41 protein-coding genes and 6 pseudogenes (1 of these 47 running past the window's edge) are annotated in these 57,671 nt (G+C 68.7%); 35 read left to right on the top strand and 12 right to left on the bottom strand.

Features of this window, described 5'->3' with window-relative positions:
* From AOK17_RS52150 to AOK17_RS54265, 3 genes and pseudogenes are all read left to right on the top strand, one after another.
* Positions 1-13,057: the 3' portion of a non-ribosomal peptide synthetase gene (locus AOK17_RS52150; RefSeq protein ID WP_079052962.1), read on the top strand. It extends 7,904 nt beyond the left edge of the window; the window shows 13,057 of its 20,961 coding nt (coding positions 7,905-20,961); its start codon lies beyond the left edge, outside the window; its stop codon occupies positions 13,055-13,057.
* 97 nt (positions 13,058-13,154) lie between these two features.
* Positions 13,155-14,354, top strand: a complete 1,200-nt coding sequence (locus tag AOK17_RS12185; RefSeq protein WP_055612420.1) for a cytochrome P450 — start codon at positions 13,155-13,157, stop codon at positions 14,352-14,354.
* Positions 14,355-14,388: 34 nt separating this feature from the next.
* Positions 14,389-14,445 (top strand): annotated as a pseudogene (locus AOK17_RS54265) (hypothetical protein); the annotation flags it as partial.
* 252 nt (positions 14,446-14,697) lie between these two features.
* Here AOK17_RS54265 and AOK17_RS12180 read toward each other — a convergent pair.
* Positions 14,698-15,870: an RNA-guided endonuclease InsQ/TnpB family protein gene (locus AOK17_RS12180; RefSeq protein ID WP_055612419.1), complete on the bottom strand. Its 1,173-nt coding sequence runs from the start codon at positions 15,868-15,870 to the stop codon at positions 14,698-14,700.
* Between the two features lie 32 nt (positions 15,871-15,902).
* On the opposite strand from AOK17_RS12180, the gene tnpA reads away from it, so the two are divergent.
* The 7 genes and pseudogenes from tnpA (at position 15,903) to AOK17_RS12145 (ending at position 22,116) form a co-directional block, all read left to right on the top strand.
* Positions 15,903-16,331 (top strand): IS200/IS605 family transposase, encoded by a 429-nt coding sequence (gene tnpA / locus AOK17_RS12175; RefSeq protein WP_079052961.1) that lies wholly within the window; start codon positions 15,903-15,905, stop codon positions 16,329-16,331.
* A gap of 352 nt (positions 16,332-16,683) precedes the next feature.
* Positions 16,684-17,103, top strand: a pseudogene (locus AOK17_RS12170) (DUF2083 domain-containing protein); the annotation flags it as partial.
* A 151-nt stretch (positions 17,104-17,254) separates the two neighbouring features.
* Positions 17,255-17,575 carry a hypothetical protein gene (locus AOK17_RS12165; RefSeq protein WP_425424605.1) on the top strand — a complete coding sequence of 107 codons (321 nt, stop codon included), beginning with the start codon at positions 17,255-17,257 and terminating at the stop codon, positions 17,573-17,575.
* Entirely contained in the window at positions 17,572-19,836 is a 2,265-nt protein-coding gene (locus tag AOK17_RS12160; protein WP_055612415.1) for a heavy metal translocating P-type ATPase, read from the top strand. Before AOK17_RS12165 ends, AOK17_RS12160 begins: the two co-directional genes overlap by 4 nt.
* Entirely contained in the window at positions 19,833-20,351 is a 519-nt protein-coding gene (locus AOK17_RS12155) for a copper chaperone PCu(A)C (RefSeq protein WP_055612414.1), read from the top strand. The genes AOK17_RS12160 and AOK17_RS12155 overlap by 4 nt, the downstream gene beginning before the upstream one ends.
* Before the next feature lie 151 nt (positions 20,352-20,502).
* Positions 20,503-21,204, top strand: coding sequence for a hypothetical protein (locus tag AOK17_RS12150; protein WP_055612413.1), 702 nt, complete (start codon positions 20,503-20,505; stop codon positions 21,202-21,204).
* 261 nt (positions 21,205-21,465) lie between these two features.
* Complete coding sequence (locus AOK17_RS12145) at positions 21,466-22,116, top strand: sigma-70 family RNA polymerase sigma factor (protein ID WP_055612412.1); 651 nt, start codon at positions 21,466-21,468, stop codon at positions 22,114-22,116.
* Between the two features lie 79 nt (positions 22,117-22,195).
* Here the strand turns inward: AOK17_RS12145 and AOK17_RS12140 are convergent, their stop codons facing one another.
* Positions 22,196-22,717, bottom strand: a complete 522-nt coding sequence (locus AOK17_RS12140; RefSeq protein ID WP_055612411.1) for a copper chaperone PCu(A)C — start codon at positions 22,715-22,717, stop codon at positions 22,196-22,198.
* Between the two features lie 775 nt (positions 22,718-23,492).
* Here AOK17_RS12140 and AOK17_RS12135 point away from each other — a divergent pair.
* From AOK17_RS12135 to AOK17_RS12075, 13 genes are all read left to right on the top strand, one after another.
* On the top strand, positions 23,493-24,227 hold the full coding sequence (locus tag AOK17_RS12135) for a DJ-1/PfpI family protein (RefSeq protein ID WP_055612410.1): 735 nt from the start codon (positions 23,493-23,495) through the stop codon (positions 24,225-24,227).
* Between the two features lie 53 nt (positions 24,228-24,280).
* Entirely contained in the window at positions 24,281-25,033 is a 753-nt protein-coding gene (locus AOK17_RS12130; RefSeq protein WP_055612409.1) for an aspartyl/asparaginyl beta-hydroxylase domain-containing protein, read from the top strand.
* A 222-nt stretch (positions 25,034-25,255) separates the two neighbouring features.
* Entirely contained in the window at positions 25,256-26,668 is a 1,413-nt protein-coding gene (locus AOK17_RS12125; protein WP_055612439.1) for an MFS transporter, read from the top strand.
* 84 nt (positions 26,669-26,752) lie between these two features.
* Positions 26,753-27,844, top strand: coding sequence for a beta-ketoacyl-ACP synthase III (locus AOK17_RS12120; RefSeq protein ID WP_055612408.1), 1,092 nt, complete (start codon positions 26,753-26,755; stop codon positions 27,842-27,844).
* Positions 27,841-28,080, top strand: a complete 240-nt coding sequence (locus AOK17_RS12115) for an acyl carrier protein (RefSeq protein WP_055612407.1) — start codon at positions 27,841-27,843, stop codon at positions 28,078-28,080. The genes AOK17_RS12120 and AOK17_RS12115 overlap by 4 nt, the downstream gene beginning before the upstream one ends.
* Positions 28,081-28,130: 50 nt before the next feature.
* On the top strand, positions 28,131-29,021 hold the full coding sequence (gene scoE, locus AOK17_RS12110; RefSeq protein WP_079052960.1) for a (3R)-3-[(carboxymethyl)amino]fatty acid oxygenase/decarboxylase: 891 nt from the start codon (positions 28,131-28,133) through the stop codon (positions 29,019-29,021).
* Positions 29,018-29,515 (top strand): (2E)-enoyl-ACP glycyltransferase, encoded by a 498-nt coding sequence (gene scoD, locus AOK17_RS12105; RefSeq protein ID WP_055612406.1) that lies wholly within the window; start codon positions 29,018-29,020, stop codon positions 29,513-29,515. Before scoE ends, scoD begins: the two co-directional genes overlap by 4 nt.
* A gap of 23 nt (positions 29,516-29,538) precedes the next feature.
* Positions 29,539-31,098: a fatty acid--CoA ligase gene (locus tag AOK17_RS12100; protein WP_055612405.1), complete on the top strand. Its 1,560-nt coding sequence runs from the start codon at positions 29,539-29,541 to the stop codon at positions 31,096-31,098.
* A 50-nt stretch (positions 31,099-31,148) separates the two neighbouring features.
* Positions 31,149-31,406 (top strand): phosphopantetheine-binding protein, encoded by a 258-nt coding sequence (locus AOK17_RS12095; protein WP_055612404.1) that lies wholly within the window; start codon positions 31,149-31,151, stop codon positions 31,404-31,406.
* Positions 31,393-35,805 carry an amino acid adenylation domain-containing protein gene (locus tag AOK17_RS12090; RefSeq protein ID WP_245697104.1) on the top strand — a complete coding sequence of 1,471 codons (4,413 nt, stop codon included), beginning with the start codon at positions 31,393-31,395 and terminating at the stop codon, positions 35,803-35,805. The genes AOK17_RS12095 and AOK17_RS12090 overlap by 14 nt, the downstream gene beginning before the upstream one ends.
* Positions 35,806-35,895: 90 nt before the next feature.
* Positions 35,896-36,939: an ABC transporter substrate-binding protein gene (locus AOK17_RS12085; protein WP_055612403.1), complete on the top strand. Its 1,044-nt coding sequence runs from the start codon at positions 35,896-35,898 to the stop codon at positions 36,937-36,939.
* Positions 36,940-37,007: 68 nt separating this feature from the next.
* A complete protein-coding gene (locus AOK17_RS12080; protein ID WP_055612436.1) occupies positions 37,008-37,982 on the top strand; it encodes a FecCD family ABC transporter permease in 975 nt (324 codons plus the stop codon).
* A 34-nt stretch (positions 37,983-38,016) separates the two neighbouring features.
* Complete coding sequence (locus AOK17_RS12075; protein WP_055612402.1) at positions 38,017-38,817, top strand: ABC transporter ATP-binding protein; 801 nt, start codon at positions 38,017-38,019, stop codon at positions 38,815-38,817.
* Between the two features lie 29 nt (positions 38,818-38,846).
* Here the strand turns inward: AOK17_RS12075 and AOK17_RS12070 are convergent, their stop codons facing one another.
* The 3 genes from AOK17_RS12070 to AOK17_RS12060 form a co-directional block, all read right to left on the bottom strand.
* Complete coding sequence (locus tag AOK17_RS12070; protein WP_055612401.1) at positions 38,847-39,446, bottom strand: DJ-1/PfpI family protein; 600 nt, start codon at positions 39,444-39,446, stop codon at positions 38,847-38,849.
* Positions 39,447-39,462: 16 nt separating this feature from the next.
* Positions 39,463-39,681, bottom strand: a complete 219-nt coding sequence (locus tag AOK17_RS12065; RefSeq protein WP_055612400.1) for a hypothetical protein — start codon at positions 39,679-39,681, stop codon at positions 39,463-39,465.
* A 192-nt stretch (positions 39,682-39,873) separates the two neighbouring features.
* On the bottom strand, positions 39,874-40,281 hold the full coding sequence (locus tag AOK17_RS12060; RefSeq protein WP_055612435.1) for a four-helix bundle copper-binding protein: 408 nt from the start codon (positions 40,279-40,281) through the stop codon (positions 39,874-39,876).
* 59 nt (positions 40,282-40,340) lie between these two features.
* Between AOK17_RS12060 and AOK17_RS12055 the strand changes: the two genes are divergently transcribed.
* From AOK17_RS12055 to AOK17_RS12035, 6 genes are all read left to right on the top strand, one after another.
* Positions 40,341-41,048 carry a hypothetical protein gene (locus AOK17_RS12055; RefSeq protein ID WP_157881313.1) on the top strand — a complete coding sequence of 236 codons (708 nt, stop codon included), beginning with the start codon at positions 40,341-40,343 and terminating at the stop codon, positions 41,046-41,048.
* Positions 41,045-41,530, top strand: a complete 486-nt coding sequence (locus AOK17_RS12050) for a GntR family transcriptional regulator (protein WP_055612398.1) — start codon at positions 41,045-41,047, stop codon at positions 41,528-41,530. The genes AOK17_RS12055 and AOK17_RS12050 overlap by 4 nt, the downstream gene beginning before the upstream one ends.
* Complete coding sequence (locus AOK17_RS12045; RefSeq protein ID WP_245697103.1) at positions 41,499-42,389, top strand: ISAs1 family transposase; 891 nt, start codon at positions 41,499-41,501, stop codon at positions 42,387-42,389. Before AOK17_RS12050 ends, AOK17_RS12045 begins: the two co-directional genes overlap by 32 nt.
* 482 nt (positions 42,390-42,871) lie before the next feature.
* Positions 42,872-43,021: a hypothetical protein gene (locus tag AOK17_RS50690; RefSeq protein ID WP_157881312.1), complete on the top strand. Its 150-nt coding sequence runs from the start codon at positions 42,872-42,874 to the stop codon at positions 43,019-43,021.
* 385 nt (positions 43,022-43,406) lie between these two features.
* Positions 43,407-43,727 carry a VOC family protein gene (locus AOK17_RS12040; protein WP_206190736.1) on the top strand — a complete coding sequence of 107 codons (321 nt, stop codon included), beginning with the start codon at positions 43,407-43,409 and terminating at the stop codon, positions 43,725-43,727.
* Positions 43,728-44,000: 273 nt separating this feature from the next.
* A complete protein-coding gene (locus AOK17_RS12035; protein WP_245697102.1) occupies positions 44,001-44,954 on the top strand; it encodes a glutamate ABC transporter substrate-binding protein in 954 nt (317 codons plus the stop codon).
* A 463-nt stretch (positions 44,955-45,417) separates the two neighbouring features.
* Here the strand turns inward: AOK17_RS12035 and AOK17_RS12030 are convergent, their stop codons facing one another.
* Together AOK17_RS12030 and AOK17_RS49945 are read right to left on the bottom strand one after the other, a co-directional pair.
* Complete coding sequence (locus tag AOK17_RS12030; RefSeq protein ID WP_055612397.1) at positions 45,418-47,007, bottom strand: hypothetical protein; 1,590 nt, start codon at positions 47,005-47,007, stop codon at positions 45,418-45,420.
* Positions 47,008-47,225: 218 nt separating this feature from the next.
* Positions 47,226-47,969, bottom strand: a complete 744-nt coding sequence (locus tag AOK17_RS49945) for a transposase (protein ID WP_245697101.1) — start codon at positions 47,967-47,969, stop codon at positions 47,226-47,228.
* Positions 47,970-48,127: 158 nt separating this feature from the next.
* Between AOK17_RS49945 and AOK17_RS48330 the strand changes: the two are divergent.
* Positions 48,128-48,295: pseudogene (locus AOK17_RS48330) on the top strand (transposase); the annotation flags it as partial.
* A gap of 355 nt (positions 48,296-48,650) precedes the next feature.
* On the top strand, positions 48,651-48,893 hold the full coding sequence (locus tag AOK17_RS12020) for a DUF397 domain-containing protein (protein ID WP_342671501.1): 243 nt from the start codon (positions 48,651-48,653) through the stop codon (positions 48,891-48,893).
* Between the two features lie 76 nt (positions 48,894-48,969).
* On the opposite strand, the gene AOK17_RS50685 is transcribed toward AOK17_RS12020, so the two are convergent.
* Both AOK17_RS50685 and AOK17_RS12015 read right to left on the bottom strand, forming a co-directional pair.
* On the bottom strand, positions 48,970-49,194 hold the full coding sequence (locus tag AOK17_RS50685; RefSeq protein ID WP_157881311.1) for a hypothetical protein: 225 nt from the start codon (positions 49,192-49,194) through the stop codon (positions 48,970-48,972).
* Positions 49,195-49,777: 583 nt separating this feature from the next.
* On the bottom strand, positions 49,778-50,686 hold the full coding sequence (locus tag AOK17_RS12015; protein ID WP_055612394.1) for a helix-turn-helix domain-containing protein: 909 nt from the start codon (positions 50,684-50,686) through the stop codon (positions 49,778-49,780).
* Positions 50,687-51,581: 895 nt separating this feature from the next.
* On the opposite strand from AOK17_RS12015, the pseudogene AOK17_RS53925 reads away from it, so the two are divergent.
* Both AOK17_RS53925 and AOK17_RS48315 read left to right on the top strand, forming a co-directional pair.
* A pseudogene (locus tag AOK17_RS53925) lies at positions 51,582-51,728 on the top strand (IS110 family transposase); the annotation flags it as partial.
* A gap of 17 nt (positions 51,729-51,745) precedes the next feature.
* Positions 51,746-52,017 (top strand): annotated as a pseudogene (locus AOK17_RS48315) (transposase); the annotation flags it as partial.
* A 17-nt stretch (positions 52,018-52,034) separates the two neighbouring features.
* Here the strand turns inward: AOK17_RS48315 and AOK17_RS48310 are convergent.
* Positions 52,035-52,843 (bottom strand): annotated as a pseudogene (locus tag AOK17_RS48310) (IS5 family transposase); the annotation flags it as partial.
* Between the two features lie 246 nt (positions 52,844-53,089).
* On the opposite strand from AOK17_RS48310, the gene AOK17_RS48305 reads away from it, so the two are divergent.
* Complete coding sequence (locus AOK17_RS48305) at positions 53,090-53,920, top strand: SAVMC3_10250 family protein (RefSeq protein ID WP_079052956.1); 831 nt, start codon at positions 53,090-53,092, stop codon at positions 53,918-53,920.
* A 130-nt stretch (positions 53,921-54,050) separates the two neighbouring features.
* Here the strand turns inward: AOK17_RS48305 and AOK17_RS11995 are convergent, their stop codons facing one another.
* Entirely contained in the window at positions 54,051-56,822 is a 2,772-nt protein-coding gene (locus tag AOK17_RS11995; RefSeq protein ID WP_157881310.1) for an NACHT domain-containing protein, read from the bottom strand.
* Between the two features lie 171 nt (positions 56,823-56,993).
* On the opposite strand from AOK17_RS11995, the gene AOK17_RS11990 reads away from it, so the two are divergent.
* On the top strand, positions 56,994-57,260 hold the full coding sequence (locus tag AOK17_RS11990; RefSeq protein WP_055612391.1) for a hypothetical protein: 267 nt from the start codon (positions 56,994-56,996) through the stop codon (positions 57,258-57,260).
* 182 nt (positions 57,261-57,442) lie between these two features.
* Here the strand turns inward: AOK17_RS11990 and AOK17_RS51590 are convergent.
* On the bottom strand, positions 57,443-57,671 hold a 229-nt coding region (locus tag AOK17_RS51590), incomplete at its 5' end, for a hypothetical protein (protein ID WP_206190735.1).

The following is a 57,671-nucleotide window of genomic DNA, read 5'->3' as shown; positions in this document are numbered from 1 at the left end:
CCCGGTCGGCGACCTGACCGCGCCGCGCACCATGGACATCCCCGCCATGTCCACTCTGGAGATCAACGCGGCGGTCCTCGACAGCGGCGCCGGGGCCTGTCTGGAGACCGACTTCGCCTACCCGCCCGGCGTGCTCGGCCGCGCCGAGGTGAGCGAGCTCGCCGGGCTGTGGCGCACCGCGCTCGAAGCCCTGGCCCTGCACGCAGCCGGTCCGGACGCGGGCGGGCTCACGCCCTCCGACCTGCCGCTGGTCGCGGCCACGCAAGCGGACATCGACGGATGGGAGCGCCGCTACCCCGGCCTGGTGGACGTCTGGCCGCTGACGGCCCTGCAGTCGGGTCTGCTGTTCCACACGGAGCTCAGCGGCGATGCCTGGGACCCGTACCAGATGCAGCTGACGTTCCAGGTCTCCGGGCACGTCGACGCGGAACGTCTCCGGGCCGCCGGGCAGGCACTGCTGGACCGGCACGCGAGCCTGCGCGCCGCCTTCACGACCGACACCGCGGGCAACCGAGTCCAGGTCATCACTCCGGCAGGTGTCGGCCTCCCCTGGCGGGAGCTCGATTTGAGGGCACTGCCCGACCAGGAGCGCGACGAGGCCGTCGCCGCCTTCCTCGCCGACGACCACGCGGAGGCCTTCACGCCCGAGACGCCGCCGCTGCTGCGCTTGTCCCTGGTCCGCACGGGCGAGCTGCGCGCGGACGTGGTCCTGACAGTCAGTCACGTCCTGCTCGACGGCTGGTCACTGCCACTCCTGATGCGGGAGCTGCTCTTCCTGTACGGGTCCGGGGGAGACCCGTCGGTGCTGCCTCGCCTCCGCCCGTTCCGGGACTTCCTGCGCTGGCTCGACCGGCAGGACAAGGACGCGACGGCACGTGCCTGGGCGGCGGAGCTGGACGGTGTGCGCGAGCCGACACTGCTGCTGCCGGACGCCGTGTCAGGCCGGGGAGACCGGCACGCCGTCGGCAGCACGGGCATCGGGCAGGCCGAGGTCGGCCTCTCCCCGGACGAGGCCCGGGAGCTGTCCCGGCAGGCCGCCGAGCTCGGCGTCACCGTCAACACGCTCGTCCAGGGCGCGTGGGCGGTCCTGCTCGGGCAGCTGACGGGCCGTCAAGAAGTGGTGTTCGGCGCGACCGTGTCGGGCCGCCCGCCGCAGGTGCCGGGATCCGAAGCGATGCTCGGCATGTTCATCAACACCCTTCCCGTACGGGTCCACTGCACCCCCGGCGCACCTCTCGCGCAGGTTCTGACCACGCTCCAGGAGCGGCAGGCCGCGCTGCTCGACCACCATCACCAGGGACTGACGGAGCTGCACCAGACGCTCGGCCTGCCGACGCTCTTCGACACCCTGGTGGTCTTCCAGTCGTACCCCGTGGACCGGGCCGGGATCGTGGAGGCACACACCGCTGCAGGCATCGAGGTCACCGGCATCCGCCCGGTCACAGGCACCCACTACCCGCTGACCGTCATGGCAGAGTCCAGCCCGCACCTGCGGCTCTCCCTCCACTACCAGCACGCACTCTTCGATCCGTCCGCCGCGCACACGGTCGCGGAGCGCTTCCTGCGCGTGCTGCGCCGGATCGCGGACGACCCGCGGCAGCCGGTCGCCTCGGCCGACATCCTGGGGCCGGACGAACGCGCCCTGCTGATCGGCACATCAATGGGCGCGGCGACACTCGCTCCGGTGCCGGAGACGACGGTCGCGGACCTCTTCGAGCGGCAGGCGGCGGCGACTCCGGACGCGGTGGCGGTGGTGTGCGACGGCGCTTCGGCGACGTACGCGGAGATCGACGCCCGGGCCGATCACCTCGCCCGGGAGCTGACCTCGCGTGGGGCCGGCCCGGAGACCGTGGTGGCCGTGTCCCTGCCCCGCACCCCCGACCTGATCGTGGCCCTCCTGGCCGTCTTCAAAGCGGGCGCCGCCTATCTGCCGATCGACCCCAAGTACCCCGGCGACCGCCTGGACCTCATCCTGAGCGACGCCGCGCCCGCCCTGCTCCTCACCGACACGGCGACGGCGGACGTGCTGCCCGCCACCGACGCGCCCGTCCTGCTCCTCGACACCGTCGACCTCGCGGAGCTTCCGGCGACCGGCCTCGCCGACAGGGTCCGTCCGGGTCCGGCGGCCTTGGCGTACGTGATGTACACCTCGGGCTCCACCGGCACCCCCAAGGGCGTGCTCCTGGACCACGCCACCGTCGTCAACGGCATCCGCCACCTCGCCGACCACACCGGCATCACAGCGGGCTCCCGCGTCCTGGCCGCTGCCTCCGTCAACTTCGACGTCTCCGTGTTCGAGACCTTCACCACCCTGTGCCATGGCGGGATCCTCGACCTCGCCCAAGACGTCCTGGAACTGGCCGAACGCGACACCTGGCACGGCAGTGTCATCAGCACAGTGCCCTCCGCCTTCGCCGAACTCATCGACCGGATCACCGACAAGACGTCCGTGGAGACCCTCGTCTTCGCCGGCGAGGCACTGCCCGCCGCGCTCGTGCGACGCACCCGCGAGGCGTTCCCGAATGTCCGGATCGTCAACGCCTACGGCCAGACGGAGTCGTTCTACGCCACCACATTCACCACCGACGGCACCGGAAGGAGCAGCACCGCGATCGGTACCCCGCTGCCCAACATGCGCACCTACGTGCTGGGTCCCGGTCTCACCCCGGCCCCGAAGGACGTGGTGGGCGAGCTGTACGTCGCCGGGCAACTGGCTCGCGGCTACCATCACCGCCCGGGCCTGACCGCCGAGCGCTTCGTCGCCGACCCCTACGGCCCGCCCGGCTCCCGCATGTACCGCACCGGTGACCTCGCCCGCTGGAACGACAGCGGACATCTGGAGTACGCGGGCCGCTCCGACACTCAGGTCAAGGTGCGCGGCTTCCGTATCGAACCCGCCGAGGTCGAGGCCGCTCTCACCGCACATCCGGACGTCGGGCAGGCGGCTGTCATCGCTCGTGACTCGGGCGGCACCGCCGGCGTCCGTCTGCTCGCGTACGTGGTTCTGGCGGGCACCGTCGACGTCACGGCTCTGCGCGCGTTCTCGGCGGCCCGGCTGCCCGAGTTCATGGTGCCGTCGGCGTTCGTCGTTCTCGATCAGCTGCCGCTCGCGCCCAACGGCAAGCTGGACCACAAAGCCCTGCCCGAACCGCGGCTCGACGGCGAGGCCTACCGTGCGCCGCGCACCTCCCGCGAGAGGGTCCTGGCGGACCTCTTCGCACAGGTCCTGGGCGTGGACCGGGTCGGCGTCGACGACAACTTCTTCACGCTGGGCGGGCACTCGCTGCTCGCCACGCGTCTCACCGGGCGCATCCGTACAGAACTCGGAGTGGAACTGCCGATCCGCGCGGTGTTCGACGCCCCCACGGTCGCCGAGCTGGCACGGGAGCTCGCGACGGACCTCGACGTCCGGACGCCGCTGCGACGCCGGTCGAACCGCCCCAGCCAGGTTCCGCTGTCGTACGCGCAGCGCCGGCTGTGGTTCATCGACCGGTTCGAGGGCCCTTCGGCGACGTACAACATCCCGCTGACGCTGTGCCTGACCGGCGATCTGGACGTGGCCGCGCTGACGGCGGCGCTGGGAGACGTGGTGGCGCGCCACGAGAGCCTGCGCACGCTGATTGCGGAGGACGGCGACGGCAATCCGCACCAGGTGGTGCTTCCCGTCGTGGAGTCCCGTCCGGACGTGCCGGTCGTGACGGTCGGCGCGGCGGAGGTCGCGGCGGCCGTGGACGAGGCGGCCCGACAGCCCTTCGACCTCGCCGCGGACATACCGCTGCGGGCCCGTCTGCTGCGCCGCGACGCCACGGATCACCTCCTGTGCCTGGTGCTGCATCACATCGCCGGTGACGGCCAGTCGATGGCGCCGCTACTGCGCGAGTTCGCCGCCGCCTATGCTGCTCGGCTCGCGGGCCGCGCACCCCAACTGCCGCCGCTGCCGGTGCAGTACACCGACTACACGCTGTGGCAGCACGACCTGCTCGGTGACGCCGACGACCCGCACAGCGCCCTGGCACGTCAGTGCGCGTACTGGAAGGCGGAGTTGGCGGACGTCCCGCAGCCGCTGCGCCTGCCGACCGACCGGCTGCGACCGGCGGTGGCGAGCCACCGCGGCGACCAGCTCGACTTCACCCTCGACGCGGAGCTCCTGGATGCCGTCGAGAGGCTGGCCCGCGAGCGTGAGGCGACGACGCCCATGGTGATGCAGGCGGCGCTCGCTGTGTTGCTGCACCAGCTGGGCGCGGGGGACGACATCCCCATCGGTTCCCCCATCGCGGGCCGCACCGACGCCGCGCTCGACGGCCTGATCGGCTTCTTCGTCAACACCTGGGTGCTGCGAGCCGACCTGTCGGGCCACCCCACATTCGCGGACCTGCTGGATCGGGTCCGGAACGAGGCGCTGTCCGCGTACGACCACCAGGACGTTCCGTTCGAGCGCCTGGTGGAGCTGCTCAACCCGGAGCGTTCGACAGCGCACCACGCGCTGTTCCAGGTGATGCTCGCCTGGCAGAACATCGACCAGGCAGGCCTTGGCCTGCCTGGCCTGCGGGTCACCCCCGTCCCGGCGAACACCGGCACCGCGAAGTTCGACCTGTTCTTCAACATGGCCCCTGACCCTTCCGGGGGTGCGTACGGGCAGCTCGAGTACGCGACGGACCTGTTCGACCACGCCACGGCCGAGGGTCTCGTCGACCGCTTTGTGCGGGTACTGCGGCAGGTGGTCACCGATCCTGGGACGCAGCTCGGGGCGGTGGACGTGCTCACCAGCGGCGAACGGGACTGGTTGACACAGCTCAACGAGACGACGGTGCCGGTGCCGGGGGCGACGGTGCCGGAGCTGGTCGCCGCCCAGGCGGCGCGGACACCGGACGCGGTGGCGGTGGTATCCGGGCAGACCACCCTTTCGTACGGGGAACTGGAGGCCCGCGCCGATCGGCTGGCCCTGGTGTTGCGTGAGCGGGGGACCGGGCCGGATGTCCTGGTGGCCGTGGCCCTGCCGCGGTCGGCGGACCTGGCAGTCGCACTCCTTGCTGTACTCAAGGCAGGCGGCGCATACCTGCCGATCGACCCCAACCATCCGGCCGCGCGTATGGACCTTCTGCTCAACACGGCCGATCCGGCGCTGGTGCTGACCGATGGGGAGACGGCGGCGACTCTGCCGGAGTGCCGAGTGCCGGTACTCCACCTCGACGACCTGGACCTCGAAGGCCCTCCGGTCCAAGCCCCGGTCACAGGTGTCAGGCCGGACAACCTGGCCTACGTGATGTACACGTCGGGGTCGACAGGAGTCCCCAAGGGCGTCGCCATCACCCACGCCAGTGTGGTGAACGGCGTGCGGGATCTGGGTCGGATCGCGCATGTCGAGTCCGGTTCCCGGATGCTCGCGGCGACGTCGGTGAACTTCGATGTGTCGGTGTTCGAGATATTCACCGCGCTGACTTCCGGGGCGACTGTCGAGATCGTCCGTGACGTCCTCGAACTCGGAGAGCGTGGCAGTTGGTCGGGCGCCACCATCAGTGCCGTGCCCGCAGTGTTTTCCGCACTGCTCGACGAGATCGGCACCGACGGCCAGGGCAGCCTTGAACTTGATGTGGAAACCGTCGTGTTCGCTGGTGAAGCGCTCTCGGCGGATCTGGTCGACAGGGTTTGCGACACCTTGCCCGGGGTCCGTGTCGTCAACGCGTATGGGCAGACCGAGAGTTTCTACGCGTCGACGATGACGCTCCCGCGGAATTCGGCTGGAACCGGTGCGACACCTATCGGAAGGCCGCTGGCGAACATGCGCGCCTACGTTCTGGGGCCGGAACTGACCCCGGTCGCGACTGGCGTGGTCGGTGAACTGTATGTCGCGGGCCTGGTCGCCCGTGGTTACTACGGGAGCGGCGGGGCGACTGCGGAGCGGTTTGTGGCGTGTCCGTTCGGGCCTGTCGGCGCGCGGATGTACCGCACCGGTGACCTGGCGCAGTGGGACAGGAACGGTCAGCTGAAGTACGAGGGACGAGCCGACACGCAGGTCAAGGTGAACGGCATCCGTGTCGAGCCGACCGAGATCGAGGCGGTCCTCGCCGGGCACCCGGCGGTCAGCCAGGCGGCGGTGAGGGTTTGGGCCGACCACAACGGCAACAGGCGGCTCGCGGGCTACGTGGTCCCGATGGGCAGCAGCACCGGGGTCGGCGACTTCGCTTTGGACGCCAGTGTTTCGGTGGCGGATCTGAGGCGGTTCGTGGCCGGGCGGCTGCCGGACTACATGGTGCCCGCCCAACTGGTGGTGCTCGACCGGCTGCCGCTGACCCCGAGCGGCAAGCTGGACCGGGCGGCGTTGCCTGAACCGGAGTTCGCGGGCGGTGAGTACCGGGCGCCGCGCAGTGAGGCGGAGCGGGTGCTCGCCGAGGTGTACGCGGACGTACTTGATGCCCAACGGGTGGGGATCGACGACGACTTCTTCGCCAGCGGCGGGGACAGCATTCGTTCCATCCAGGTCGTCGCGCGGACCAAGGCGCGCGGTGTGGTGGTCAGCGCGCGGGAGGTCTTCGAGCAGCGTACGGTCGCCCGGCTCGCGGAGCTGGTCGGGGGCCGGGCGGAAGAAGAGCGCGCGACGTTGGCCGAGCTGCCGGATGGTGGGGTGGGCTGGGCTCCGCTGCCGCCGACGGCGGCGCACGTGCTTGGGCTCGGTGGTGGTATCGGCCGGTTCTGTATGTCCGCGATGCTCACGTTGCCGGGGGACATCGATCGTGCGGGGCTGGTCGCGACGTTGCAGGCTGTTCTGGACCGGCACGACGTGCTGCGCTCCCGCCTCGACCGGAAGCGGCCGGGCCTGCGGACGGGGCCGGTGGGCAGTGTGGATGCCGGTGCTCTGGTGCGGGAAGCTCCCCACGCCGATGCTGATGTGCAGGCCGAGCTGGATGCGGCCGCGGGCCGGTTGGACCCGGACGCGGGGGTGATGGCGCAGTTCGTGTGGTTCACCTCCGGCACGGATGCGGGCCGGTTGCTGGTCGTGCTGCACCACCTGGTCGTCGACGGGGTGTCGTGGCGAATCCTGGTACCGGACCTGGTGTCCGCCTGGCAGCGGGTCCGAGCTGGCGGCGACCCGGAACGGGCAGGAGTGGGTACGTCGTCGCGCCGGTGGGTGCACGCGCTCGCGGAGGAGGCGGCCGCCCCGGAGCGGGTGGCGGAACTGCCGGTGTGGCAGCAGATCCTGGCCGGGGACGAGCCCACGCTGGGGGCGCGGGAGCTGGACCGGGCGCGCGATGTCGCGGCCACCGTTGACACGGTCCGCGTCCAGGTGCCGGCGGATGTCACGGAAACCGTGCTGAACCAGCTGCCTGCGGTGTTCCGCGGCGGCGCCGACGGCGGTCTGCTGGCAGGGCTGGCACTGGCCCTGGCCCGTTGGCGCCGCACGCGGGGCCTGCTTGCGGGACCCTCGACGCTGGTCCGGCTGGAAGGACACGGGAGGGAAGAGCATCTGGTGCCCGGCGCGGACCTCTCCGGGACGGTCGGCTGGTTCACCGCGATGTACCCGGTGCGCCTGGACCTGACCGGTATCGACGTGGCGGACGCCTTCGCCGGTGGTCCGGCCGCCGGGCGGGCGATCAAGGCCGTCAAGGAGCAACTGCGGGCGGTACCCGATGCAGGCATGGGCTACGGACTGCTGCGCCACCTCAACCCCGACACCGCTGCCGCGCTGGCCGGGCAGCGGGAACCCCAGATCGGGTTCAACTACCTCGGCCGGACCTCTGGCGCGGACATCCCCGAGGAACTGCGCGGCCTGGGCTGGGGCCCGGACACCACGCACCGGGACCTGGTCGCCGCGCCGGACGGCGACATGCCGGTGCTGTCGGCACTGGAGATCAACGCGGTTGCCACCAACGCCCGCAGCGGTGACGAGCTGACCGCCTACTTCGCCTTCCCGACCGGTGTGCTCTCCCGCGACGAGGTGACCGAACTGGCCGAGCTGTGGGTCCAGGCGCTCACCGCTCTGGCCCGGCACGCCACCACACCCGATGCCGGCGGGCTCACCCCGACCGACGCTCCTCTGGTCGACGTACGCCAGGAGGAGATCGAGACCTGGGAGGCCCAGCTCGGCAAGTTGGCCGCGGTGTGGCCGGCGATCCCTGCGCAGTCCGGGCTCCTGTTTCAGTCGATGCTGGCCGGGGCGCAGTTCGACGCCTACCACATGCAGTTGGTGTTCCATCTGTCCGGTGCGGTCGATCCGGAGCGGATGCGCCGGGCGGGGCAGGCACTGCTGGACCGCTACCCCAGCCTCCGTGCGGCGTTCGTCAACCGCGCGGACGGCGATGTCGTACAGGTGATACCGGAGGCGGCGACACTGCCGTGGCAGCACCTCGACCTGACCGCGGCCGACGAGACGGAGCGCACCGAGACCTTCGAGCGGCTCCTCGTCCAGGACCGGACAACCCACTTCGAGGTGGACACCCCGCCACTGATCCGGCTGGCACTGGCCGTCCTCGAACCAGACCGGGCGGAACTCGTGCTGACCGCCCACCACGTGCTCTTCGACGGCTGGTCCACGCCCTTGCTCATGCGGGACCTGCTTCTGCTCTACGCCTCCAACGGCGACCCGGCCGATCTGCCCGCGATTCCCGACTACGGCGACTTCCTGTCCTGGCTCACCCGGCAGGACCACCAGGAATCCGCACGCGTGTGGGCGGCCGAACTCGACGGCGTGCAGGAGCCCACTCTGCTCATGCCGAACACAGGGACCCAGCATGATTCCGCGGGCATCGGAAACCTCGAAGTGGCATTCGAGGACAAGCACGGCCTGTCGCGCCTGGCCGCACGGCTCGGTGTCACGCTCAACACCCTCGTGCAGGGCGCCTGGGCCGTGCTCCTGGCGAACCTGACCGGGCAGTCCGACATCCTCTTCGGCGCCACCGTGTCCGGCCGCCCGCCGACGGTGAAGGACGTCGACGACATGGTCGGGCTGTTCATCAACACCGTCCCCGTACGGGTGCACTGCGAACGGCAGGAGACCTTCGCCGACCTGCTCACCGACTTGCAGGCCCGACAGGCGCCCTTGCTCGACCATCACCACCACAGCCTCGCGGAGATCCAACAGGCCGCTGGGCTGAGCACACTGTTCGACACACTCGTCGTGTTCGAGTCGTTCCCCGTCGACCGGGAAGCCATCGGCGAGGCCAACTCCTCAGCCGGTGTCGCCATCACCGGGCTGCGCCCCCTTGCGGGCACGCACTACCCGGTCATCCTGGCCGCCGGGACCGATCCACAGCTGCAGATGGCCCTGCAGTACCAGCAAGACGTCCTGGACCACGACGCGGCGGCCGACATCGCCGACCGGTTCGTGCGCGTGCTGCGGCAAGTGGTCGCCGATCCGTCGGTGCCGGTCGGGGCGATCGAGGTGCTGGCGGAGGACGAGCGGGACTGGCTGGTGCGGCGGGTCAACGACACCGCGCATCCGATGGCTGCGGGCACGCTGCCGGAGACGTTCGAGGCGCAGGTGGAGCGCACTCCGGACGCGGTCGCGGTGACAGCCGATGACGAGACGCTGACCTACGGGGAGTTCAACCGGCGTGCCAACCAGCTGGCGCACTGGCTGGTCGAACAGGGCGCAGGCCCCGAGCAGCTGGTGGCCGTGCGTATCCCTCGCTCCGTCGATCTGCTGGTGGCGATCTACGCCGTGGTCAAGGCTGGTGCGGCCTATGTGCCGGTCGATATCGACCTGCCCGAGGAGCGAGTCCAGCACGTGCTCAACGGTGCGAAGCCGCTGCTGATGCTGGACGAGGCGCTTCCGGACGTCTCCGGGTACTCGGAGACAAACCCGGAGCGTGTGCTGTCGCCGGACAATGCCGCGTATGTCATCTTCACTTCCGGGTCCACGGGTGGTCCGAAGGGTGTGCAGGTGTCGCACCGGTCGATCATGAACCGGATCAGGTGGGGTCTGGAGCACTTCGACGTGACGGTCGAGGATCGGATGCTGGTGAGCACGTCGGCGAGCTTCGACGTGTCGGTGCCCGAGCTGTTCGCGCCGCTGCAGGTGGGTGCGGCTGTGGTCGTCGCGCGTCCGGACGGACGCCGGGATCCGGCGTACCTGGGGGAGTTGATACGGCGGGAGCGGGTGACCGGCGCGGACTTTGTGCCTTCGCTGCTGGAGGCGTTCGTCGCCGAGCCCTCGGCGCAGGAGTGCACGAGTCTGCGCTGGATCGAGGTCGCGGGCGAGGTCTTCCCGGCCACACTGGCCAACAAGGTCAGCAACCTGCTGCCCGACTGCGGCGTGCACAACCTGTACGGGCCCACTGAGGCATCGGTGGAGGTCACCGGCTGGCAGCACGTGCCCGGCGCGGACCGAGTACCGATCGGCGCACCGATCTGGAACGCGCAGGTGTATGTACTGGATTCGGCGCTGCGTCCCGTCGCGCCTGGGGTGGCCGGTGAGCTGTATCTGGCTGGTGTGGGTCTGGCGCGGGGTTACCTCGGGCAGGCTGCTCTGACCTCGGAGCGGTTTGTGGCCTGTCCCTTCGGCGAGCCCGGTGCGCGGATGTACCGCTCGGGGGACGTGGTGCGGTGGAACAAGGAGGGTCAGGTCGAGTACATCGGCCGCACCGACGACCAGGTCAAAATTCGTGGGTTCCGCATCGAGCTGGGCGAGATCGAGCATGCGCTCAACGGGCATCCCGGCGTGGCGCAGGCGGTGACGGTGGTGCGCGAGGACCAGAAGGGCGACAAGCGCCTCGTAGCGTATGTGGTGCCTGATCCTGGCGCGGCAGCGGCAACCGATGCCGGTGCTCAGGTGGATGAGTGGCGCGACGTCTACGACGACACTTACGCCGACTCCGGCGACGGAGTGTGGGGCGAGGACTTCCAGGGCTGGAACTCCAGTTACACAGGTGAGCCGATTCCGCTGGAGCAGATGCGGGAATGGCGGGATGCGGCGGTGGCGCAGGTGCTGCGGTTCGGGCCGCGGCGGGTGCTGGAGATCGGTGTGGGTTCCGGTCTGCTCCTCGCCAAGATCGTCGGTGAGGTCGAGGAGTACTGGGGCACGGACATCTCCGCCACGGTCGTGGACCGGGTCCGGGCGCAGGCCGAGCAGGCCGGCCACGGCGACCGCGTCCACCTGAGTGCCCAGGCGGCCCATGACAAGTCCGGGCTGCCTCAAGGCGGATTCGACAGCGTCGTACTCAACTCGGTAGTGCAGTATTTCCCCAGCGCCGACTACCTGGACCAAGTCCTGTGCCAGGCCATGGACCTCCTCGCGCCGGGAGGCCGTGTCATCGTCGGTGACGTCCGCAACGCCTCGACCCTGCGCCTTCTGCAAACCGCGGTACAGCGGGCAGCACACCCTCGCGCGTCACGCGAGGAAGTGCGGGCGTTGGTGGAACAAGCCCTGCTCGCCGAGCGGGAATTGGTGGTCGCCCCGGAGTGGTTCGTCGAATGGGTGGCAGACCGGCCCGTCGGGGTCGACGTCCGGCTCAAGCCCGGACAGGCGCACAACGAACTGACCCGGCACCGCTACGAAGTCATCCTCCACAAACAACCCACCGACATGTTCGACCTGACCCGTGTGCCCACGGTGCCGTGGGGCCGGGAGGTATCTGACCTGGCCGGCCTCGGCGGCTGCGTGGACCGGGCCGACGACGGCCCGGTGCGCGTGACCGGGATACCCAACGCACGGCTCGCGCAGGAGGCCTCCGCCGGCGTGCTGCGTGCGGACACCCCCTTGGGCGAGCCGGTCGATCCGGACGACCTCGCCGCATGGGCACGGCAGCAGGGCCGGGACGCAGTCATCACCTGGTCGGGCGAGACCGCTCACAACTTCGATGCGGTCCTCCTACCTGAACAGGGGACCGGACAGCGGCCCGTCTCCGGAGGATTCGTCCCCAGCGCAGCGGTCGCGCGGACCACCCGGGCGAACAACCCCGCCCTTGCCAAGACCGTCGGCCCCCTGCTCGCGGAACTCCGCCAACACCTCCGCGCACACCTGCCGGACTACATGGTCCCGGCCATGGTGGTACCGCTCTCGGAACTCCCGCTGAACACGGCCGGCAAGGTCGACCGGCGGGCACTGCCGTCAAAGCACACGACCACCGTGAGCAAGCGAGGGCCGCGCAACTCCCATGAAGAGAAGCTGTGTGCCCTCTTCAGCGAGCTGCTCGGCCTGGAACGGGTCGGCATCGACGACAGCTTCTTCGAGCTTGGCGGACACTCCCTGCTCGCCACCCGCCTCAGCGCCCGCATTCTCAAGCAGTTCGGCGTCGACATACCCCTCAGGGCGATCACCGAGCACCCCACGGTGGCCGATCTGGCCGCTCTGGGGCTCGTCGGCGGCACTCCTGACGACCGCGCCGACTCGTTCGCGGTCGTGCTGCCGCTGAACAGGGATCCCGGCACGGGCAAGCCGCCGGTGTGGTTCTTCCACGGAGGCGGCGGCCTCGGCTGGCCGTACTTCACCTTCGCGCCGCACCTGGACCGGCCGGCCTACGCCCTGCAGTCCCGCGGATCCAACGGCAAGGACCCAGTGGCGGGCTCGGTGCAGGAGATGATCGACGACTACCTCACCCAGATTCTCAGGACCCAGCCGGGAGGGCCGTACTACCTGATCGGCTGGTCTTTCGGCGGTCCGGTCGCGCACGCCGTCGCGGAGGCACTGGACCGGCGTGGGCACGAGGTCGCCCTCCTGGCCGTCCTTGATACCCAGCCGGCGACCCCCGATCCGGAGAGCGGGTTCAAGCAAGTGGCCGGCAAGACGGCGGCGGAGTACAGGGCGGCGGTCGAGGACGTTCTCAGGGAGGCGATGAGCACCGACAACCTGGACAGCTTCCTAGAGAACATGTCGAACGTTGGCGCCAACAACCTGAACAGGATGGCCACGTTCGAGTCACCGGTCTACCGCGGCGATCTGCTGTATTTCAACGCGACGTTGGACAAGACCGAGGAGACGACATCGTACGGGCCCGGCTGGCGGCCATACGTCCTCGGCTCCCTGGAGGAGTACGACGTTGAGGCCACGCACCACGACCTGCACATGCCCAAGCCCGCGGGCCAAATCATGAAGGTCATCACCCGCAAGCTGGCGGAGGAGTGACGGGGGAAGGCGCGGATATCGCTGGGCACGGACCATCCGTTTCGTGACAGTGATCTCCGGAACCGGTTCAACGAAGCATCGAAAGAAGGGAATCACCATGTCCGACCTCGCCACCAGGTGGGGAGTGGAGGAGAGCCGCTTCTGGCTACACGGCCGAATGCCGCAGGAGACCGTACGGTTCGACGAGCAGACGGGTCTGTGGAACGTCTACGGTCACGCCGAGGCGCTCGCGATTTTCGCGGATCCGGCAACGTACTCGTCCGACACCGCGCGGGTGTTCCTCGCGGACTCGGACTTGGACGTCGGCGACTCGTTCGACGGAAACCCTGTCGTGATGGACCCGCCGTTCCACGGGAGAATGCGCAAACTTGTCAGTCGTGCCTTCACCCCGAAGACGGTCGCCGAGCTGGCGCCGCGGATCGCCGCCCTCACCCACGAACTCCTCGACGACGTGGCGGGCCGCGACAGGGTCGAACTCGTGTCGGCCCTCGCGTACCCGCTGCCGGTGATCGTCATCGCCGAACTCCTGGGGGTGCCCGCCGGCGAGCGGGATGTGTTCAAGGGCTGGGTGGACAAGATCTTCGACAGTGACCGGGAGGTGTCGCTCGAGTCCACCGAGGAGCAGCGGCAGGACATCGAGGAAGGCCTGGAGCAGGCACGGGAGTTGCGGGAGTACCTGCGCGGCCACGCGGACGAGCGCAGGCGCGCGCCGCGGGAGGACCTGCTGACCAAACTCGTTGAGGCCGAGGTCGACGGGCAGCGCCTCAGCTCCACCGAGGTGGCGAACTTCGCCAACGTGCTGCTCGTCGCCGGGCATGTCACCACCACGATGCTGATCGGCAACACCCTCCTGTGCCTCGACGCGGACCCGGACGCCGACGCACGCCTGCGCGCCGACCGCTCGCTCCTGCCGTCCACCATCGAGGAGTCGCTGCGCTACATGTCGCCATTCGCGTCCCTGTACCGGGCGACCATGACCGAGGCCGAGATCGCCGGGCAGCGGATCCCGAAGGACCAACTGCTCGCGGTGCGCATCGGCGCCGCCAACCGTGACGAGCGAGTCTTCGAACGGCCGCACACCTTCGACCCGGGCCGCGACCCCAACCCACACGTCGGCTTCGGCCACGGCATCCACTTCTGCCTCGGCGCACCGCTGGCCCGCCTGGAGGGGCGGATCGCGCTCGACATCCTGCTCGATCGCTTCCCCGTGCTGCGCGCGGACCCGGAACACCCGCCCACTTTCCTGCCGTCGCCGGACCTGACGGGGGTGAAGACCCTGACGCTGCTCTCCCACTGAGTCCGGCACGGCCTGGGTCGAGGACCCGCCCACCCGCACCCGGCACCTGACCACCAACGTGACGGTGTGGTCGGGCGACGAGAGCGGCTAGAAGATCGTCGAGTCGGCGTTCCTCTGCGGCGCCTCCGGCCACGAGCAGGGACCGAGTAGTGTGCGGCTTGTCACTGACCACGACAAGGGCCGGCTCCGTCGCGACCTTGGCGCGCTGCCCGTCTCCGAGCAGGAGAAACGTCGTCCCGCTGGACATCGCCAGAGGCTCGTCAGTCAACTACCCGGGACTGAAGTCCCGGGCTTGCTGCTCGGGTCATCACTGGAGGTGATGGGTTCCGGCTGCGTCCAGTCCTCACGCGATGAGCGTGAGGACAGGGGCCTGTGACTGGGCCCCGCAGACCCACGCCATCCACCCGCGTTGGGCGATGTTGTGGGACGAGTTCAGGTCGGCGTGCTCGACGAAGCCGCAGACTCTGCAGGTGAAGACGGCCTGGGAGGGCCGGTTCTTTCGTTCGGTGTGGTGGCACTTCGAGCATTCCTGGCTGGTGTACGCCGGGTTCACATGGACCACGGGGACTCCGGAGCGCTTGGCCTTGTAGCCGATGAAGGTGCCCAGCTGGTGGAAGGACCAGGAGTGCAGGGTGGCGCGTTGGGGCTTCCTCAGCCGTACCCGCTCGCGAATACCGCCGAGGTCTTCCAGGGCGATGCCGCGACCGGTGCGTTGTGCCGCCGCCACGATGGACTTGCTGATCTTGTGGTTGATGTCGCGGGCCCGCCGCTTCTCCTTGCCCGCGTGCTTCTTCGCCCGCCGCCTGGCGGACTTCGTGCCCTTCTTCTGCAGCTTGGTGCGCAGCTTCCGGTCGTTCTCCCGGCGCCGGTTCATCCGGCGCCCGCTGTGCCGGGTGCCGTCCGTGGTGGAGACGATGTTCACGATGCCCAGATCCACCCCGAGGAAGGCGACCGGATGGGTGTTCAGCGCGGCCTCGGCGATCTCACACGTGGCCAGGAGGTACCAGGCGCCGTCCCGGTGCAGCAGGTCCGACTCGCCTTGCCGGTGTGCGGCGAGTACGGCGAGCTGCTCGGCCCGTCCGGTGAACGCGACGCCCTTGAGGCGTCCGGCCGTGGTCCAGATCGATACCGTGTGCGCGGATTGCTGCCAGGACAGCATCCGGTCGTCATACGGCTGGGCCGCGTCCTTACGGAAGACGAGCGGCTTGCCCGCCGCTCTGGCGTACCGCTTGGTGCCGGGGCGGCCGTGGTTGCCGGCCTTCAGGTTCGCCCGCAAAGTGGTGTAGGCGTCGGCAGTCTTCTTGATGCTGTGCTGGGCGGCCTGCGCTCCCAGGCCCCACTGCCCCTTGACCGTGGCGTAGCAGCGGTCCCGCAGCGCGCGGTTGGTCGTGGTCTTCGCCTCGAAGCCAGTGGCCGACACCCAGGAGGCCGCCTCGTTGCAGGCGTGCAGGGTCGCCTCAAGTGCCGCCGCCTGTACGGGCGTCGGCAGGAGTTTGACCCGCACCACCAGCTTCATGACCGCGAGGCTAACACTCCTACAATCAGTCCATGTCACCCCGATGGGAACCTAACCCCGATCTGAGGAGGGGTAGAACGGTTGTCTACACCCTCTATGCACACTTGGTCTTCACTCCGAAGTACCGACGCGGTCCCTTCACCGACGAGATCCTCGTCCGTTGCGAGGAGGTCATGCGAGTTGTCTGCGCCGACTTCGGAGCGGAACTGACCGAGTTCAACGGCGAAACCGACCATGTCCACCTCCTCGTGCACTATCCCCCCAAGGTCGCCCTGTCCCGCCTGGTCGGCTCACTCAAAGGCGTCTCCGCACGACGTCTGCGGCAGGAGTTCCCCGACCACATCCGCCGCTACCTCTGGGGCGACCACTTCTGGTCCCCGTCCTACTTCGCCGCCTCCGCCGGAGGAGCCCCGCTCAATGTCATCAAGGAGTACATCGAGAACCAGAAACGCCCCGGCTGAGCCACCGGTCCGGCTCCGCCGGACCCAGCACTCCCACCGCTCCGCGCCGACCTTCTCACCGGCTCCGCCGGTCACGACACCACGACGCTCCGCGACGCTCCGCGTCGCTCATCTCAGGATGCGATTCCTCCCGGGGCTGAAGCCCCGGGGTTCCTCGCAAGAATCCGCTGAATCCGAACTCACCGCCGACCCCGTCATGGAGCGTCTGTTGCGCCGGCGCCTCCTTCGGCGGACTTGACTAGGGCGCGCTGCGCAGAGCACTCGCCCCGCGTGGAGAGATCGCAACGACGCACTTTTGTCATGGCGTCCTGCTTTGTCGCGGCCGGGGCGCTCGTGGCGTCCCGGCCGGCCACGCCAGTCCGCGACCGGCTTCCACTTTTCCCGCGTCGGCGGCACCTGCCCGCTCTGGAACGTCTACGAGGCGTTCACCGCCCCCGGCCGCATCCACGTCCAGATCGCCGAAATGCCCGACGGGCAGCGGTACTTGTGGACGACCCGCGCGGTCACCCGCCACCGCGGTGGCTGGGGCGAGCCCGGCAAGACCTTTGCCATCGGCCTCGGCTTCGAACTCCGCCACGCCCACCGCCTCGTCTACTCCGACGGCCTCGACCTCGACAACGCCTCCGCGGCCACGCCGATCGGCATGGGCTGCCGCGTCTGTGAACGTCTCGAATGCCCCCAGCGGGCCGCACCGCCCCTCGGGCGCCAGCTGCGGATCGACCAGAACAGCAGCACGTTCGTCCCGTATTCGGTGGTGGACACCCTGACGTGAAACAGCGTCGGCTTCGCCACCCTGCTCGGGCAGTGTTCGCCGTTGTGCGCAGCCGTTCCGCCGGGTTCCGGACCGACCCGACCCGACGCGGCGTATGAGGCGGACGGCTCTTGTGTGACGCGTGCCACAGACCTGGTCCGGAACTCGGACCGTGGACATTCCGACTACTGCTTCGGTACGGCGCGATCCGAGCGACGTCGTACGTCGTGACCTGGAGACGCGGTTGATGAACGAGTCCCGGCAATCCTCCTTCTTGGGCGTGGGTGCGGTGCTGCGGAAGGTGGCGCCACCGCCCGCGCTCTGCGGCTTCCTTCTGCTGCTGGCCCTGATGTTCACGGTGTCCTACGCAGTGGGGGCCTCCAGCGGCCCCGTCGCGCCCGGCATGCACGGCACCAGTGACACACCCGGCGGCGGGAGCGGGGACATGGGAGACATGGACGAGATGGACATGCGCGGGGGAGGCAACGGATGAGTGCCGAGCCGGTGGCCGCCCTGGTGACGACCGATCTGGCCGTCGGGGGCATGACCTGTGCGGCCTGCGTGAACCGGGTCGAGAAGAAGCTCGCCAAGCTGGATGGGGTCACGGCGACCGTCAATCTGGCCACCGGGCGGGCCAGGGTGAGTCATCCGTCGCAGATCAGCCCGGAGGAACTGGTCGCGACGGTCGAGAAGGCCGGTTATACGGCCGCCCTGCCCGAGCCCTCCAAGAAGAAGCAGCCTGAGGACGCGGACGGGGAAGCGGAGTCCGACGACGCTCGGCAGGAGCGCGACCGTCTGTTGCTCACGGCGCTGCTCGCGGTGCCGGTGCTCGTGTTGTCCATGGTGCCCGCGCTCCAGTTCCGCAACTGGCAGTGGCTGTGCTTCGTTCTCACCGCGCCCGTCGCCGTGTGGGGCTCCTGGCCGTTCCACGTGCGGGCGATGCGAGGGCTGCGGCACTCGACGGCGACCATGGACACGTTGGTGTCCCTGGGTGTGGTGGCTTCTTTCGCGTGGTCGACCTACGCGCTCTTCCTCGGGGGAGCCGGCGATCCCGGGATGACGATGCCGTTCACGCTCGTACCCTCCGCCCCGGACGGTGTCGCGCACATCTACCTCGAAGCGGCCGTGGGCGTACCGCTGTTCGTGCTGACGGGGCGGTTCCTGGAGGCGCGGGCCCGGCGCGGGACTGGGGCGGCGCTGCGGTCGCTGGCCGAACTCGCCGCCAAGGAGGTCTCGGTACGCGAGGGCGGCACCGAACGGCTCATCCCCATTGAGGAGTTGAGGGCCGGGCAGGTCTTCCTTGTGCGGCCCGGGGAGCGGGTCGCCACCGACGGCGCGGTGGTGGAGGGGAGTTCCGCGGTCGATCTGTCCCTGGTCACCGGGGAGAGCGAGCCGGTCGAGGTCGGGCCGGGCTCGGCGGTGGTCGGCGGGGCCGTCAACGCCGGCGGACTGTTGCTCGTACGGGCGATGGCCGTCGGCGCCGACGCACAGCTCGCCCGCATCACCCGGCTGGTCACCGACGCGCAGGCAGGTAAGGCGCGCGCTCAGCGGCTGGCCGACTCGGTGGCCGGTGTCTTCGTGCCCGTCGTGCTGGCGCTGGCCGTCACGGCACTCGGGTTCTGGCTGGGTGCCGGGGCCGATCCGCAGGCGGCGATCACGGCCTGTGTGGCCGTCCTGGTGGTTGCTTGCCCGTGCGCGCTGGGCCTCGCGACCCCGACAGCGCTCATGGCCGCCACAGGACGGGGTGCCCAACTGGGTGTCCTCGTCACCGGTCCGCAGGCGCTGGAGGGGCTTCAGCACATTGATGCCGTCGTCCTCGACAAGACCGGCACGCTCACCTCGGGGCACATGAGCGTCGCCCGGGTCACCGCCGTACCGGACGGGCTCGGTCGCGAGGAGGTGCTGCGGCTGGCCGGTGCCGTTGAGCAGGGCTCGGAACACCCGCTCGGCCGGGCAATCTCTGCGTACGCCCGGCGGGAGTCGCCCGAGGAACGGCTGCCGGACGTGAGTGGCTTCAGCGCCCTGCCGGGGCTGGGGGTGCGCGGCCGGGTCGAGGGGCGGCTGATCGAAGTCCTCGCCCCGGACGAGGAGTTGCCCGCCGCGCTCGCGGATGCCCTTCCGGTGGCAGAAGCCGCCGCCCGCACGCCCGTACTGGTCCGCGTGGACGGCACGGCAGAAGCCCTGATCGAGATCGGTGACGTCGTGCGGCCCGGCAGCTATCGGGCTGTCGAGCGGCTGCGGCGCCTCGGCGTGCGCCCCGTGCTCGCCACCGGAGACCGCGAGGCGCCCGCCCGGGCCGTCGCGGACGCACTGGGCATCGACGAGGTGCATGCCCGCCGCACGCCCGAGGACAAGGCCGATCTGGTACTGGACCTGCAGGAGCAGGGGTACCGGGTCGCGGTCGTCGGTGACGGCGTGAACGACGCCGCGGCGCTGGCCAGCGCCGACCTGGGGATCGCCATGGGCACCGGCACCGACGTTGCGATCGGAGCCGCCGATGTCACGCTGGTGCGCGGTGACATCGAGTCCCTGGCGGACGCGATCAGGCTCGCTCGGCGCACGCTGGGCACGATCCGCGCCAACCTCGTCTGGGCCTTCGGCTACAACGCCGTCACCGTGCCGCTCGCGATGGTGGGCCTGCTCAATCCGATGGTCGCCGCGGCGGCCATGTCGGCCAGTTCGGTGTTGGTCGTCGCCAACAGCCTGCGGCTGCGCGCCTGGCAGCCCTCACCCGCCCGGAGCCGCACCCGATGACCGGCGACACCTGGAGACCCGACCGCCGTCGACTCACCGACACCCTGTCAGCCGCGCTCGCGCCCGTCGCCGCGTTCGGTCTCGCCCTCGGCGGTCTGAGCATGTGGACCGCCTATGGCAACGCGGGCAGCCCCGCCCGTGTCGCAGTCAGCGACGGCCGGGTGTTCCTGCCTACCGGCGACACCCTGGAGACAGCGGCCTTCTTCCGGATCACCAACAGCGGGGGATCGGCGGACCGGCTGCTGAAGGTGACCTCCGCCGAAATCGACGGTGTCACCAGGCTGAGCCGCCACCGTATGGTCACCGTCAACACGGCATCAGACCAGACGGTGGCCTCGGTGTCCGTCCCGGCCGGCGGCAGCCTCGCCATGTCCCCGTCCGGCCTCGACGTGATCGTGCCGGCGAAGACGGAGTGGCAGGCCGGTGACCTCGTCACGTTCACCTTGCACTTCGAGCACAGCGCGGCTGTGAAGTACCCCGCTGTCGTGGTCCGACCGGGCCAGGACGGAACGTGACTTTCCCACTCCCAGAAGTCGGGCGAACCGCCCATCGGGTTCCGGCATGTTGGTGTGTCCTGTATCACTGATGCGGGGTTGAGTGGCAGGCCCGGGTGTTGTGCGTACCCACCAGTGACGAGCGGGGCTCGGATGCAAGGATAAGGCCGACATGACTGCTGGGTGGTGTGCACGCACGATACGGGCCGCGGTGTTCGCGGTCGTCTGTGTGCTGCTCGCCGCCCTCGGCCACGTCCTGATGTCGGGCTCCACCGTGCCCTGGTGGACCATGGCCGCCGGGTTCGTCGCCACGAGCGGCGTCGGCTGGTGTCTGGCGGGCCGTGAACGCGGGCTCACGCTGGTGGTGTCCGCCGTCGCCCTCGTCCAGGGCGCGCTCCACTGGACCTTCTCGTTGGCCCAGTCGGCGGCGTCGGGGTCCGGCACGGACTCCGTGGCGCATCACATGAGTGGCGACCCGAGCGGCATGCCCATGGGCTCCACGTCCATGGACGCGATCGACATGGCCTCCATGGGCTCCATGGACATGGGCCACTCGGCGCATGCGGGGCAACTCGGCCACATGGCTCACGACATGGGCGGCACGTCGTCGTTCGGCATGCTCGCCGCCCACACTCTGGCCGCGCTGCTGAGCGGCCTGTGGCTGGCCCACGGCGAGCGGGCCGCCTTCCGTGTCCTGCGGGCCGTCGCGGGATGGCTGGCCGCTCCGCTGCGGCTGCCGATCGCCCTGTCCGCCGTGCCGCACCACCGGCCGTGCCCGCGGCCCACGCGTGAGCGTTCGGAGCGGGTACCAAGGCTGACGCTCGCTCACACGATCATTTCTCGGGGGCCTCCGGCCGGGACTGCTGTCGCCTGAGACAGCTGGTTCCCCGAGGCCGTCCCCCCATTCGGCATCCCCATGAGCGCCGTGTCGTAGGCGCCGGGATCGGGGGCAGGGCTTTCGGGCACGGGTCGTTCACGTCGTACGGCCCCATCCCACTTTCCTCCTGTTCCGGGACTTTCCGCAGCGGCGCACCGCGTGCCTCCGCGCACCCCGCGTGCCCGGCGCATCGCGCGTCAGTGCGCGGTCGCGCGTGCCGCCGTGCCGGATCCCGGGCAACCCGAGAAGGACATACAGGTGATCACTCCTGTCCTTCCCGTCTCGCGCGAAAAGCGTGAGGCGGGGTACGAGGTGACGGTCGAGTCCGGCGCGGCATCGCGAGACGAGTCGGCCACCGCCTGGGCGCTGGCCGCCCGCGGTGGCGACCCTGACGCCGTCGACCGGTTCGTACGGGCCCTGCATCCCGACGTCGTCCGCTACATCACCCACCTCTCATCCGATCGCCAGCTCGCCGACGATCTGGCGCAGGACACGTTCCTGCGGGCGCTCGGCAGTCTGCACCGGTTCGAGGGGCGCTCCTCGGCGCGCACGTGGCTGCTGTCCATCGCGCGTCGCACGGTGGTCGACAGCCTGCGGTACGCCGCCACGCGGCCGCGGTTGGTCGACGGGGACGACTGGACGATACGGGCCGAGCGGGCGCAGCCGAGAGGTGTGCCCGGCTTCGAGGAAGGCGTGGCGTTGCTCGACCTGCTGGACGCCCTGCCCCCCGAGCGCCGCCAGGCGTTCGTTCTCACCCAGTTGGCGGGGCTGCCCTACGAGGAGGCTGCCGAGGTCACTGGTTGTCCCGTCGGGACGATCCGGTCGCGGGTGGCACGGGCCCGGGCGGTCCTCGTCGAACTCCTTGCCGAGGCCGAGGAACTGCCTGTCCCGGCCGCTGTGGCGGCGTGACGAAGGGGGTGCCGGTGTCTTCCGCGGACGCGGGACACCGGCACCCCTCCCTTTCTCCGGCCCACCCTGGTGCCGGGGCTCACCGCACGCCCTCGGTCACGGTCGCCCGGACGGCGACCCGCCCGCTCTGTCGGAACCACAGGGTGTACGGCACCGTCTGCCCGGCCTTGAGGACGGGAGGATCCAGGACCACGACCCCGAGTCCACCCGGGGCCATGCGTACCGTGCCGCCTGCCGGAACGTCGACAGCCCATACGGGATCCGTACGCCCTGTCCCGGTCCGGCGCACCGTACGGCGGAGGATGCTGAGGCCCAGTTCCGTCGAGTCGGCGTACAGCAGTGTGTCCTTCGACGAGCCGGTGTTGCGGACCTCGAAGTAGGCGGCGGTGGAGTCGGAGCCCGCGGGTGCCGCGATGATGCGCGCGTCGACGATCGTGATCCTGGGCGGCGCTTCGCCTGCCGCGCCGGTCGCGGTGTAGGCCACGAGCAGGGCCAGCGCACCACAGGAGGCCCCCAATGGTGCCGCGACAGCCCGCAGGACGTTTCCCAGGGGCGAGTTCCGCTTCCGGCCCATCACACGCATCAGGCTTCTCGGCTGCATGTGTCAGTGGTCGTGGCGCGGGTCCGGTTGGTTCCCGGTACTTGCCGAGCCGACTGGTTCCGGCCGGTGGTGGCGGGGAAGGACCCCTTCCGAAGTGGGGAACGAACGCGGTTGCGGAACTGTGCTGACCGTGGTGGGGAGGGGCGACATGCTGGGTCACGCGCGAGAGTCGAAGGCAGGGACACCGCGGAGTTGGCCGTGGGAGCAGGAGGCTGTTCGAGCCGAACACCGTTGGCCACGGATCGACGGTGCCTGGCCCTTGAGCGCAGCCACCCTTGGCGTGCTGGCGGGTGGTTACGCCTGGCTGGGTTCTGTGGTGGGCGGCCTTCCCGGGGCTTTGCTGGGCTGCGTCGCGGGACTGGTGCTGAGCGGGCTGCTCTTTCTTCTGGTGGAGTCGGCCGTCTCGGGTCCGCGACCGCCTCACCGCAGAGGCCGCAGTGCGGTGGAGGCCCGCGCGCACCTTCGCAGGCGCGGCTGAACAGAACGCCGCGCGAACACGGGAACTCCGCGGTCCGTCGGGGCGACTACTTGTTCGTGGGGCCGGCCGGGGGAGTGGACACGCCAGGAGCGTGCCCGCGCCGCCGACCGTGTGATGCCAGGGGTTCATTCCCTCAAGTGCCGCCACAGCAAAGGAAATTGGCCCGAAGACGCGGGAACTCGGGAGCGTCGGCGACCGACTACTGGTTCGACAGCGCGGTTCGACACCCAATGACCACCCTGTGAGGTCGGCGGAGGGTCGGGGCGCGGCACTTCGGGCGAAGGTGGTTCGGCACACGTGAAGCGAAGACGTCTGTTGCAGTCCTCCGCGGCGGCGATCGGTGCCCTCTCGACGACCCCACTCGCTGCCGGCGCCGCCCACGCGGCAGCCCCGGGTCGCGCTCGCGGTGACAGTGGTGAAGCACTGCGAGTCCACATCGTCACCTTCGACGGCGTGGAAGAGCTGGACGTCTTCGGCCCGTTCGAGGTCTTCTCCGTGGCTGCCCGGGCCCATCCGGTGACGGTGAAGCTGGTGACCGGCGGGGAGGCGGCCGAGGTGACCCACAGCTTCGGCACGAAAGTGGCGGCAGCGGCCTGGTCCCCGCACGAGGCCGATCTGGTCGTCGTGCCCGGCGGTGGCTTCGGTCGGCGCGACGGCCCCGGCGTCTGGGCGGAGATCGGCAAGGGGGAGTTGCCGTCTGCGCTGCGCGCGGTGCACGAAGCGGGCGTGACGGTCCTCGGTATCTGTACGGGGGTGATGGTGCTGTCCGCCGTCGGCCTGACTACGGGGCGTACATGCACCACGCACCACCTGGCCCGGAGTTACCTCGCCGAACAGGGAGCCCGGGTCGTGGACCAGCGGGTCGTCGACGACGGCGACCTGGTGACGGCCGGAGGAGTCTCGTCCGGCATCGACGGTGCCCTGTGGCTGCTGGAACGCGAGTTCGGAAGCGCGGCCGCCACCTATACGGAGTCGATCGTGGAGTTCGAGTGCCGGGGGACGGTTCTCCGGACGTCGACCGCTTCCTCGTGATCATCGGCCGTCACCGCATCCCCCGACCTGGCCGCTGAGCTCCGGAGAACCGTATGACACCAGAAATAGAGAACGCCTTCGCCGCGATCAGAGCCGAGTTCGGTGCGGAATCGATCACTCGGGTCGAGCAGATGCTGGAGCCGGGCGGTGGCGAACGGAATCCATTGCAGAAGGGAGCCAAGTGGATCATGCCTGGGCTCTCTCCCACTCCCTGGCACGACCCGTACTCCTACGCCGAACTTGCCCCCGTCGTCCATGAACTGGAAGCCAGTCATCAGGAGATCAAGAAAGAGCTGAATGCCGCATGGGCGGCGCGCCGGGAGGCGTTCTCCGATTACGAGCACTATCTGACCCGCCAGGAGAACTGGCAGGCTCTCTACCTCTTCCGTGAAGGAGGTCTCGTCGAGGAGTCCGCCGCAACGGTTCCGACTGCTTATCAGGTACTGAAAGACGTGGCCGTCGACACGGAGAAGATATGCCCCCTCCTGGAATGTCATTTCTCCACCCTGTTGCCGGGCGCCGTCATCGAACCCCACTGCGACCTGTGGAACTTCAGCATCAACCTGCATCTCGCCGTGGACATCCCGGACGGGTGCAGCATCACGGTCGCCGGAGAGTCGCGCTCCTGGGAAGAGGGAAAGTGCCTGCTCTTCGACTACTCCTTCGAGCATGAGGCACGCAACTCGGGGACCCGGCCGCGGACCTGCCTGCTCATCGACCTCTGGCATCCGGAGACCACCGTTCCGGAACGCCGGGCGCTCGTCGCCCTGATGACTGAGATTCGGCGTCTCATGGGGGAGGGATGACGCGGAGGAAGTAATTCGGTAGAGCCCTGGCTTCCCTATCCCGGCAGTTTTCGACTGTCGGGTAAAAGGGATGCCCTGATACTCCGTGAAAAAGCAATGGGGTTCGAGAAATTGACCATTCACAAGCCGGATCCAGGCTGCTACCGTGGCTGAAAATGATCGACCTGCTGGAATTCCTTCGCGGGAATTCTTTTTATTGCGATCCCGAGGGGGTGATCGATGATGTCCGTGACAGAGCCGGTAAAGAAGCCGCTGCGAAAGCCGCTCGGAGTTCCGCTGTTCGTGCTGGCGTTGGGACAGCTCGTCATCTCGCTCGACTACAACATCGTGTATGTCGCGCTGCCGGACATCGGCGCCGGGCTGGGATTCTCCGACCACGACCTGCAGTGGGTGGTGAGCGCCTACGTCGTGGCCACAGGAGGCTTCCTGCTGCTGGGCGGCCGGGCCGCGGATCTGCTGGGCAGGCGCCGGATGTTCGTCGTCGCGGCGCTGCTGTACGCGGGGTCGTCCCTCGTGGGCGGCCTGTCGGATTCACCGGGCGTCCTGGTGGCAGTCAGGGCGGTACAGGGCGTCGGCGGCTCCCTGCTGTTCCCGGCGACGCTGTCCCTGATCAACACCATGTACGACGAAGGGCCCGACAGGAACCGGGCCCTGGCGGTGTGGGGTGCCGCGGGAGCCGGCGGGCTCTGCTTCGGGTCCCTGCTCGGCGGCGTCCTGGTGGAGGCGTTCGGCTGGCAGTCTGTGTTCTTCGTCAACGTGCCCGTGGCGGGAGCCCTCGCGGTGGCCGGGTGGTCGCTCTTCCCCGTGGACGGGCCGCGGGACCGCTCGCGGCACTTCGATGTGGCGGGCGCGCTGACCGCGACGGGCGGGATCACGCTCCTGGTGTTCCTGCTGGTGCAGGCCCCCGCGGAGGGCTGGGGCACGCCCGTGGCCCTCGGGAGCGCGGTGCTGTCCGTCGGGCTGCTGACGCTCTTCGCCGTCGTGGAGAGGCGATCGCGCGATCCGCTCGTACCGGCAAGGCTGTTCGCCCACCGTGGCCTGGTCGCGGCCATGGGGGTGACCGCCCTGTTCGGCGCCACGTTCAGCTCGGTGCCGTACTTCCTGACCCTCTACTTCCAGACCGTCCACGGCTACAGCGCGGTCGCGACCGGGCTCGCGTTTCTCGTACCTGCAGTGGTGGTGGCCGTCGGTACGCAGGTCGGCGAACGGGCCGTGTCCGCCTTCGGCATGCGCCGCATGCTGGTGGGCGGCCTGGTGCTGGGCGCCGTCGGAGCGGCTGCCCTCGGCCTGGCACTGACCTCGGACGGCTCGTATCCCGCGCTGCTGCCGGGGATCGTGCTGATGGGCCTCGGCCAGGGGGCCGCGTGGACGGGTATGTGGATCGTCGCGTCCGCCGGAGTGGCCCCCGGGGACCAGGGCATCGCCTCGGGACTGGCGTCGACCACCCTGCAGGTCGGCGGTGCGGTGGGCCTCGCCGTGCTGGTCGCGCTCGCCGGCGGTGTCGGGCAGAGCGGCTCGGGCCCCGGGCTCCTCGACGGCATCCGTACGGCCGTCTTCGTGATCGCGGGCGGGATCGGGTGCGGTGCGCTCGCGCTGCACGCCCTGCGCAGGACGACCGGGACCAGCGGTCCCTAGGCCCTCCCTTCGCGACTTCCTTGTCTCACCTCCCTTCCCGTGTCCGGGCTGCCCGGCCGTCCTCCGTCATGCCAGGAGAACCCCATGTTCCCTATCGCCGCCGGTCCTTCCGCTGCTCGGGCCGCCGTCCTGTGCGGGCTGGCCGGATGGGTGCCGTCCCGTGTGGTGACCAACGAGCACCTCGCGCGACGGCTCGACACCGACGACGCGTGGATCCGCACCCGGACCGGGATCCGTCGACGGCATGTCGTCGATCCCGGACAGGCGACGTCCGACCTGGCCGTCGAAGCCGGCCGCCGGGTGCTCGCCTCCGCCGCGACGGACCGGGTCCACGCCGTGGTTGTCGCCACCACGACCCCTGACCACACCTGTCCAGCCACCGCGCCCGCGGTCGCCGCGCGACTCGGGCTGGCGGGAGTTGCCGCCTTCGACATCAGCGCCGTGTGTACCGGGTTTGTCTACGGGCTCGCCTCGGCCGCCGGTCTCATCGCGGCCGGCGTGGCCGAACGGGTGCTGCTCATCGGGGCGGACACCTACTCCACGATCGTGGACCCGCTGGACCGGGCCAACGCGATCATCTTCGGCGACGGCGCCGGAGCCGTTGTCCTGCGCGCCGGGCATCCCGACGAGCCGGGCGCGGTCGGCCACTTCGACCTCGGCAGCGACGGCACCCAGGAGGACCTGATCATGGTCGCGGCAGGTGGCTCCCGTCAGCGCTCCCTACCGGGCGAACCGAGCCGCCAGGACCGGCACTTCGCCATGCGGGGCAAGGAGGTCTACCGCCACGCGGTGACGCGCATGGCCGAGTCCGCGCGCGCCACGCTGTCCCGGGCCGGCTGGAAGGTCGACGACGTCGACCACTTCGTACCCCACCAGGCCAACCTGCGGATCCTGCACTCGGTGGCCGACGACCTCGGTCTCACACGGGAGCGTTGCGTGACCCATGTCGAGTCCGTCGGCAACACCGGCGCCGCGTCCATCCCGCTCGCCCTCGCCGACGCGGCCGCCGGCCGAATGATCCGCCCGGGCGACCGGCTTCTGCTCACCGCCTTCGGAGGCGGCCTCACGTGGGGCTCCTGCCTCCTGACCTGGCCCGCGCTGCCCGCGCCGGCCCATCCGTACGACCCCTGCGACCCCCACGACCCCTGCGGCCAAGGAGAACGGACGACGTCATGAGTACCACCTACGAACAGTTGGTCGACATCCTCGCGAGGCTGCATGACGCTCCCGCGGACCGGATCCGTCCCGAGGCAACCCTTGGTGAACTGGACGTCGACTCGCTGACGACGGTCGAGATCAGCATCCGCATCGAGCGCGACCTCGGTGTGAAGGTCGGCGACGACGAACTCCAGCCCGACCTCACGCTCGGCGACATCGCCGGACTCGTCGACGCCCGGCAGGCGGCGGTCTGACTCCTCTTCTCCGCTCCTCGAATTCTCCACTCCTCGAAAGGCAGCAGCCCATGCAGATCAAAGAACAGCCCGGCACCGCGATCGGCGCGGCGGTCGCGGGATTCGACCACACCACCGCCTCGGACGCCGACATCGACGCCCTCAAGAGCACCATCTACGCGAAGAAGATCGCTGTCCTGAAGGGCCAGGATCTCTCGCCCCAGGAGTTCCTCGCACTCGGCAAGCGGCTGGGCCGACCGGAGACCTACTACGAACCGATGTACCAGCACCCGGAGGTTTCCGAGATATTCGTCTCCTCCAACGTGCCGGAGAACGGAAAGCAGATAGGTGTCCCGAAGACCGGTAAGTTCTGGCACGCCGACTACCAGTTCATGCCGGACCCGTTCGGAATCACCCTGATCTACCCCCAGGTCATTCCGGAGAAGAACCGGGGCACATATTTTATCGACATGGGCCGGGCGTACGACAGGCTGCCCGAGGATCTCAAGAAGGAAATCGGCGGGACGTACTGCCGGCACTCCGTCCGCAAGTACTTCAAGATCCGGCCCCACGATGTCTACCGCCCCATCTCCGAGATCATCGAGGAGGTCGAGCGGAAGACCCCGGCCGTCGTCCAGCCGACCACGTTCACGCACCCCATGACCGGCGAGACGGTCCTCTACGTCAGTGAGGGCTTCACCGTCGGCATCGAGGACCAGGACGGCAAGCCGCTCGACGAGGAGCTGCTCAAGCGGCTGTTCGACGCCACCGGCCAGCTCGACGAGTCCTTCGAGCACGACAACATCCACCTGCAGAGCTTCGAGCAGGGCGACCTGCTGGTCTGGGACAACCGCAGCCTCATCCACCGCGCCCGGCACACGACCACGCCGGAGCCGACCGTCTCCTACCGCGTCACCGTGCACGACGAACGCAAGCTGCACGACGGGATCAGGGCGGCATGACGGACGAAGCCCTGCTGGCGCAGGTGCTGGTGCCGTACAAGGACCACTGCAAGTACCTGCGTTCGGCCGTTGTGACAGAAACTGACGGGCACGCCTCTGCCCGCTGCGAGTTCGAGATCCCCGAGTCGTGTTATATCGACGACACCGGTCATCTGAATTCCGTCGAGGTGAACATCTGCTACAACCAGATGATGTATTTCCTCGTTGCCAAGTCCGTGAAGGAAGGGCTGGGCACGGGATTCGAATCCTGGACGCTGGACGACTTCTGGAAGCACCAGCTCCCGGACATTCTCATCGCTCGCTTCTCATCGAATTTCCGACGCCCGGTCAATCCCCGTGTGTTTTCCGGGGAGATGGAGTTCCGATCCGTCACCCGGCGCGCTCCGGCCGGCGGGAGCCCGTTCGTGCACGCCGATACGGCCTTCCGCTACTGGGACGCCGGCTCGGGCCGCTGCGACGGCGAGGCGACCCTGGCATTCGTCAACGTCCCCTGACACGAGACTGGAGATCCACGACCATGGACCGGCTCCACCACCCGCAGCTCCAGACACTCGTCCAGACCACGAGCTTCCACGCACAGCACCAGCCCACCACCCCCGCGGTCCTCTGCGAGGGCCGCACGCTGACGTACGAGCAACTGCACCGCGAGAGCAACCGCATCGCCCACGCCCTTGAGGCCGCCGGCCTCGCGCCGGGCGACCGGGTCGCGTACCTCGGCAAGGAGTCCGAGCACTACTACGAGATCCTCTTCGGCTGTGCCAAGAGCGGCACCGTCCTGGTGCCCGTCAACTGGCGGCTCACCGCGCCCGAGATCAGCCACATCCTGCAGGACTCCGGCACCCGACTGCTCTTCCTGGAGGACGAGTTCGGGCCGATCGTCGAGAAGATGCCGACCGCGCCCCCCGAAACAATCGTCGCGCTCGGAGAGTCCTTCGCCGCCTGGAAGGCACCGCACCCCGACACCGACCCGAAGCCGTACGACGTCACCCCCGACACCCCGGTCGCGCAGCTCTACACCAGCGGCACCACCGGACTGCCCAAGGGCGTCGTGCTCGCCCACCGCAGCTTCTTCGCGATTCGCGACGCCCTGGCGAGTGAGGGTCTTGACTGGATCGACTGGCGCGTGGGGGACATCGCACTGATCGGCATCCCCGGCTTCCACATCGGCGGTCTTTGGTGGGCCACGCAGAACTTCAACGCCGGAACCACCGTCGTCGCGATGCGCGCCTTCGCCGCCCGCCAGGCCGTCGACCTGATCCGCGATCTCGGTATCACGACCGCCTGCGTCGTGCCTGCCATGCTCCGCATGATGCTGACCGAACCCGGCGTCGGCGCCAAGGACTTCACCACTCTGCGCAAGACGGTCTACGGCGGCTCCCCGATATCGGAGGCACTGCTGGAGGAGAGCCTCGCCGTCCTCGACTGCGAGTTCGCCCAGATCTACGGCCTCACCGAGACCGGCAACACCGCGGTCTGCCTGCCGCCTGCCGCACATGTCCCCGGCGGATCCCTGATGCAGGCGGCGGGCCACCCCTATCCGGGCGTACGCAGCAAGGTGATCGACGGCGAGGGGCGCGAACTGCCGCCGGGCGCGGTCGGCGAGGTCTGCCTGGCCACGCCCGCGCGCATGGTCGAGTACTGGGGGCTGCCCGAGAAGACCGCCGAGACCCTCGTAGACGGCTGGATCCACACGGGGGACGCCGGCTATGTCGACGAGGACGGGTACGTCTTCATCCGCGACCGCATCAAGGACGCGATCCTCGTCGCCGGCGAGAACGTCTATCCGGCCGAGATCGAGAACGTTCTGGAGGGCCACCCCGGAGTCGCCGAGGCCGTCGTCGTCGGAGCCCCCGACGAACGCTGGGGCGAATACGTGCACGCCTTCGTCGTCCCCGTGCCCGAGCAGCAGCCCAGTGCCCGGGACCTGCACACCTTCCTCGTCCCACAGCTCGCGAGCTTCAAGCTGCCCGCCCGCTACGAGTTCATCGACAGCGTCCCGCGCAACCCCAGCGGCAAGATCCTGCGCCGCGAACTGCGCGACCGCTTCTGGGGCGACTCCGCACGCAAGGTCAACTGACCGCCGCCGACACGCCACCGACAGCCAACGAGCCACCGAGAGAGAACGACATGCCTGCTCCCCTCACGCTGGACGGCTTCCGCGCGGACCTGGCGGAGTTCCTGTACCAGCAGCCCGACGAAGTCGACCTCGAAGAGAACCCCCTCTACGCGGGGCTGGACTCCCTGCGCATCGTCACCCTCATCGAACGGTGGCGGGAGACCGGCCTGGACGTGTCCTTCATCGAGCTCGCCGAGTGCACCTCGTTCGACCAGTGGTGGCAGCTGCTCTCCGCACGTCAAGGGGGAGCGGGCCATGTCACCGCATGACGACGCCATGAACGACATAGGAGACATAGCCGACCGGCGACGGTTGCTGGCCGCCCAGGAAGGTATCTGGACCGGCCAGCAGCTCGACCCGGACAGCCCCGCCTACAACACGGCCGAGTACGTGCACATCGACGGACCGGTGGACTCGGCCGTCTTCGACACGGCCGTGCACCGTGTGGTCGCGGAAACGGAAGCCCTCAACGTCGCATTCGTCGTCGACGAGAAGGGGCGGCCCTGGCAGACGGATGCCCCTGCCGGGGAGTGGCACCTGCACACGGCAGACCTCACCGCCGAGCCCGACCCGCACGTGGCGGCCCTGGCCTGGATGGACCAGGACATGGCCCGCCCCGTCGACCTCGCGCACGGGCACGTCTTTGGTCACGCCCTGCTGCGGATCGCACCGGCGCAGTACCTCTGGTACCACCGTGTGCACCACATCGCCCTCGACGGCTTCGGCCTGTCGCTGGTCGCCCGCCGGGTCGCCGAGGTCTACACGGCCCTGACGGTGGGCCAGACGGTGGCGGACAGCGGCTTCGGCACCCTGGCCTCGGTGCGGGACGAGGAACGCGCCTACCGGGAGTCGGCCCGTTTCGCCAAGGACCGCGACTACTGGGCGGACCGGTTCGCGGACCGGCCGGCCGTGGCGACACCCGCCGGCCGTACGGCCCTGCCCGCGCGCACCTTCCACCGACGGGTGGTGGACCTCGGATCGGCACAGACGGAGACCCTGCGTGCCGTCGCCCGCGACCTCAAGATCACCTGGTCGGAGGTCCTGCTGGCGGTGACGGCGGCCCAGCTGCACCAGGCGACCGGCGCCCCGGAGATTGTTCTGAGCCTGCCGGCGATGGGGCGCCTCGGCTCGGTCTCGCTCCGCGTTCCCTGCATGGTGCGCAACATCCTGCCCCTGCGCGTGACGGTCACCGCGTCGGACAGTCTGCGGGACCTCGCGGTAAGGATCTCCCGCGAACTGCGCGCCGGCCTGCCGCACCAGCGCTACCGCTACGAACAACTGCGGCGCGACCTCAGACTCGTCGGAGGACAGCGCCGGCTGTCCGGGCCGGGCGTCAACATCATGCCCTTCGAGTACGACCTGCGGTTCGCCGGACACCGCAGCACGGTCCACAACGTCTCCGCGGGCCCAGTCGACGACCTGTCCGTCAATGTCTACGACCGTTCCGAGGGCGCGGGCCTGCGCATCGCCGTGGACGTCAACCCCGACCTCTACGACGAGGCGGACGTCGCCGCGCTCCAGGAGGGACTGCTCCACCTGCTCAGGGAGGCCGTCGCCGCGCCCGACCGGGCGCTCGGTGAGCTGCGGGCGCGCGAGGCCGCCACCGTCCTGGACGGAGGGCCGCCGCCCGGCCCCGTGCGCCCGGTCCTCGGCCTGATCGCCGAACACGACGCCCGGCGCGGCGGATCCGTCGCCGTCGAGCACGATGGACGCAGCATCACGTACGCGCAGCTCTTCGGCTCGGCACGTGATCTAGCCCGCCGACTGGCCGCCCGTCGGATCGGCCGCGGCGACCTGGTGGCCGTCGCCCTGCCCCGAGGCATCGACGCGATCACCACCATCCTCGGCATCCTGCTCTCCGGTGCCGCCTACTGCCCACTCGACCCGGCCGCGCCGCGGGCCCGCAGGGCGGAGCTGCTGGAAGATGCCCGCCCCGCACTCGTCCTGACGACCAGCGCCCACGCCGACGACTTCGGGGACCGGCCCGTTCTGCAACTCGACCAGCCGGAACCCGAGTCCGAAGAAGCGGCCCGCCAGACGGCACCGACACCGACGGCACCGACACCGGAGGACCTCGCCTACGTCATCCACACCTCGGGCTCCACAGGACGCCCCAAGGGCGTCGAGATCGGCCACCGCGCCCTCGCGCACTTCGTCGCCGGGGCCACCCACCGCTACGGCCTCCACCATGGGGACCGTGTCGTGCAGTTCGCCGCTCTGCACTTCGACACCAGCGTCGAGGAGGTCTTCCTCACCCTCTGCGCGGGCGCCACGCTCGTCGTCCGTAGCGACGACATGACCGACTCGGTCTCCGGGTTCCTGGACGCCTGCGCGCGGCTGCGGATCACCTTCCTCGACCTGCCCACGGCCTACTGGCACGAACTGTCCTACGCGATCTCGACCGGTGCCGCCGCCCTGCCCGCCGAGGTACACACCGTCGTCATCGGCGGAGAGGCGGCCCTCCCCGAGCGGGTCGACCGCTGGCGCAAGGCCGTCGGCACATCCGTCCGGCTGCTGAACACCTACGGCCCGACCGAGGCCACCGTCGTCGCCACCGTCGCCGACCTCCACGACCCCTCCCTCGCCCCGGGAGACGTCCCCATCGGACTGCCGCTCCCCGGCACCCGCGCCGCGGTCGTGGACGGCGAACTCCACCTCCTGGGCGACAACCTGGCCGTCGGCTACCGGGGAGACCGCCCACCGGACGCCGCCCGTTTCGCCCCTCTCCACGCGCTGCCCGGAGCGCCCCGTGCCTACCGCACCGGCGACCTCGTACGGATCGGCGACGACGGGCAGTTGCGCTATCTGGGCCGGTCGGACACCGAGTTCAAGATCAGCGGTCATCGCGTGCACCCTGCCGAGGTCGAGAGCGCCCTCCTGGCCCACCCGGGAGTCCGCGACGCCGCCGTCGTGGGACAGCTGCTGGCGGACGGGACTCGGCGCCTGGTCGCACACGTCGTCCCGGACGGGGCTGCCCCGGCCGTGGCCCTGATCAGGGACCACCTCCGGGCGGCACTGCCTGCCGCGATGATCCCGTCGGCAGTCGAGTTCCCGGACCGCCTGCCCCGGACGAGCGCGGGAAAGATCGACAGGAACGCGCTGGCCGCGATGGCCCCCGACGTACACATGCCGGATCCCGACGCACAGGTGCCGGATCACGGTGCCGAGACAGCGGCGCACGACAGCACGCTGGAGCGCACCATCACCGCCGTCTGGCAGCAAGTGCTCGCCGTGGCAGCCGTCTCCGCGCGGGACGACGTCTTCGACCTGGGCGCCCAGTCGCTCCAGGTCATCCAGGTGGCCAACCGCCTGGGCGTCGAACTGCGCCGTGACGTGAAGGTCGCCTGGCTCTTCCAGCACCCGACGCCCGCCGAACTGGCGAGGTTCCTGAAGCAGCAGGAGCAGCAGGCTCAGGGCCAAGTCCAGCTGCGGGCGGCCGGTTCCGGCCTTCCGCCGGCTCTGCTCGCCGACGCCGTCCTCGATCCGGACATCCACCCAGGCGGCGGTCATCCCCGGGCGGCCGACACACCGGACCGGGTCCTGCTCACCGGCGCCACCGGCTTCGTGGGCGTGCACCTGCTGGCCGAACTCCTCACGAGCACCGACGCGGAGGTCGTCTGCACCGTCAGGGCCCCGAGTCCCGCAGAGGCTGCCGCCCGCATCCATCAGTCCCTGGAAATCCACCAGATCCACCTCTCGGACGTGGCGCGAAAACGCATCACGGCGGTTCCCGCAGACCTCGCCCGCCCCCGCCTCGGCCTGGATGAGGCGCTCTTCGCCGAACTCGCGCGCACCTGCGGCGCGATCGTCCACAACGGCGCGACGGTCAGCATCATGCGCGAGTACGCCACCCTCCGCGCCGCCAACACCGAGTCCACCAGGGACCTCTTGCGCATGGCGGCCGTGCGCTCGACGCCCCTGCACTTCGTCTCGACCCTCTCCGTCGCCCCACCGATCGGCCTTGCACCTGAGGTCCCGGAGGCGTTCCTCCCGCCCCACATCGGACTGCGGTACGGCTACCAGCAGTCGAAGTGGGCCGCCGAGCGCCTGCTGGAACAGGCCGCCGAGCGGGGCCTGCCGGTCACCGTGCACCGCCTCGGACGAATCGTCGGCCCGTCTGCCACCGGTTACGTGAACGAGCGGGACTTCCTTTGGAGCGTGCTGCGCGCGGGCGTGCCCGCGGGCATCGTCCCCGACCTGTTCGAGGAGGAGACCTGGACACCGGTCGACCACGTCGCCCAGGCACTTGTCCACCTCTGCCTCGGACAACGCCCGCCAACCGCAACAGTCTTCAACCACGCCACCACCCCGGTGCGGCTGAGCGACGTCTACGACTGGCTGGAGGAGTACGGCTACCCGCTGCGCCGCATGCCGCTGGCCCAGTGGCGGGCCGAGCTGCCGCGCTCGTCCAGCACCTCCGGAGCGGCGGCGACCACGCTCGCCTTCTTCGACTCCTGGGACGCGGACACCGATGAGGCGACCGGGCCCGAACTGCGCCTGGGGCGGGTCCGCGCCGACAACGTCTTGACCGGACTGCACGGCAGCGGTATCACCTGCCCGCCCGTCGACCACGATCTCGTCTTTCGCTACCTCGACCACTGCGTCGCCACTGGAACGCTGCCCGCCCCAGCGGGAAAACAGGGCCATCCGGCAATGCCCGCAAAGTAGTTGGATCTCGCCGGGAACTTCCGGGCCCCACCCCCCGACTACTGCAGCAGAACCCGTCACCTCATGAACACCCCGCAGCAAGGAGCCAGCATGTCGAAGAAACGGCCGGTTGCCATAGCCCTGGCCGGCGCCCTCTGTCTGGTCACCGCGGCATGCGCCGACTCCTCGACCGACAAGGCCGACGACACAGGCGACAACGCGGCCGCGGCTGCCGCGAAGTCCGGCTACCCGGTCACCCTCGACAACTGCGGAGTGCCGGAGAAGTTCACCAAGGCGCCCAGTCGCGTGGTCACCATGAACGGAGCTTCGGTCGCGGAGGTCTCCACGCTGCTCGCCCTCGGCCTCGGCGACCGCATCGTCGCCAACCAGCAAAGCTACGGGATGTCCGAGGTGGCGGGCCGCGCCAAGGCCATCAAGGCCCTGCCCAACGGCGACGTCAAGCTCAACGACGCCTACGACATCCCGCGCGAGGCGATGATCGGGCTGCGCCCCGACCTGGTGCTGTCCACGACCTCCTACGGCTTCGACGAGAAGAACGGCTTCGCCACCCGCGAGCAGCTCAAGGGGGTCGGCGCGGGCACCTACGTCTCCCCGCAGGGCTGCGACCAGGACACCTCAAAGATGACCATCGCCGACAGCTACACGCTGCTGCGCGACATGGGCAAGGTCTTCAACGTCAGCGACCGCGCCGAGAAGCTGATCACCACGTCGGAGAAGAACATCGCCGGCGTCTCCGCCAAGGTGAAGGGCGAGAAGCAGCCGAAGGTCATGGTCCTGTTCTCCAACATGACCATGGGAGGCAACGACTTCAGCTCGGTCGTCGCCAAGGGCATCTACAACGACATCCTCGCCAAGGCCGGCGGCAGCAACGCCTTCGAGAACGCCTCCAAGACCTCCTTCGCCGACCTGAGCAAGGAGAAGGTGGCCGCCACCGACGTCGACGCGCTGGTCGTCATCGGCTACAACGACCCGAACCCGGCGGCCTACGCCAAGAAACTGCTGAAGGAGTTCCCCCAGTGGCCGGCCGCGAAGAACGACAAGTACGTGGCCGTGTCGGACTCGATGTACCTCGGCCCGAGCAACGACCTGGCCGTCGAGAAGATCGCCAAGATGCTGCACCCCGACAAGTTCTGAACCAGGTCTCCGGCCGCCTGCGGGTGCCGCTCGCAGTCGTCGGCCTGCTGGTTGTCCTGGTCGCCGTCATGGTGGTGGCGGTGAGTATCGGCGCGGTCAACATCCCGGTGGCCGACGTGTGGGGAATCCTCCTCCACCACCTCACCGGCCGGGGAGCGACCAAAGATCCGGCGCTGGACCAGATCGTGTGGACCTTCAGGGCGCCCCGCGTCGCCCTGGCCGCACTGGTCGGCGCAGGACTGGCCGTCGCGGGGGCGGTACTCCAGACCCTGGTCTCCAACCCGCTCGCCGACCCGATCGTCCTCGGCTTCTCCTACGGCGCCTCGCTGGGCGCCGTGCTCGTCATCACACTCGGTGGCGCCGCGCTCGGCGGCCTGGCAGGTCTCGGCGTGTCCGGCGCCGCGTTCGTCGGTGCCCTCGCGGCCGGGGCCCTGGTCTTCGCCCTGGGCCAGCGACGGGGCCGGCTGGCCCCGACCCGGCTGGTGCTGGCCGGAGTCGCGGTCGGCTACGTCCTGCTGTCCATGACCAGCTTCGTTCAGCTGATGGCGACGCCCACCGAACTGCGGACCGTCATGTTCTGGATGCTCGGCAGCGTCGCCGGCGCCCAGTGGGACCAACTGCCCACCGTCACCGTCGTCGTCCTGGCGAGCACCGTCGTGCTGACCCTGTTCGGGCGGCGGCTCAACGCCCTGCTGGCCGGCGACGAGTCCGCCACCGCGCTCGGCGTGGACGTCAACCGGCTGCGCGCCGTCCTGCTGGTCATCAGCGCGCTGCTCACCGGCACCGTCATCGCCGTCGCCGGCGGTGTCGGCTTCGTCGGCCTGATGATTCCCCACCTGGTCCGCCTCACCACCGGCGCCGACCACCGCAGACTGCTGCCCCTGACCGCGCTCCTGGGTGCCATCTACCTCGTCCTCGTCGACCTGCTCTCCCGAACCGTCAACCGCCCCAACGAACTGCCACTGGGCATCCTCACCGCCCTGCTCGGCGCCCCCTTCTTCCTGTGGCTGCTACGCCGCAACAAGGGTCTGGACACCGTATGAAGCCGCCGAAGCCGCGACGAGGGCCGGACACCGTATGAAACTGACCGTCGACCAGCTCCACGTCACCCTGGACCGCAGGCCGATCCTCCGCGAGGTGAACCTGGAGGCCGCCAAGGGCGACATCGTCGGGCTCGTGGGCCCCAACGGCAGCGGCAAGTCCACCCTGCTCCGCACGGTCTACCGCTCGCTGCGTCCGGCAGGCGGCGTGGTCCGGGTGGGCGACGACGACGTGTGGGAGCTGTCCCCGCGCACCGCAGCCCGCCGCACCGCTGCCGTCCTCCAGGACGCCGGCACAACTACCGGCTTGACCGTGACCGAGATCGTCGCCCTGGGACGTACGCCCCACCACGGGCTGATGGGCCGCGACGGCGCCGAGGACCACCGGGCCGTGGCGGAGGCAGTCGACCGCTGCGGCGTCGCACCCTTCGTGGACCGGGACTACGCCACCCTGTCCGGCGGCGAACGCCAACGCGTCCTGCTGGCCCGCGCCCTCGCCCAGCGGCCGCAGCTCCTGGTCCTGGACGAAGTAACCAACCACCTCGACATCCGCGCACGGTTCGAGCTCCTGGACCTGATCCGCAGCACCGGGATCACCACTCTGGCGGTCCTGCACGACCTCGACCTCGCCGCCCGGCTCTGCGACCACCTCGTCGTGCTCCACGAGGGCGCGGTGGTCGCGGCAGGACCCGTACTGGAGGTCCTCACACCGGACCTCCTGCACGATGTCTTCGGCGTACGGGGTGCTACGGAGCGGCATGCCGACGGCGTCGTCCGCGTCACGTACGCGGCCCAGCCACTCGCTGCCGATCGGGAGGCCGAGCCCGCCGACCGGTGACACGCCAACACCCGCCGGGTGGCTCGGGCTCAGCGGGTTCCGGGCGCTTCGTACTGGATTCCCTGCCGGGTCTGCTCGCTCGCCTCGATCCCGTCGAGTCGGCAGACCAGGTGCAGTGCCATGTCGATCCCGGCCGACACACCGGCGGAGGTGACGATGTCGCCGTCGTCGACATACCGTTCCCCGGCGCGCACATCGATCGAGCCGTCGATTTTCGCGAGCTTGTCGAGGTAGCCCCGGTGGGTGGTGGCCGCTCGGCCCGCCAGCAGTCCGGCCGCCGCGAGGACCAGCGATCCTGTGCACACGCTCGCCAGGATGGTTTCCTGCCGGTGCAGTTCCCGCAGCCGGGACAGGTGCGACTGGTCCTTCGCCAGGGCGCGGGTGCCGTCCCCTCCGGGATGGACCATCAGATCGAGCGGCGGCGCCGTGGCCAGGTCATGGTCCGCGACGAGGCCGAGTCCCTTGGCACACCGCACCACACCCGTCCGGGGCCCGACGGTCAGGAGCCGGACCGGACGCGACGCGATGTGGGCGGCCCAGAACCCCAGAACCTCCCAGGGACCGGCGACGTCGAGTTCCTCGGCGTCCTCGAAGAGGAGGACGCCGAGTGTCAGGGTGTCGTCGTTCACGGGCGTCGTACCGGCCTCAGCCCGCTGCGACGGTCAGCCGGTCCAGGGCGCCGGCCTTGGCCTGGGCGACGAGGTCTGCGAACTGCTCCGCGCTCATCTGCACCTGCTGCCCGAAGTCGTCGGTGATGCGCACCCGCTTGTCCTCGGGCGCACCAGGGTCCAGGAAGAGCTGGGGACAACCGCAGTCGCACTCCCCGCAGAAGGTCGCGATCGGTTCCGGGCTCACGTCAGCCATCTGTGCCACCTCGTCACTTCCGCCGCGCCGGACGGTCCGGCACGTCAACGATGCCCGGGGCGGGACTGCCGTGAAACGGCCCCAACACATGAGAAGAACCATGCCAGTTGACGGGAACTGGCCGCGAGTGCCGAACGACTCATGGAGTGGGCGGCGTACGCGATGGAACACCCCGTGCGGGCCGGCCAGGAGTCACGACCGTACGGCGGCGAGTATCTCCCTGCACGCGTCGGCGGCACGTTCGGTCGCATCTGCGCAGATGTGACAGTGCTCGTGGTGGTCAGCGTGCTGTGAGCACGTGTCGTGGCTGCGACGGTAGGCGATCAGACACGCCTCGACCTGCGCGGTCAGGAGCGCGGCGTCGTGGCTGCTGCCGCGGGTGAGCACCCGACGGGTTGCCATCGTGACGTCGGCGCAGTCCAGGTCCTGGCTGATCGCGGCGCGCAGTTCGTCGGCGTCCTTCTCGGCGAGCATGCCCGCCGCGCATGCGGTGGTGGCCTCCTCGCAGTCGCCGAGCACGTCCACGGCCCGGGCGAGGACTTCGTGGTTGAGGGGGCTTGAGGTAGCGGCGCTGTCGAGGAGTTCCCGTGTCTGGAGCATGGCGTCCCCCATGGAACGGTGCGGTGGGCCGGTGCTCCGACGACGCCAGTACCGCTTCCGTGGCGCCGGAAGACGCGCGACCGGACCGGTGGGGAAGCCAGCCCGGGCCGGGGCCCGCGTCCTGTCCCGGCGACGGTTACGAGGAAGCCGTCCACGAGATCACGAGCGGCGCGTCCGACTACGAGCGGCATACGGCGCTGACCGCCTGGCGGTACGCGGCCTCGACTGCCGTCCTGGGCATCACCGTGCTGGAACGCGTGGCCAAAGCGGAACCGCCGCTCACAGCCTCCGCCGTGAAAGAGCTGTGCCAGGAACCGGCGCTTGGCCGGTTGCGCGAGGCGTTGTCGGTGCTGGCCGCCGGCGTCCTACCTGCCCGCGAGCGCAGCCTTCTTGACGAACGGGACGACATGGCGAAGCGGTGGGCAGAACTGCGCGACGGCGTGGACACCGCGATAGAGATTGTTCTCGAGATTGCCGAAGACAAGCGAGCGGCCTACCTCAAGACCAAGGAGGAGGCGGCGGGCTGCTTGATGACCGAGCACAGCCCGCCCGACACAGACCCGGTGTACATGGGGATCCTGGAACCGCTGCTCGTGGTGGCGGAGGAGGTTCCGTACGGGATCAGCCGGGTCATCAAGGCCGCTGACGGACCCGCATGTATCAGGCCTGTCCGGGCCCGGTTCACGCAATTCGTGGCACTCGCCTTGTGCGGCCCATCAGTCTGGATTCCGTATCGGAGCACCGGGGACAGGGAGACGCAGGCATGACGATGACGGACAGCGTGGTGGCGAGTGACGAAGACGTGCAGTCGGTACGCCGGTGGGTGCGGCTCTCGTGCACCGAGCTGGGCACCCATCTGCCCGCCCTGGCCGAGATTGCGGGGGATCTCCGGCTGCCTGCGCCCGTGGTCCGCTCCGCCCTCAAGCAGCTGGCCGCGGACGGGATGGCCACCCTCCACGCGGGCTACCGGCTCTACAGCGTCGGCACCACGACCCCGGCTGAACGCGCCTACCGGATGATGCGGACCGCGATTCACCGGAGCTACGACCCCGGCGATCGGTTCATGACCCGCTTCGAGATCACCCGGGCGTTCGATATCGGCACGAAGGAAGCCGCGGCCGCGGTGCGCCAGCTGGTTGCCGAAGGGCTGCTGACAGGGCCGCGCGGGCAATATGTCAACTCCTACCGGTCTGTGGCCGGTGCCGCACGCCGCAACTGTGCGCCGCCTGCTGCAGCGTGTGGACGGTGACGCGCTGGACGCGGCGATCAGCGCGTATCTGCAGGCCAGAACACCGCACCCGGTCGAGCCGGAGGCGGAGAGAGGGCCGGTGCGACGAGTGATCGCGGTCGACGGCAAGGTGGTCCGCGGATCGCGAACGGCAACGGCCGCGGCGATCCAGCTGCTGGCGGCGATGGACCACCACGGCGTGGTCCTGGCCCAGCGGCAGGTCGCTTCCAAGAGCAACGAGATCCCCTCCTTCGTGCCCCTTCTGAGCGGCCTGGATCTGCGCAACGCGGTAGTGACCACCGATGCGCTGCACACCCAGCATGGTCACGGGGCCCATCTGACCGGCTGCGGCGCTCACTACTTGGCTGTGGTGAAGAAGAACCATCCGGGCTTGTATGCCCAGGTGAGGGAGCTGCCCTGGCGGGACATCCCGCTCGGGCACCGCACACGCGACCACGCCCACCACCGCGACGAGATCCGCCGGCTCAAGGCTGCCGCGTTCAGCCACCTCGACTACCCCGGCGCCCGCCAGGCGATCCAAGGCGTACGGTGGCGACGCGACTTGAGCACCGGAAGGCTGACCATCGAGCGCGTCCACCTGATCACCAGCGTGAGCGTCTTCGACGCCACCTCCACCGAACTCGCCACCTGGATCAGAGGCCATTGGGGCATCGAGAACCTTCTGCACCATGTCCGGGACCGCACCTTCGGCGAGGACGACTCCAAGGTCCGCACCGGCACCCTGCCCCGCGCCATGGCCTCCCTGCGCAACCTCGCCATCAGCCTCTTCCGCCAGGTCGGCCAGACCAACATCGCAGCCGCCCTCCGCCACACCGGCCGCGACTACCACCGGCCCCTACGAGCCCTCGGCCTCACCTGACGAACCCAGACAGTTCCCGATCATGCAATGACCCTGCTCTGTGGGTGTGGAGGGTCCAGTACTGGGGGGAAGTCGCCGTTGGGTGCGGCTCGTTTTGAGTGACGTCGGCGATCAAGCCCCCTAGAACGTAATTTCCCTGTTCAGCGCCGGGATAGAGCCGTTCCCGTTCGTGTGGCATGGAACCGCCAGCACTTCTCGAGGTCCTCGTTGTCGATCACGGTGCGGAGTTGGAGGACGGCTTGGGCGCCCTCGACGCTCCACCTGGAGCCGGTGATGTCGAAGCGGTCGGCGATCAGGTGGCGTGTTGCTCTTTCGGCGCCGCTGGCAACCGGCCAGTCGGTAATAAGCCAGGAGACCGCGACGAAGCATCAGGGGAGCCGTTGAGAAGCAGCAGGGAGAATCATGGAACCCGAGCCATCGGACGATCACCTCCCGCTTGGTGCGCAGGAGTTCGGCGCACCCGGCGGGTATCGACAACGCCGGTGCTCGGCCGCGAACGCGCCGCCGTCGAGCACGGCTTCGCGAACCTGAAATCCTGGCGCATCCTCACCAAGGTCCGCATGAACACCCGGCACGCGACCACCCTCCTGCGGGCCCTCCTCGTCCTGGCGAACACCGAGGTCCACAGGTGACGGACGATCTCCCCGAGACGATCAAGCCCCCGACCGGCATGAGTACATCACTCCCGCCCCACACCAGCCCCGTGACCTGCGAAATCAGGTTGAAAACTTCTCAAGGAGCAGGGAGAACTGGTAGCCGCAGATCGCTGACTGCGGGGCGAACTCCTGGCCGCCTACGGGGAGAACGAAGGCCGTTGACACTTCATCCGTCTGTCAGGCCAACTGCCCAGCCGACATGCGTGGTTGGCAAGGGCTCAATAGCGCCAACGGTGCCTGGCTTCACCTTCCTTGTGGAGAACCGGGCTACCTCCTCCGGTGAGTTTCGGTCACGGGAGTGGTCCAACTTTCGAAACGACTATGAGGAGCGATCCGAGTGGACCTGTACAGCGTCATGTGCGTGAGTGACCGGAGCAAGGCACTGGAGTGGTTCGAGGTGTTCTTCGACCGCCCAGCGGACGAGATCATCGGCGAGGAGTACCTGTGGCGGGTCGGTGAGAACGCGTGGGTCGTCGTTGACGATCGGGACGCGCGCGCTGAGCGAGTAGGCGGAGCCATGATCACGCTCGGCGTGCACGACCTCGACGACATCCTGGCGCGACTCGCCGCACATGGGATCGACCATGAACCGGTCGAGACCCACAGCAACGGCGTACGCCACGTCGTCGTGCTGGACCCCGACGGGAACAGCCTCTCGCTCGCCGAGGCGCCCACCCAGTGAGCCTCTTTCAACCCGCGCGGTGCTGGATCACACTGCATCTGACCTGCTCAGATTGGGGTTGGAAAGCGCTCCCTTCGTGCTCGTGATGACGAGGTCTTCGAGTTGACGGGCAAGAACGGTGGCGAAGAAGCCCCTTCACACCTCACCCTGGAACGAGTCTGCGGGCGGGGCCCGCGCCACCACGACAGCAGGGGGCACTGCGTGGGAGACGGCGGGCGCTTGAGGCACACACCCGGACAAGGGATGCCCGGACGGGTCCCGTTACGTCTTCGTGTGCTGCCTGTGGCCATGGCGCCGCTGGTCGCCCTGGCTCTGACGGCGTCTTCCGCGGACGTACGCCCCTCGGCCCACCACTCACCCGTTAGGGCGGACAAGCCCGCCGGCACCGCCTCCGTGGTCACGCGGGCCAAGGCCGAGGAGTGTGACCCACTGCGGTCGCTGAAGCCGCCGGCCCGGATGCCGGAGCCGGGCGGACGGATGCCGAGCGGTACGGCGATGGAACGGATCGTCGCACGCGGACGACTGATCGTGGGCGTGGACCAGAACACGTTCCTCTTCGGCTACCGCGACCCCACCACGAGTCAGTTGGACGGACTCGACATCGACCTGGTGCGGGAGATCTCCAGGGCCCTGTTCGGACGGTCGGACCGGGTGCAGTTCAGGACCGTGCCGTCCCGACGGCGCATCGAGGTCCTGGAGCGCGGCGAAGTCGACCTGGTCGCCCACTCGATGACCATCACCTGCGAGCGCATGGAGCGGGTGCTGTTCAGCAGCGACTACCTCGATTCCGGTCAGCGCGTCCTGGTCCCCGACACCTCCCGTGTGAAGAGTCTGGCCGACCTCGCCGGACAGAGAGTGTGCACGGCCGCGGGAACCACCTCGCTGACCGCGCTGCGCCGGGCCCGTCCCAAGGTGCGGCCGGTGACCGTCGCCGACTGGACCGACTGCCTGGTACTCCTCCAACTGGGCGACGTGGCCGCCGTATCGACCACGGACAACGTCCTGGCCGGGCTGCGCGCCCAGGACCCCGCCACCCGCATCACCGGCCCCCGGTTCACCTACGAGCCGCACGGCATCGCCGTCGCGACGGGCTCACCGGAACTCGTCCGCTTCGTCAACGGCGTCCTCGCCCGCCTGCACTCCTCGGGCAGACTCCGCGCCCTGCACGAACGGTGGCTGAGCGGCTACGGCGACTTTTACCCACCCGTAGCCCGCTACCGGAAGTGACCCGCAGGTGACGCCGCCCGGGCCGGGCCCGAAGGCCGAACAGGCTCAGGAGCAACCGGAGCCGGGGCTCCGTGACCAGCAGCCACCAACTCGGGTGAGTCGGCGGGCGGCAGGAATTTCTCTCGAACCGGCCCTGCGACGCCGGACGGCACTCGGCAATCGCAGCCCCGCCCAGAGCGTTACGCATGATCTGGCGGGGCAGGACCGGATCAGGCTCGACAGAGACCAGGGCGCCCCGGAGACGGCACCGGGAAGGTGGCGCCGGCCCGGAGGTGACAGCGGGTTGTCCCACTCCCACCGATCCGTGATCGAATCCCGGTGGAGTTCGAGCGACGGACAGAGCCGGTCGGCCGGGGATGCCGGCCGGGCAGCTCGAATGTGGGGAGATGGTGGCTTCAAGAGTTCACGCCGGGGCTTCTCCCAGCGATGACAGGGAGTTGCCCCGGCAGAGCAGCCCTCGGTGTCATCGTCGCCTTTCCCTGCGCCAGGCCTGACGTTGCGCTTGGCGTTGGCCTCGGTGGTGTTCCTGGGCACGGATCCGCCAGCCGGATCCGTGTTTGGGCGCCGTGACCGTCAACAGCATTCCGGGGAGCAACTCCAGCCTCTTGTTTCTGAAACGGGCCAGCGGGCCGCCGTCGACGAAGACCCAGTCCTTCCGGGTAAATTCGGCGGTGCGAACGCCGACGCTGGCCGTGCCGCCCCACTCGTGCCACGACGCGGTACTGACCTGTGCGGTGGCGGGGGGCCCTGTGTAGCGGACCACCTCTCCGACCGTGCCGCGGATCTCCCTGTCGAAGGTGCGCAGTTCACCGAGGGGGGTGATGCGCAGTTCCCAGCCGCCGTCGCCCGTGATCTGAATCAGCGTCGGCTCGGGACCGACCCCGATGAGGTCGCTTTCGGACGGCCTGACATGAAAGGCCGAATGGACGATGCCGGAATCGCCGGGCTCCATGTCGAAGCCCCTCATGCGGACGAATGCCCAGTGCTTCTCCTGCCGCAGAGTGACCGCGCCCGGCGGCCCTCTGTGGACAAGGACGTCCGCACCAGTGCCGGTCGTGGTGGTCTCCACGGGACGGGCCGCGGACAGCGGCAGCACCCTCAGCCGCCATTCACAGTTGTCGGCCTGGACGACCATGACCTGACCTGTCGACAAACTGGGGCTCCAGACACGAAGGTGGACATCGGCATCGATCAGGAATCTGGCGCGGTCGGTGCGGCCGATGTCCTCGCGGCTCAGATACTCCAGCTCGCGACCGTACTCCGTGAGCAGGAAGAGAGCCGGACGCGTGGAGGGCTCGCCGGCGATCTTGGTGAACTCGAGTATCGCCGCGCCCTCCCGGCCGGGCTTGACGATCTCGACTCGCTGCTCCCCGATCCCCCTGCGGGAGAAGACCCCGCCGTCCTCGACCTCGTCACGCTCCAGCGGGGTGACGGAGATCGACCACCGCTCGGCCTCCTCGATACGCAGCCGCTGCGGCCCCGACAGGCCCACCCTGTACTCCCAGGTGCGCGGCTCCACCGTGCGCCACTCCTCGTGCTCACGGTCCCTGACCAGTTGGGTGTTGCCGGCTCCGATCAGGGTGAAGGATCTCTGGTGGGCGTGGTGAACCACCGTGGCCCAGCCCTGCGGGCCCTGGTAGTCGAGTTCCGACGGTCCTGTGCCCTCGGCGGCCAGGGTGAATGGGCGCGGGTCGGCTGTCATCGCATCGTTGTCCCTCCGGGGTGTCGGGGTGCCTCCGATGGTGTCCCACCAAATGGTGCTGGCGGATATGGGGCATGACCCTTTGATGGCTACGCCTGTGGTCAGGGTCCTGAAACAGTCCGAGCCCATCGGATACACCGCAGCCGGGGTGCGCGTCGGTGCAGAGCAAGAACTTCGAGCCTTCTGTGCCGGGACGCCCGCGATCGTGGCACGCCACAGGCGCGCCAGACGGCCGCGTTCGCGGGTCGTCAGGGCCGGGTCGAGCAGGTCCTGGATCAGGGCATAGCGGAACGGGCCGACCTGCCGGGCCTTCTCCGCCCGGCGGCGGTCCTCGTCCTCATTCGATGCCATGCGCGCGTCTCACCTCGCATCTCGAACCGTCTCCGTCTTCTCGCGGACGGACACGATCAAGACTCACCTCACCTCCGATCGCCGCCCAGGGGCGGCCCGTGTTGATCAATTAGCAGGAAGAGAGCAGGTCAGAACGCGTTGTCCCCGTACTGATCTGAGTGGCCCTGACAAGATTTTCGTGAAGTGGGGGTGTGCCATCGTGCGCCGGTGACGCTCCGTCACGGGTAGCGGCGGCGGAGGTGGGCCATGAGAATGACGCGCTGGTGAAGCAGCGGAACTACGGCTCGGCCCGCCATGATCCTCTTCTGGAGTTTTAGGTCTGTGATCTTGCCTTCGTTCACGCCTGAGTTCAAGGCGGTGGTGATCCCCTGCACGACCGCGGGCTGATCCTCGCGGATCGCGTTGGCGAGGCCGGTCAGCGCCGGGAGGCCGGAGGCTGCGAGGTTGTTGAGCCAGTCCGGGAGCGAGGTGGCGTCGCGGGTGTCGAGCATGGCGGCGAACTGCCGTACCAGGTTGTGGGTTCGGTCGAGCTCCGGGCAGTGTTCAAGGAGCCGGCCGAGTGCTTCTGCGGCGAACAGGCCGCGCCGGGAGGGGGCGGTGGTGCTCCAGCGGGCGACCTGACGGGGCGAGGGCGGTCGCTCGCGCGGCGTGTCGATCGGCAGTCCGCGACGCAGCGGCGCGATGGCCATCTTGACCCGCTGGTAGTGGCCACGGTAGCCCTTGGCGACGATCTCCTGGTGCAGCACCTTCGCGGTGTGCTCGCCTTCGTCCCAGCGCTGCCGGAAATACTCAAGGAACGCATCAAGGCTCGTCGGCCGCCGGGGCGGGATGCGGCGTACGCATTCCTGCCAAGTGGCCGCGCGTGCGTACTTGGCCACGGTCCGTCGGTTCAGGCCCAGGTCGCGAGCGATCGCGCTGATGCTGCGGGCCGTGCCGGTGTATCCGTGGACTGTCTCGAACAACTGCTTGGCGTGCCGCCGGGCAGGAGTATCAGCCCCCTCGGACACTTCTGCCGACCAGGGTGGCAACCTTGCCGCTTCGGGTTCGAGTGCTGGTGTGGCGGCGGGCAGGCAGTCGCGGTGGGCGGCCGCGATATCCGAGACCCGTTTCGAGAGCCCTTCCGGAACGCCCGCAGGGCGGAGGACATCGCCGCCGAGGGGACCGCGAGGTGCTGGCCGCAATCATCTTCGTCGCCACCCCGGGCTACACCTGGAACCAACTGCCGCCCGGCTTCGGACCGTCGGGAGTGACCGCCTTCCGCCGGTTCACCGAATGGAGCGAGACACGTATGCCGTTGCTCAACTGCCGCCGAGGCCAGACGGGCTGGCGCCCCGCCTCGCGCCCTTCGGGTAACAACGGCTCCAGCGCCGCCCACCGCTCGTCCGTGAGATCACCCCGCCCCATGAATCCAGATCACCAATCGCTCAGGATCCACTTTCGGCACACAGCCCAATCGGCGCCGTTTCCATCAAGGACCCGGCGAGGGCCCTGCACCTCCCGCTACAGTGGCGCGCCTGCGAGGCGCGTTCCAGCCACCGGAGCTGCACGCGGCTCGGCTGCCGTAGCCGCGTGCCAGCGCGGCCTGGCTTCCGTGTAAACTACGCCTCAAAGGATGACATTTCACCCTTCATAGGCATAAGTGAATGCCCGCCTCGCTGCGGGTCCCAAGGGATGGGCGCGTAATGAACGGCTCGTGGTCGTGGCGGAGGTCGTCGTTCAGCGACGCCGCAGGCAATCAGTGCGTGGAGGTCGCGCGTACTCCGCTCGGCGTCATGGTGCGCGACTCCAAAGACAACGCCGCGGGTCGCCTCGCCTTCGGCGCCGCCGCATGGAGCCGCTTCACTGCCTCAACCGACGCCGCGGACCGCACCCCCAGAAGCGGATGACCTCCGCCTGAGACACCTCCGCAAGACGCCGCGCCCTACCTGCTGGACCAGCAGATACGGGCGCGGCGCACTGCGTTCAGCGACCGGGTGTCCCCAGTCGACCGGCCAGGGCGAGCCCTGCGGTGGCGATGGCTCCGGCGGCCGCCTTACCGGCGTCGTCGGGAACCAGAATCAGCGTGAAGATGGCCGCAGCAAGTGAGGCAACCGCCACGATCACGGCGGCCACAGCATTAGCGCGCGGCAGAACGGGGATGCTCCCCTTCGGTTCTTCCGCCGCAGCGCGTTCGACGTCTTCCGACATGGTGTACTCCAGATGGCCCGGGGCTTGAAACGGTGCTTGGCGCCGCTCGCTTGCAGACGAACAGCCCCTCCTGAGATGGCGATTCCCTCGGCTTAACGTGATCACTCATTAGCCCCTCACCGTCGAAGTCCCCTGTAGCGCCCAGTGGTTGAGATCTCCACACATCAGATCGACGCCACACGGATTGCGATCCGGCCAGACGCTACCTAGCAGATTGATGGTTTATCCGGACGCCCCGGCGAGCACACCTTGGTAAGAGCGATTGGATCCGGGCAGTTCTGCGCCGCTTTACCAGCAGCGATTGCGAACTCGGCCTGGATGCGCAACCGTTCTCCATACGCTGGTGTCCGGTGGCCCGGGCGATCAGCACGGGGCGCATCCCGTTGCAGCGGGCTCGCCCCGCTGTGGCTTCGCCTATGCGGAGCCACAGCCATGTCTGCGGCAAGTGACTCCGTGCGCCCCACCATGCCTCTATGCGCCCCCGCCGGCAGCCAGCCATGAGGGACGCTGCCCAGCCGCTTCCTGCCGTGCGCAGCAAAAGCCGGGCGAGTTGATCGCATCCCTGAATCGGCAGCGCCGCCGCTCAGTCCCCGTTCGGCGGATCGATGTGGAAGTCGTGAGGCTGCGTCTCCAGGTGTTCGGCTATCTGCAGCAGGACCCGCGGGATCTGCTCACCCTTGATCGCCCTCTCCTCCAGACCCCAGAACAGCTCCAGATAGGCAACGAATCTCTCCGTCTCCGTGCTCACGGTGGCCGTGCCCCGAAGGTTCTCCAGATACACGAACGGCGGCATCTCCTCTTCCTCGAACTCGAAGAGGGTGAAGGGACCCTGCGATGCGGAATGCGCGCCACGGCTGAACGGAAAGATCATGATGTCGCGGCGAGGATGGGCCGCCAGCTCGGCGAGTCTGCGCAGCTGCCCCTTCATGACCCCCGGACCGCCCACCTGCCGGCGGATCACCGACTCGTCCAGGATGAAGTACGCCTCCGCCTCGTCCCGTTCGAGCGCTTCCTGGCGCAGCATGCGCGCCTCAAGCATGCGCTGCCGCTGTTGTTCGGAGAAACGCGCCGGAGTGTAGGCGCGGATGATCGCCATCGCGTACTCCTCCGTCTGGAGCAGCCCGGGCATCACCAGGGGCTGGAAGCTGCGGGTCACGAAAGCCGCGGACTCCATCGCGAGAAAGCCGAGAAAATCTTTGTCGTAGATGTCCCGGTACTCGGTGAAGGGCATCTTCCGGCTCCCCCGAGCCAGGTTCAGCAGCTCCTCCACGGTGGCATCTTCTCCTACCCCGAAGAGAGCCAGCAGAGGGCGCAGGTCGTTGACGGAAATTCCGACCTCACCCGCTTCTATACGCAGCAGCTTGCTCGGGGACCACTCCATGCGCTCCGCAACCTGCCGCTGCGTCAGATGGGCGGCCGTCCGCAATTGCCGCAACCGCGTCCGAAGCCGCAGTCGCTGTATCGCGGGACTTCCCCTGCTCGGCGTCGCCATGCGTCCCCCAATCTGCGATACGGCTGATTGTCGCATCACCACCTGGCATTAAGCGGACCTGAACAGCGCACAAAGCAAGCCGTCTTTATGCACGTCGCCAACACGGACCGCAGTGCTTCCGCTGACCCACTTTCACCACCAGTCCTCCTGCGGCTCGCGATTCAGCCGCGGGTACCGGCAGACACCGGGGCGAGCACCGCCCGGCAACTCCCCTACGACGGCGCCCGGAAACCGGGACACGGCTCAATTCGGATATCCCCAGCGGGCGGCTTCTGTGCTAACTGAATGCCCGGATGTCGCGCATGCCGATGCGCTGGTGGCTGGGTCTGCCGACTTGAACGCCGTCAGGGCGGACGGTCATCCATGACAGAACTGCTGTGGTGAGGCCGCCGTCCGCAGGGGTCAGCTGGTGCCTCGACGCGCCGGTCGGCAGGGTGTTCCAGCATGGACAGCACGTCGGGCACCGTGCTCGGTCAGCCGACGGGTTGAGGCCTTGGCTGGTGTGCCTGGTCACAGAATCCGAGATCGCCGGGTGTGATCCTGCGGGCCAGTGTGGCGGTCAGAACCTCCGCCAAGATCGCGGCCGTCTGGGGCTGGATGCCTGCGCCCTCCGCCATCGTTGCACGGCAACGTGCGTCGATCCGAGGTTCATGCCCTACCGGACGGACGCCCGCGTCCCTCATGCGGCTTCGCAAGGCAGAATGCCGGGCTACGCAGAGGCGCTCATGTCTTCGGGGGGGGCGAGAGCCCAGCCGCCCCGCGCACAGCGCTAGGGCATGTTGCGAAAGTGGATCTTGATCGTTCTGATCATGTCTTGTGGGACGTGGGGATCTGACGAATGGCCAGTGGGCCCGGCTTGAGTCGTTGCTGCCACGAGGCAACAAGCCGGCCCGCCCGCACCCATCTCTACCTCGAACGACGCACGAAACAGGGCATGTCCAAACGCGAGATCATCCGCTGTCTTAAACGCTACGTCGCCCGCGAGATCTACGGTCAGATCCAGAGGACGCCAGCCCTCGCTGCCTCGTCTCCTCCTGCTTGACGCAACATAGGGGCATCTTGAACACCCATCGTGCCGCCGGAATGAGGAAGTACGCGGCCGACCACGAATGGCTCACCATCATCCAACTTCCCTCTTACAGCCCGGACTTGAATCCCGTGGAAGGCATCTGGTCCCTGTTACGGCGCGGGCCGATGGCCAACACCGCATTCACCGATCCCGACCACCTCACCCGCACCCTCCGCCGGGACTCGCCCGCATCCAACGCCATCCCGAACTCATCGACGGCTGCCTCACCGAGACCAGACTGACCAGCACCCCAGACCACCCGAAGGCAATCCGCAGGTTCTTCAGTCGTCGCCAGCAGATGATGCCGCAGGCCAGGCTGAGGAAGGCTTCGTGGATGTCGTCGCGGATCTCCCAGCGGATGCGTAACCGGCGGAACCAGTGCAGCAGCGCGAAGCTCTGCTCGACCACCCAGCGGTGCACGCCCAGCCCCGATCCGTGTTCGGTGCCGCGCCGTGCGATGACCGGGGTGATTCCGGCATCCCGGACCTGCTTGCGGTACTTGTCGTGGTCGTATCCGCGGTCGGCGTAAATGGTGTCCGGCCGTCGGCGGGGCCGTCCGCGTCGGCCCCGCACCGGCGGGACGGCCTCGATCAAGGGCATGAGCTGGGTGACGTCATTGCGGTTTCCGCCGGTCAGTGACACCGCCAGCGGAATGCCGTGCGCTTCGGTGATCAGATGGTGCTTCGAGCCTGTCCGGGCACGGTCGACCGGGCTCGGTCCGGTTTTGGGCCGCCCTTCAGGGCCCGGACATGGGAGCCGTCGATCACCGCCCTGGACCAGTCCAGCGCGCCGGCGGCGTGCAACTCGGCCAGCAGCGACTCGTGCAGACGCTGCCAGACTCCCGCGTCGTTCCAGTCGCGCAGGCGTCGCCAGCAGGTCATCCCCGAGCCGAAGCCCAGTTCCTGGGGCAGGAACTCCCACGGAATGCCGGTGTACAGCACGAACAGGATGCCGGACATGACCTTCCGGTCGTCCAGACGCTTGCGGCCCGGGTGATCCGGTCGGCGTGGCACGACCGGCAGCAACGGCTCGATCCGCACCCACAGCTCCTCCGGCACGATCCACGGCGGCTGCTGACCCTTCCTCATGCACCAGTCAACAACCCCGCAACTACCCACATTCCAGGGCAACTTTGTTAGGAGTTCTAAGCCTTTCAGCTTAACCCTGGCCAGTGACACGGCAGTTGCGGCAACCTCCAGGGCCCCGGATTCCGTTGATCGGGTGGATGCGCGCCGGGGCCCCTGGCAGTCTCCTCGTCAACGTCGGCCGTCCCGTGCCACCCTGGTGAAGGCCTGCGCGTGGCCGACCGTAGGGCAAACCGGGTAGGCGGGGATATGCGAGAGCTGCAATATCTGTCCATCGCGAAGCTCGATGACTTCTACGAGCCGCCACGAAAAGGACTGACCGATCGAGCCGTTGACGCCGAAGCCAGCGTGCTGGGCGCCAGCGCTCGCGTCGCCTTGGGGGAAGGCGTGGCGGCGGAGCCAACGCCTGCCGAACGACTGGAGTCCGTCCTGGACCATCTCAACAAAGAGTGCTGGGCGCGCACCTGGGAGCCCGCGGCCTGCGCGCACCTGGGACGCGACGCCTGGCTTGAGTTCCGGAGCCCGTTCCGCTACGGCGCAGCAGTCAGTGATGTCGGATATGACGACCGCGGCGTGTTTGCCTACGCATCGCTGGAGGAACGTCACTGCCCGCACCGCGACGGAGAGTTCTGCCCTAACATCGAACTTCTGCTGTGCGGCTCAAAGCAGCACGTGAGAGATCATCGCGATCATCCTCCGACCAGGATGGGCTCCGGCTCGGACTGGCTGCATCACATGGCAGCCGAACTCGTCCGACGAGAGGCAGATGGGGACACGACGCCCCTCGAAGCATTGGCCTCCGCCAATTTGCGCGATCAAGAATTCGCGGCCAGGTCAGCCTTCTCCATGATCTCGCACTTCTACCGGACTCCTGGCTATCTACGCGGGCATGCCCGCGTGCTGTGCAACTTCCCACCGGAGCGGCTGCGGCACCGGATGATCGTGGCCACCCCCTTGTACGTGGAGGCTGGCGTGCAGCCGGTTCCGTCGACACGCCAGACCGGGGCGCCTGAACGGCGCCGGCGCTGGTGGCGACCACCAGGTCTGCGCTCCACCTCCTACGAATCGGATACCGCTTGAGTACGTGCACCTGCTTGGCGGACTCGAAGAGTGACGGCATCGAGGACCTCGCTGAGGCGCTTGCGTTCGCGACGCCAGCCAGCCAGCCAGTCCGATTCGAGTCAGGCAGGAGTGTGCACGCTGTATCAGATCACCGACCTTGCGGACGCTTCGTGTCTCGAAGGTGGCGCTCTGCCCAGGCACGCACCTCGGGCTGGGCGAGCGGGTCATGGGAGAGGATCTCCAGTGCCTGGAGCCCCCGCCAGTCGTGGCTTTCCGCGAGCACCATCGAGGCCTTGAGGCGTATCCCGGCGTGAAGGGCAGGGTTTACGGCCAGTTGGTGAAGCGTGCTTCGCCCCTCTTCGCCGCCGCGGTAGATGAGCAGGTGGGCTGCTTGGAATCCCTCGTCGCCTGTCGACGGGGGATGATTCGTTAGGGAACTGATCACGATCTGCTCGAGAATCGGCTGATAGCGGGGATCGGCGCAATCCGCCAACACGTCCGCGGCATCGATCCGCTCAAAGCCCGCGACGGATTCGTCGCCGCCCAGCGCCTCCAGCGTGTCCCGCCCCCGGTAGTCCCCGAGCCGGGCCAGCACGGCAGCCATCATGATCCTGATTTTGGTGCTGAGGGTGGGGTCGCAGGCCAGGTTGCTGAAGGTGTCCCGGTCGCCTGCTTCGTTCCGCCGTGACAGGGCTGCAGCCACCATGAGCTGGGTTTCCTCGTCCGAACGTAGCTGGCTCGCGTACCGGTGAAGGGTATTGGTTATGCGGCGCATCTGTTCGAACTGTTCCCATTCGGAATGCGGGATCGGCTCGGCCTTGGGTGTCCAGGGCGTGGGGCCGCGGTCCTCACCGGCCAGGGCGGCCAGAGCCTGGGCACCATAGGGGTCGGCGAACTCCAGCAGGGCGCATGCTGCGCGGATCCGAAGTTCGGACGCGATCGCGGTGTTGTCGACCATTGCCTTGAGGCTGGCGGTGCCTCGCTGATCGCATAGGTAGGCGAGTTCCCAGGCGGCTTTGAAGCGGTCCTCTTCGTCGAGCGACTGCTCTCTGACCAGACGGGCAAGAGTCTCGAAGCCGCGGCTGTCCCCCAGCTTGGCCACCTGGCCTGCGCAGGCGACTTCCCAGTAGCCATCGCTGAGTTCGCTCGGCAGGGCGATAAATATGTCTGCCACGACGGCGACCACATCTTTCGGTAGCCGCGTTCCCATCATCGCCTGACTCACGATCCAATCGTCGCCGCCGCGGGTGGCGACGCGCAGCAGTGCGGATTCGACTGCGTGCTTACTGCTGGAGTTTGTCCAGGCGTCGATGAGGAAGCCTGAAAAGGAGTCGTCGTCCTCTTCGTAAGGAGGCTCCCAGATCTTTGGAAGATAGAAACGGGGCCGCTTCATCTGTTTTTGAAAGAGATTCTTTAACGCACGCTTGCTGGCCGATGGGTCACTTGCGATGTAGCGGGCGGCCAAATATTCCTGCAACGTATGATGCGCGAAACTGAGTTCACCAGACTGGATGGTGAACAGGCCGCTGCGGCGCAGCCCTTCCACCAGGAAGGTCTCCCAGACCTGACGCAAGCCATCTAGAGCCCACACGGGAGAGGCGGCCTCGGGCCGGGACAGGAGGATGGCGAGTGGAGAGGCGGTACTCCCGGCCTGTCGCTCGGCCGCGACGTAGGCTGTCAGATGAGGCAGACGGACCAGCGTGGACATGGCCGCCTTGACGACCTCCGGTCCGTACCGAGACAGCGACGCCTGCGTCTGCGGAAGGAGCGCGCCGTCGCCCACACCGTCGCCCCGCGCCTGACGGCGGTAGAGGTACGCGACGAAGTCCCGATAAATATCACTGCGGTGACCGGGCAGCCCGCCCCCCGGATGCGCCCCGTAGAGCTGACACAGCAGCCCTGCCATCAACGGATTGGCGGCCAGCGGGAAAAGTCGGCGACGCTGCAATTCACTGACGAACGCCGATGCCGTGCGCTCGGCATTGCCGGGATCGAGAACACTGAACCATTTTTCCGCCACCACCGGTATCTCACTGAGCTGGAAAGGCTGCAGCTGGTACCGGCGCGTCCCCGGGCCTAGCAGCTCCATCTCCTCCGCAGGCAAGGGCCTGGTGGCAAACACGAAGCGATAGGGACTGTCGGCTGGTTGCCGGTTACCGAAGGCGACACATCGCAGCAGGACATCGCAGCGCATTCTCGGCTCAAGGATTTCATCCAGACCATCGACCATGATCAGCCAACGCGTTCCGGGGTGCGGCGCGGTGCGGAAGGCTGAGACGGGAAGTTCTTCGAGCAGCCCATACGGGCTCAGCCCGGTGGTCACGGCATGAGCGAGCAGGTCGGGCAACGGCCGCGGGGCGGTGAGACTTGCCGCCGTCACGAGGATCGGCACCACCGTCTGAGGGCCTTCCTCCAGCCAGGCCCCTGTCGACCTGGCCCATATGGCGTGCAGCAGGCTCGTCTTGCCCCCGCCGGCTTCTGCGAGCACGACGCAAGGGTCCTCCTGCTCGAGGATCTCGCTCTCAACGCTCCCACCCAGCCCGGCGGTTGCCGGGTAGGCGATCACCCGCTGGCGGACGTAGATATCTGACAGCCTCGGCGCACCGACCCCCACAGCGTCCAATAGGTGCCCGGCAGAAGCCTCTTGCGCAGCAGCCAGAAAGCTGCCCCACCACGGTCCGTGTTCTCGATCCGCACGCACACGTAACTGCTGCAACGCAAACCGTTCCCGCTGGGGCAGCCTCAGACCTGTGACGATCTTGGCTAGAGTCCGGGCCGACGGAAGCCCTTTGTGATCAGGATTGAAAGCCTGACTGATCGTCCCGACCCCGATGGCATCGCCGTCAAGCTCAAGCCTGTCGCGTAGGTCCTTCTGGGACCAGCCCCTTTCAGAGAGAGCAGCCCTGAGGCGACGTTTCAACTCTGAGTGCGCGTCCTTGTCAGGCCCTGGATGCGTGTCCAAACCACCTCACCCCTCATGAATGGACACCCTCACTTCTCTTCACCTGAAGCTATGAACGTCCAGGTGGAGGTCTCCTGAAGCCGACCGGCCGGTCAAGCATCGTTCCGTGACCGACACCAGGAGTGTGCGATGGATCCCCAACAGGTGCTCGTTGGTACCTTCCCGCTGGCTCTCGTATTGATGCGGCTGCTGCAGCTGGTCCCCGGCATGCTCGCGTGCCTGCTGCGGCACATCTGCGACCTCACAACCCTTCGCATGACGCTGCGAGACGCCGCGCCAGGGCAGCGAGCAGAGCTTCTGGCCGCCCACCGCGCCTGGTGCACACAACGTGTCCTGCCCGCAACTTCGCGTCAGCGCAAGCCTCGACCGGACAGCCGACCCCACGCCGACGTCTGACGACGCGCGGCACGATGTAAGGCGCACGCTGCCGGCGAAGATGAGGGTTCTGACCGGACATTGCGGTGAGGACCCTCACGAAGTTCATCGGGGTATTTACGGGGTGCTGGCATGGTGCTGGTGGATCTCCTTTGCCGGGACCGTAACCCTGGCATCAGGGACTCCACAAATCTCAGTGCAGCTCACTCGGGCGCCAGCATCCTTGCCTGCCTAACGAGCTCGTGCACGGTAAGCGGTGAGACGCCGGGCCCTTGATGGTTGATCATGGTCGAGTGGTGGGGAACGCGACTCGTGCAGTGATCATCAGCAATCGACGGATCACGGGCCTGACGTCCGGAGTGATTGCTGAACTTGTCGCTGAGATAGGCCCGTTGTGGCATGAGCGGCACGAGGCCAGGCTCGCTTCCCGAC

Source organism: Streptomyces phaeochromogenes, from assembly GCF_001418655.1.
Classification (GTDB): Bacteria; Actinomycetota; Actinomycetes; order Streptomycetales; family Streptomycetaceae; genus Streptomyces; species Streptomyces phaeochromogenes.
The sequence above is the reverse complement of the archived record's forward strand: the minus strand, read 5'-3'. Positions and strand labels throughout refer to the sequence as shown.

What these genes read in the sequence shown, in the direction of transcription:
- AOK17_RS12185 (WP_055612420.1), top strand. Translation starts at nt 13,155, where the DNA reads ATGTCCGACCTCGCCACCAGGTGGGGAGTGGAGGAGAGCCGCTTCTGG.
- AOK17_RS12180 (WP_055612419.1), bottom strand. Translation starts at nt 15,870, where the DNA reads ATGAAGCTGGTGGTGCGGGTCAAACTCCTGCCGACGCCCGTACAGGCG.
- tnpA (WP_079052961.1), top strand. Translation starts at nt 15,903, where the DNA reads ATGTCACCCCGATGGGAACCTAACCCCGATCTGAGGAGGGGTAGAACG.
- AOK17_RS12160 (WP_055612415.1), top strand. Translation starts at nt 17,572, where the DNA reads ATGAGTGCCGAGCCGGTGGCCGCCCTGGTGACGACCGATCTGGCCGTC.
- AOK17_RS12155 (WP_055612414.1), top strand. Translation starts at nt 19,833, where the DNA reads ATGACCGGCGACACCTGGAGACCCGACCGCCGTCGACTCACCGACACC.
- AOK17_RS12150 (WP_055612413.1), top strand. Translation starts at nt 20,503, where the DNA reads ATGACTGCTGGGTGGTGTGCACGCACGATACGGGCCGCGGTGTTCGCG.
- AOK17_RS12140 (WP_055612411.1), bottom strand. Translation starts at nt 22,717, where the DNA reads ATGCAGCCGAGAAGCCTGATGCGTGTGATGGGCCGGAAGCGGAACTCG.
- AOK17_RS12130 (WP_055612409.1), top strand. Translation starts at nt 24,281, where the DNA reads ATGACACCAGAAATAGAGAACGCCTTCGCCGCGATCAGAGCCGAGTTC.
- AOK17_RS12125 (WP_055612439.1), top strand. Translation starts at nt 25,256, where the DNA reads ATGTCCGTGACAGAGCCGGTAAAGAAGCCGCTGCGAAAGCCGCTCGGA.
- AOK17_RS12120 (WP_055612408.1), top strand. Translation starts at nt 26,753, where the DNA reads ATGTTCCCTATCGCCGCCGGTCCTTCCGCTGCTCGGGCCGCCGTCCTG.
- AOK17_RS12115 (WP_055612407.1), top strand. Translation starts at nt 27,841, where the DNA reads ATGAGTACCACCTACGAACAGTTGGTCGACATCCTCGCGAGGCTGCAT.
- scoE (WP_079052960.1), top strand. Translation starts at nt 28,131, where the DNA reads ATGCAGATCAAAGAACAGCCCGGCACCGCGATCGGCGCGGCGGTCGCG.
- scoD (WP_055612406.1), top strand. Translation starts at nt 29,018, where the DNA reads ATGACGGACGAAGCCCTGCTGGCGCAGGTGCTGGTGCCGTACAAGGAC.
- AOK17_RS12100 (WP_055612405.1), top strand. Translation starts at nt 29,539, where the DNA reads ATGGACCGGCTCCACCACCCGCAGCTCCAGACACTCGTCCAGACCACG.
- AOK17_RS12095 (WP_055612404.1), top strand. Translation starts at nt 31,149, where the DNA reads ATGCCTGCTCCCCTCACGCTGGACGGCTTCCGCGCGGACCTGGCGGAG.
- AOK17_RS12090 (WP_245697104.1), top strand. Translation starts at nt 31,393, where the DNA reads ATGTCACCGCATGACGACGCCATGAACGACATAGGAGACATAGCCGAC.
- AOK17_RS12085 (WP_055612403.1), top strand. Translation starts at nt 35,896, where the DNA reads ATGTCGAAGAAACGGCCGGTTGCCATAGCCCTGGCCGGCGCCCTCTGT.
- AOK17_RS12080 (WP_055612436.1), top strand. Translation starts at nt 37,008, where the DNA reads ATGGTGGTGGCGGTGAGTATCGGCGCGGTCAACATCCCGGTGGCCGAC.
- AOK17_RS12075 (WP_055612402.1), top strand. Translation starts at nt 38,017, where the DNA reads ATGAAACTGACCGTCGACCAGCTCCACGTCACCCTGGACCGCAGGCCG.
- AOK17_RS12065 (WP_055612400.1), bottom strand. Translation starts at nt 39,681, where the DNA reads ATGGCTGACGTGAGCCCGGAACCGATCGCGACCTTCTGCGGGGAGTGC.
- AOK17_RS12060 (WP_055612435.1), bottom strand. Translation starts at nt 40,281, where the DNA reads ATGCTCCAGACACGGGAACTCCTCGACAGCGCCGCTACCTCAAGCCCC.
- AOK17_RS12050 (WP_055612398.1), top strand. Translation starts at nt 41,045, where the DNA reads ATGACGATGACGGACAGCGTGGTGGCGAGTGACGAAGACGTGCAGTCG.
- AOK17_RS12030 (WP_055612397.1), bottom strand. Translation starts at nt 47,007, where the DNA reads ATGGCATCGAATGAGGACGAGGACCGCCGCCGGGCGGAGAAGGCCCGG.
- AOK17_RS12020 (WP_342671501.1), top strand. Translation starts at nt 48,651, where the DNA reads ATGCCCGCCTCGCTGCGGGTCCCAAGGGATGGGCGCGTAATGAACGGC.
- AOK17_RS50685 (WP_157881311.1), bottom strand. Translation starts at nt 49,194, where the DNA reads ATGTCGGAAGACGTCGAACGCGCTGCGGCGGAAGAACCGAAGGGGAGC.
- AOK17_RS12015 (WP_055612394.1), bottom strand. Translation starts at nt 50,686, where the DNA reads ATGGCGACGCCGAGCAGGGGAAGTCCCGCGATACAGCGACTGCGGCTT.
- AOK17_RS48305 (WP_079052956.1), top strand. Translation starts at nt 53,090, where the DNA reads ATGCGAGAGCTGCAATATCTGTCCATCGCGAAGCTCGATGACTTCTAC.
- AOK17_RS11990 (WP_055612391.1), top strand. Translation starts at nt 56,994, where the DNA reads ATGGATCCCCAACAGGTGCTCGTTGGTACCTTCCCGCTGGCTCTCGTA.